Raw genomic sequence first — 56,078 nt, forward strand, 5'->3', positions numbered from 1 at the left:
CCGCGGAGATCCCGGTGGTGATGCCCTCGGCGGCGTCGACCGTGACGCTGTACGCGGTGCCGCGCTGGTCCTGGTTCGTGTGGTACATCGGCGGCAGGTCGAGCCGGTCCGCCTCGGCCTCGGTCAACGCCACGCAGACGTAACCCGAGGTGTAGCGCACCATGAAGGCCATCAGTTCCGGCGTGGCCTTCTCCGCCGCGAAGATCAGGTCGCCCTCGTTCTCGCGGTCCTCGTCGTCCACCACGACGACCGGACGGCCCGCCTTGATGTCGGCGATCGCCGCCTCGATGGCATCGGCGTTCACGGCCACCACCCCGCCTGCACAGGGGGTCAGATCGGCCGACCCCGGAATCGCACTCGTCTCGCTCACGCCCGCTCCTCCGTACCGCCATTGTCCCCCTGCGCGCGCAGGTGCGGCATGGCCAGCTTCTCGACGTATTTGGCGACCACGTCCACCTCGAGATTCACCAGGTCACCCGGGGTGTTCCGGCCGAGCGTGGTCAGTTCGAGGGTGGTCGGGATCAGGGCGACGGAGAACTCCTCGTCGGTCACCGAGGCGACCGTGAGGGAGACGCCGTCGACCGCGATCGACCCCTTCTCGACCACATACCGGGACAGCTTCTTCGGCAGCGCGAACGTGGTGAGTCCCTGCTCGTCGCGCTTGAGGTAGACACCGGTGCCGTCGACGTGGCCCTGCATGATGTGCCCGCCGAGCCTGCCGCCCGCCGGCGTCGCGCGTTCGAGGTTGACGACGTCGCCGACGTTCACCTTCGCGAGGCTGGAGCGTTGCAGGGTCTCGTGCACGACATCGACGGTAAACTCACCGCCCGCCACCGCGACCACGGTGAGGCACACGCCACTCACCGCGATGGAGTCGCCGTGCCCGGCGTCGCTGGTCACCAGCGGCCCCCGAACGGTCAGTCTCGCGGCGTTCGGGACCTGCTCGACCGCGGTGACCTCGCCGAGTTCCTCGACAATGCCGGTGAACACTCCTGCTGCCCTCCTCCTGGCTCGCACCGTCGCTGGGAACGGTGCTCCCCTCATCCAACACCCATCGGGGCCGATTCCTTCTCCTGACCCGACGGCGGATCAGGAGGCGGGATCAGCCGCGGACGCGGGCCGCCTGCTCGCGAAGCGCCGCGACGGCCTTACCAGGGTCTTCGGCGCCGTAGACGGCGGAACCGGCGACGAAGCAGTCCACCCCGGCTTCGGCGGCCTGCTCGATGGTGTCGGCGTTGATCCCGCCGTCGATCTCGACGACGAGCTTGAGGTGGCCGGTGTCGACCAGGCGCCGCGCGGTGCGGACCTTGTCGAGGACGCCCTCGATGAACGACTGGCCGCCGAAACCGGGTTCGACCGACATCACCAGGAGCGTGTCGTAGTGCTTGAGGGTCTCGAGGTGGTCCTCGATCGGTGTGTTCGGCTTGATCGAAAGGCCGGCCTTCGCCCCGGCGGCGCGCAGGTTCTTCGCCAGCGCGATCGGGTCGTGCGCGGCCTCGACGTGCACGGTGACGTTGTAAGCGCCCGCTTCGGCGTACCCGATGGCCCACTTGTCGGGGTTCTCGATCATCAGGTGGCAGTCGATCGGGACGTCGGTGGCCTTGAGCAGCGACCGCACCACGGGCAGGCCCAGGGTCAGGTTCGGCACGAAGTGCGCGTCCATGACGTCGACGTGGACCCAGTCCGCGCGGGTGTCCCCCTCCCCCGCGACGGCGCGGATCTCGTCGCCGAGCCGGGCGAAGTCCGCGGAGAGGATGCTGGGTGCGATCAAAGGTCGGTGAGCCACGCGCCCGAGTGTAGGAGGGCGTCGCTAACGCCCGCTAACCGGCTGTGACCGGCGACCCGGTCTGGAGTATGACGCGAAATGGCACCACAGTGGGAGGTGCGCGCACGCGCCGCCGAATAGCGTTCCCCTCATGGTCAACCCACTCAAGCCGCTCGTGCGGATCGGCAGCTACCGCAGCTTGCCGTTCGGCTTCCTCGGCATGGCGATCACCGCGATCCCGTTCCCGATCGCGCTCATTCCCGCCGTCCTCATCCCGGGCGACGTGAGGGCGAAGATGGCCTACGGCGTGCTCGCCATGGGCGTGCTGGTCGCACTGGCCGGCTTGCCGGGACCGGTACGCCGGGTCGGTATCTGGTTCTCCAACCAGATGCTGGGCGTCCGGATCGCCCAGCCGCCGCCCCAGACGAAGGTGGCCTGGGCGGAGCGCCGGCGCTCCGCGGCCTGGCTGCTCGTGCACACCGCGCTCGGCTGGGTGCTGTTCTTCCTCGGCTGTTTCCTGTTCCTCGGCTTCGTCCTGACCCTGGTGTGGGCGGGAGGTGGCGGCAGTCCCATCGCGATCTTCGGCGAGCAGGTGACGATCGAACCCGGCATCGCCGGAGCGTGGACGCTGCCGATCGGGTTCTTCACGCTCGTGGTGATCGCGTACGTTCTCGCCGGGTTCACCAAGCTCTTTCAGTACAGCGCGGTCGCCCTGCTGGGCCCCTCCGCCGCCGAGCGCGTCGCCGCCGCGGAAGTCCGGGCGAACCACTTCGAGCAGCGCAACCGGCTGGCCCGCGAACTGCACGACTCCATCGGGCACACGCTGACGACGTCGACCATCCAGGCCGCCGCGGCCGCCGAACTGGTCGATTCCGAACCGCAGCTGGTACGCCGGGCACTGGACACCATCGAGGAGTCTTCGAGGGCGGCGCTCGAAGACCTCGACCACGTACTCGGCCTGCTGCGGGACGACCGGTCGTCCCGCGAACCCGAGCGGCGGCTCATCGAGGCCGGGACGCTGGCCGAACGGGCCCGCGCGGGCGGTGCGGTGATCGACTACGAGCTGACCGGCCCCGCCGCCGAACTGCCGGCGACCCTTTCGCGGGAGGCGTACCGGATCGTCCAAGAAGGACTGACGAACGCGTTGCGGCACGCCCATCCCGGCCCGGTGAGCGTGCGGGTCGCGGTACTCGCCGACGCGCTGCGGATCGAGATCGTGAACCCGCTCATGGAGCACGCGGCCGCTTCCGGCCGCGGCGGCAACGGGCTGCCGGGGCTCACCGAACGCGTCGAGGCCTTGCGCGGGGAGCTCGTCGCGGGGCCCGCCGTCGACGGGGAACCGTTGTGGCGGCTGGTGACCACGATCCCGCTACGGTCACGGTCATGACACTGCGCGTCCTGATCGTCGACGACGAACCCTTGCTGCGAGCCGGATTGCGCTCCCTGCTGGACAACCAGCCGGACCTGACCGTGGTCGGCGAGGCAGGCGACGGCGGCGAGGTGGTCGATCTGGTGCGGCGGACCCACCCCGAGGTGGTCCTGATGGACGTGCGCATGCCCGGGGTGGACGGGATCGAGGCGACCCGGCGGGTACTGGCCGAAATCCCCGACCCGCCGAAGGTCCTCGTGATCACGACGTTCGACAACGACGACTACGTCTACGACGCGCTGCTGGCCGGGGCCAGCGGATTCCTGCTGAAGCGGGCGCGCAAGGAGGAGTTCGCGCACGCCATCCGGACGATCGCCGCCGGGGAGACGCTGCTGTTCCCCGACGCGATCCGCCGGATGGTCACCGCGCGCCCGGCGCCGTCCGGCCTCGCTCCCCGCCCGTCCTCCTTGACGAAACGGGAGACCGAGGTACTGCGGCTCATCGCCACCGGTAAGTCCAATGTGGACATAGCGGCCGAGCTCGTCATCAGCCTCGAAACCGTCAAGACCCATGTGGGCAACATCTTCGGGAAACTGGGCGCGGCCAACCGCAGCCAGGCGGTGGTGTTCGCCTACGAGACCGGCATCGTCGCGCCCGGGCACAGCCTGCGCTGACCGCATGGTGGGGCAGGCCCCCGGTCGGGGGTGGGTGCCTGCCCCATGGCTACCCGACTCGACCGCCCCTAGCTTTGGTTCATGCGAAAATCCTTGCCAGGCAAGAAGATCATCGCCGTCGGTTCACTGGTCGCACTGCTCGCCGCGACGACCGCCACCCCGGCGCTGGCCGTGACCCACCCGCGGGACGAAGTCGACAAAGCGCTGAAGACGCTGGTGCAGGACGGCGTTCCCGGTGCGCAGGCGACCGTGACGAGCCGGTCCGGGCGGACGTGGTCGGAACGCGAGGGCGTCGGGAACGTCGAGACCGGGACACCGTTCCCGCACGACTCGAAGTTCCGGGCGGCCAGCGTCACCAAGACCTTCGTCGCCGTCGTGGTCCTGCAGCTCGTCGCCGAGGGGAAAGTGCGGCTGGACACGCCGATCGAGGAGTACCTGCCCGGCCTCGTGCGCGGGAACGGCAACGACGGCACCAAGATCACCGTGCGGCAACTGCTCCAGCACACCAGCGGGCTGTACAACTACGTCCGCGATCTGAAAATCGACGAATGGCGGCATCGCGGCGCCGAGCCCGAAGAACTGCTGGCGGTCGGCCTCGCGCATCCGCCGGACTTCGAGCCGGGCGCGAAATGGGCGTACTCCAACACGAACTACGTCATCGCGGGCATGCTCATCGAGAAGCTCACCGGCCGATCCGTCGCCACCGAGATCCGGAAGAGGATCGCCGAGCCGCTCGGGCTGCGCCACACCTACCTGCCGCCGCGAGGCGACGAGCGCCTGCCGCTTCCGCACGCCAGGGGCTACGCGCCGGGTCTCGTCGACTACACCGAACTGGATCCCTCGCTCGCCGGGGCCTCCGGCGGCATCGTTTCGACCGGCGCGGAACTGAACCGCTTCTTCGGGGAGCTCGTCGACGGCCGTCTCCTGCCCCGGGCACAGCAGGCGGAGATGCGGCGGACCGTTCCGGCGGGCCTTGGCATCCCCGGCGCGGAATACGGGCTCGGAATCGCGTCCGTGCCGCTGTCCTGCGGCGGGAAGTTCTGGGGCCACGGCGGGAACCTCCGCGGCTTCGCGAACATCTCCGGGGCGGTCCCGCACGGGAAACAGGTGAACGTCGTGGCCAATCAGGACCCGCTGCCGGCAGGGGCGTCGGCGCATCTCGTGGCCGCGGTCGACACGGCGTTCTGCGCCCGCTAGACCGCCGGGAGCAGGTCCAGCACCGAGGTCCACGAGGTTTCCGGGGTGAGCCTCGTGGTGGTGACCCCGGCGGAGGCGAGCGTGTCGAGATGGCGCCGCCAGACCGGATGGTGCACTCGCGTGTCCTGGATCTGGTAGCCCAGGACGATCGTGCTGCCCGGCGTGCCGAGGACGTCGCCCAGCAGGGTCAGTGCCTGGTTGTCGGCGATGCCCAGCGCCAGTTTCGCCACGGAGTTCGCGGACGCGGGCGCGAACAGGAACACCTCGGGATCCGGATGCGGCCGGGGTTCGCCCGGCAGCCGGGAAGTACTGCGGACCGGTAGCCCGGTGAGCTTGTCCAGGTCACCGAGCCCGCCGGTCGTCTCCAGCCAGCGGGCCGCGGTGGGGGTCAGCGTGATCGCGAGCTCCCAGCCGCGGTCCGCGGCCGGTTTCGCGAGCTGCGCGGCGAACCGGGTGTCCAGTCCGCCGCACGAGCTCGCGACCAGGCCGAGGACCCTGCTCACCCGGCGGATTCCGGCTTCCGCAGGACGGCGCAGAACATCGCGTCCGTGCCGTGGCGGTGCGGCCACAGCTGGACGTACGGGCCGTTGCCGAGCTGCGGAACGCCAGGGAAGAACTCCCGCGCGTCGACGATCTGGGCACCGGCGCGGCGTGCGGTCTCCCCCACGACGCCTTCGGTCTCGGCCAGATGCGGCGAGCAGACGACGTAGGTGACGATGCCGCCGGGCCGGACCAGGTCCAGAGCCGCGGTGATCAGCTGGCCCTGCAGTTTCGTCAGATCCGAGATGTCGCTGGGCTGACGGCGCCAGCGCGCCTCGGGGCGGCGCCGCAGCGAGCCGAGACCGCTGCACGGCGCGTCGACCAGGACGCGGTCGTAGCCCGGTTCGAGGCCGGACTCGCGGCCGTCGGCGACGTGCACGGTCACCGGCAGGTCCTGGACGGCCTTCTCGATCAGCTTCGCGCGGTGCGGGGCCTTCTCGACCGCGTCGACGGTCGCGCCGGCGGCCACCGCCAGCGCGCCGAGCAGCGCCGCCTTGCCACCCGGACCGGCGCACAGGTCCAGCCACCGCACGTCGGAGCCGGTCAGCGGGACCCTCGTGACGGCATAGGCGCACAGCTGGCTGCCCTCGTCCTGCACCGCGGCCAGCTTTTCCTTGATCGGCTCGAGGTCACCGGGGTCACCGGACCCCGCGGGCAACCGGACGCCGTAGGGCGAGTACGGCGCGACGTCACCACCGGTGATGGCGGCGAGTTCGTCGGCGCTGATCTCACCGGGCCGGGCGACCAGATGGACGTCGGGACGGTCGTCGTCGGCCTCCAGGGCCGCCTTCAGTTCCGCTCCCTTGTCCCCCAAGGCTTCCGCGAACGACCGCGCGACCCAGCGCGGATGCGCGGTCCGCAGGGCGTAGGCGCCGATCGGGTCGACGGCCTCGTCCGGCGCCAGTTCGTTCAGCCAGGTCTCTTCGTCCTTTTCGGACACCGAACGCAGTACGGCGTTCACGAAACCCGCGATCCAGGAACCGACTTCGGCGCGGACGAGGTCCACAGTGGACCCGACGGCGGCGTGCTGGGGGATGCGGGTGCGCAACAGCTGGTACGCGCCGAGCCGCAGCCCGTCCAGCACGATGGCGTCCACCTTGGCCAGCGGCCGGTCGAGGCAGGCCTCGATCACGGCGTCCAGCATGCCGACCGCGCGGCAGGTGCCGTAGGTCAGTTCGGTGGCCAGCGCCGCGTCGCGGCCGGAAATACGGCGGTTGCGGAGCAGTTGCGGCAGCACCAGGTTCGCGTACGCGTCGTCTTCGCGGACCGCGCGCAGGACGTCGAAGGCGACCTGCCGGGCCGGATCGATCTGCGGCGGGCGGCTGGGCCCCTCTTTACGCGGGCCCGGTCGGCCTCGCTCCGGCCTCGACGGCCGGCGTTCCCTACGCTCGTTCACTGCAGGCGCTCTCCTTGTCCGATCCTCGTACCGCGCGCCCAGTCGGTGGCCGCCATCCGCTTCTTCCCCTGCGCCTGCACCTCGCCCAGCCGCACCGGCTTCGACGCCGTGCCGACCAGCACCCGCTTGCGCTCCACGACCAGTTCGCCGGGCGGGGGCCCCGGCTCGTCGACGATCGTCACCGGGCCGAGTTTCAGCCGCTCGCCCCGGAACTCCGCCCACGCGCCCGGGTCCGGCGTGACCGCGCGGATCTGCCGGTCGACCGCGGCGGCCGGGTCGGCGAACGACACCCGCGCGTCCTCGACGGTCACCTTGGGCGCGTAGCTCACGCCGTCCCCGGTCTGCTCGACCGCGCGCAGCGAGCCGTCGGCGACTCCGTCCATCGTGGACACGAGCAGCTTCGCCCCGGACTCCGCCAGTCTGGCGAGCAGTTCCCCGGCGGTGTCGGTGGCGGCGATCTGCTCGGTGACCACGCCGTAGACCGGGCCCGCGTCGAGTTCCTTGACGATGCGGAACGTCGAGGCGCCGGTGATCTCGTCCCCGGCGCGGATCGCGGCCTGTACCGGCGCGGCGCCGCGCCACGCGGGCAGCAGCGAGAAGTGCAGGTTGACCCAGCCGTGCGCCGGGATGTCCAGGGCGGCCTGGGGCAGCAACGCCCCGTACGCGACCACCGGGCACGCGTCGGGCGCGATCTCCGCGAGCCGGGCGAGGAACGCGGGGTCGCTCGCCTTCGGCGGGGTCAGCACCTCGATCCCGTGCTCGTCGGCCAGCGCGCCGATCGGCGACCGGACGACCCGGCGGCCTCGGCCCGCCTGCGCGTCCGGGCGGGTCACGACGGCGACGACCTCGTGCTGCTCGGACGCGAGGAGCGCGCGCAGCGACGGGACCGCGGGTTCGGGGGTGCCGGCGAAGACGAGGCGCATCAACGCACCTCCGCCGGGGGGACGGGTACCTCTGACTGGGCGAACATCGTCGCTCAGTCTAGAAGGGCCTCGCCGCCGGGGCGCGCTCGCTCTCCCTGTCCCCACCGCTGCGTGCTAGGAACGGTCCTTTCCTTGCGAAATTTGCAAGGAAAGGCCCGTTCCTAGCACGCGAGAGAGCTGAAAGAGGCCTTCGCCGGCCCGATCCCTACCGCGGCGGCCAGGGCAGCACGACGGCCGCCGAGCCACCACCCCGGCGCGTGGGTTCGGCGGCGGCGAGCCACCGGCCGTCCTTCAGCCGTTCGACGCCGGTCGCCGCCCCGATCTCCGCGGGCGTCGCCGAGAAACCCTGTCCCTTGGCCTTCAGCGCCGCGAGCACCTCGGTCTGGTCCAGGAACGCCTGCTCCACCTGCGCGGCCGCCGAGTTCCGCTGCGAGGCACGCGGTTCGGCGATCGCGTCGACCAGCTTGAGGCCGCGATCGATGCGGCCGGTGAGGATCTGCAGCACCGTGGTGATGATCGACGCGCCACCGGGCGAGCCGACGGCGAGGAAGGGCTTGCCGCCCTCGAGCACGATGGTCGGCGCCATCGACGAACGCGGCCGCTTCGCCGGGCCCGGCAGGTTCGGGTCGGGCACGCCCGGCGTCACCGGGGTGAAGGAGAAGTCGGTCAGTTCGTTGTTGAGCAGGAAGCCGCGGCCCGGCACGACGATGCCGCTCCCGCCCTCCTGCTCGATGGTCAGCGTGTAGGCGACGACGTTGCCCCACCGGTCGGCCACCGTGAGGTGCGTGGTGTTCTCGCCCTCGTACGGTGTCGGCGCGGCGTTCGTCCCCGCCACGCACGGCGTGGGCTTGCGCGGGTCCGCCGGCGCGACCGGGCTGGTCCCGGCCTTCGCCGGGTCGATCAGGCACGCGCGGCTGTCGGCGAACTTCTGGCTGATCAGTTCCTTCGCCGGAACGTCGACGAAGGCCGGGTCGCCGATCCATCGGTTGCGGTCGGCGAAAGCGTACCGGGTCGACTCCAGGAAGTAGTGCAGGTAGTCGGCCTTCTCCAGCTTCGAGAGCTTCGTGTTCTCGAGGATGTTCAGCGCCTCGCCGACGGTCAGCCCGCCGGACGACGGCGCGGGCATGCCGTAGACGTCGAGGCCGCGGTACTGGGTCTTCGTCGGTTTCCGCTCGACCACGCGGTACTTGGCGAGGTCGGCCGCTGTCATGTCGCCAGGACGCACCTTCAGCGTCGACGCCGGGTCGACCGGCGGCTTCCGCACCGTGTCGACGACGTCCGCGCCGATCGGGCCGCGGTAGAGCACGTCGGTGCCCTTCGCGGCGAGCTGCGCGTACGTGCCCGCGAGGTCCGGGTTCTTGAACGTCGTGCCGACCGCGGGCGGCGCGCCGCCGGGCAGGTACAGCGACCGGGTGGACGGGAACGCCGAGAAGCGGGCGGCGTTGTTCGCGATCTGGGTGTTGAAGGTCTGGTCGACGGTGAAACCCTTGCGGGCGAGTTCTTCGGCGGGCTTGACCGCCTTCGCCAGCGACTTGGTCCCCCACTTGCGCAGGGCCTCTTGCCAGGTGGCGGGCGTACCGGGGACGCCGACGCCCAGTCCGCTGGTGACGGCCTCGGCGAACGGGATCGCCTTGCCGTTCTCGACGAAGAGGTTCTCGTTCGCCGTCGACGGCGCGGTCTCGCGGCCGTCGAGGGTGTGCACTTTGCCGGAGCGCGCGTCGTAGTAGACGAAGAAGCCGCCACCGCCGAACCCGGCGGAGAACGGGTCGGTGACGCCGAGCGCGGCCGCCGTCGCGACGGCGGCGTCGACGGCGTTGCCGCCCTCACGCAGGATCTTCGTGCCGATCGCGGTCGCGTCCGCGTCGATGCTCGACACCGCGCCCAGATAGCCGACGGCGGTCGGGGATTTGGGCGTCGGTGGCGCGGCCGCCGCCAGACCCGGCGCGGCGGTGCCGACCAGGACGGCGATCGCGGTGACTGCGGTGGTGCGTACCAAAGTTCTTCTGTGCGCGGCCATGGCGCGAGTCTGCCCCGCCTGTCCACCCCGGACAAGACCCGCCGAGACCTGCGTTCGTCGGTGGTGCGGCCGTGGCGGGATGAGCAGAATGCGGGCCATGAAGACTCCCGGCAGGCGGTGGGGCGCCGTCCTCCCGCTGCTCATCGCTCTCCCCGTCCTCGCTGTCCCCGGTGTCGCGCAGGCAGAAGGCGCGAGCGCCTGTTTCGACGACTCCGCCGCGATCACCGTCGAGGAGAAGCGGCTCACCGCGACCATGCCCTCGGGTGGCCCGGCGGTCGGCCCGGAACTCGTCCGGCTCGCCGGATTCGACAAGCTCGTCGCCGACTTCACGACGCGCCTCTGCGCCACGAAGACCGCTTTGCGTGCCGAGAAGCTCGCCGAGACCGCCGGTGACGGGCTCTGGCGCACCGCGGTCGATCGCGCGCAAGGCCGCCGTCCCGATCTCGGCACCATCGACAAGGCCGACGACCGGCCGCTCTACTGGGCCCGGCTTCAGATGAGCAAGGCGTTACGGCAGTGGACGCCGCGTTTCCCGCTCTCCGCCGATGCCCGCGCTGAGCTGGTGAAGACGTTCGACTTCGGCGCGCGGGGACTCGACGACTCCCGTTTCCCGTCCGGCCAGAAGCCGCGCAGGGTACTGGTGAGCGGTTTCGACCCGTTCACCCTCAATGGCGCGGGCGTGCGCATCGCGAACCCGTCGGGCGCGGCGGCGCTGCACCTGGACGGCAGGATGATCCAGACCCCGACCGGGCCCGCGCTGGTGCAGGCCGTGTCGTTCCCGGTGGTGTGGAGCTACTTCGACGCCGGCATCGTCGAGGCCGCCTACGGCCGGGCGTTCAAGGACCGCTTCCGCCGTCCGGAGCTGATCATGACGATCAGTCAGGGGCGTCCCGGCCGTTTCGACATCGAGCGGTGGGCGGGAGCCTGGCGCGGTGGTTCGCCGGACAACCTCGACGCATCCGTTCGTGGCCCGGTCCCGCCCGCCGACGGCTGGCCGCAGCCGGACGTCCAGTTCATCGAAACCACGCTGCCGTACGAAAAGATGCTCGCCGCGCCCGCCGGGGCGTACCAGGTGCAGTACAACCAGGCGTTCTGCGTCTGGCCGGACAGTACGAAGCCGGGGACGGGGACCGCGGTGTGCCGGACGGACGCGCCGAAGCCCGGTGAGGTCGCCGCTTCGGGCGGGGGCGGCAATTACCTGTCCAACGAATCGATGTACCGAAGCAACCGGCTTCGGACGGGGCTCGGCCTGACCGGGATCGCGGGCGGGCATCTGCACACGCCCGTCCTCGGCACGCCCGCCGATCCTTCGGCGCTGACCGACGCCGATTTCGAGGCGCGGCGGGCGGCGATCTCTTCGCAGATCGTCACGCTGCTCACGGCGGCTCTCAGCGGCTCCGCCACGAAGGCCGCTTCGCCTGCTCCGGGCGCTTCGGCCCGCGCCGACGTCCTCGCGACCCCCGGCACGACCCTCTGACCCCGCGCATTCAGTCCTCTGAATGCGGTGGTTCGACACCGAACTACCGCATTCAGAGGACGAAACGCGGGGCGCTAGATGAGTTCCAAGGGGTCCAGCTGGATCCGGATGGGCTCGGACGCCTTACGCGCGTCCCGGCGGGCGGCCGCGGCGTGGACGGCGGCGGCGAGCGCCTTCCCGTCCGGACGCGCGACGCGCACCAGCGCCCGCTCCCGTTCGGCGTTGCCGTCCTCGTCGACGTCGCCGAGCGGCACCGGGCCCAGCACCTCGCCGGTCTCCGGGAGGGCCAGGTCGTCGAGCAGTCCGGCGACCGCGTCCGGCGTGCCTTCGATACTCGCCATCCGCATCGCGGGCGGGAACCCGAGTTCACGCCGCTCGGCCAGTTCGAGGCTCGCGTGCCAGCCCGGATCCCAGCGCACCAGCGCCTGCACCACCGAAAGGCCCGCTTCCGCGCCGACGAACACGCGACCGCCTTCGGTCCCCGGCCGCACCAGCGCCGCCGCCGCCATCCAGCGGCGCAGGGTCTCCTCCCCCGCGCGCAGGTCCTGCCGCCCCAGCAGCGCCCAGCCGTCCAGCAGCAGCGCCGCGCCGTAGCCGCCTTCCGCGACCGGCTCGGCGCCCGGCGTGCACACCACCAGCGCCGGTTTTCCGGGCACCGAAGCCAAAACCTCGGTCGCACCCGAGGTGCGCACGGGGAATCCGGAGAACGCGCGGCCCAGCTCCTCCGCGGTGCGCTTGGACCCGACGACGACCGCCCGCAACCGCACCGAACCGCAAGCCGCGCAATGGAAGTTCGTCTCGGGGACACCGCACCACCGGCAGGCGGGCGGCCTCGGCGCGCCGTCGATCAGCCCGCCCGGCAAGGAAAGCGGACCGGCGCAACGGCGGCAGTGCGCCGAAGTCCGGCAGTTGCCGCAGGCGAGCCCTGGGACGTAGCCGCGACGCGGAACCTGCACCAGTACAGGGAATCCGCCTGCCAAGGACTGCCGCGCCGCCTCGAAGGCGACCGACGGGAGCCGCGCGGCCTTGGCCGCTTCGTCACGGGCGACGTCGAAGTCCTCGCCGACCGGCGTGACCCGCGGCGCCGCCGCCCGCAGTTCCGGCCGGGCGGCCACGAGAGGCTGCGCCCAGCCCGATTCCACCAGGAACTGCGCCTCGGCGGTGCGCGCGAAACCGGCGACGAGCATGGAGCCCTTCGCGGCGTGGGCGCGGTCCATCAGCACGTCGCGGACGTGCGGATACGGCGCGTGCTGGTCGAGGTGGACGTCGTCGCCGTCGTCCCACACCACGAACAGGCCGGGATCGGAGACCGGCGCGAACATCGCCGCGCGCGTGCCGACGACGACGCGTACCGCGCCGCGCAGCACCGCGAGCCAGCGGCGGTACCGTTCGGCGGGGCCGAGCCCCGCGATCAGCGCGACCACGGAATCGGCGCCCAGCAAGGAAACGCACGCGTCGTGCAGCCGGGTCAGGTCACGATGGTCGGGTACGACCATGACCACACCCCGCCCCGCGGAAGCCGCGACGGCGGCCGCTTCGGCGAGGCGGCGCGGCCAGTCCTCCCCCGGCAGCGCCTGCCAGACCGCGTTGGCCTGCCGCCGTTCCGCGACGGCCTCCAGGAACGCCGGACCGCTCTGGTACTTCTCCCAGGCCGTGGTTTCGGGCGGTTCCGGCGTCGGCGCGGGCTCGGCGGGCGGCTCGCCCTCGGCCTTCGCGTGCCGGGACGGGATCGCGAGCCGCAGGACGTCGCTGAGCGTGCCGCCGTAGCGGTCCGCGACGGACCGGCAGAGCGTGAGCAGCGGCGGCGGCAGCACGGGCTCGCTGGAGGTCACCCTGTCGATATACGCGAGCTTCCCGGTGAACTCCGTGGTGTCGGCGCGCTCGACGAGGTACCCGTCGACGAGCTGGCCCGCGAACCGGACCCGCACCCGGCAGCCGGGGACGGCGGTTTCGTGCAGTTTCTCGGGGATCCGGTAGTCGAAGGTGCGGTCGAGATGGGTGAGCGGGATGTCCACGACGATCCGCGCGACCGGGTTCTCGGGCGCGGGGTTCTGCGCCCCACGACGGCTGGCCGTTTTCGCGCGCGCCGGTTTGGCCTTCCGCGACGGCTCGGCCTTCGGCTCCGGAAGATCCCACAGGGGGGTCGGTTCGGGACTGCTGCTCACCCGGTGATCTCTACCAGACTCGTTCGCCACTGCCCGTCACCGCGTGCAATGAAAGGTCCTTTCCTTGCGAAATTTGCAAGGAAAGGACCTTTCATAGCACGCTCTGCTTGCCGCAGAGTGCCGTGAAGGCCCCTCCCGAGTACATGAAGGACCCCTTCATGTACCTACGGCAAGCAGAGAAGCACCAGCACCACGCAGGCCGGGGTCTCAAGCTGGCGGCCTCGCGTGGTCGAAGGGACGACACGTGTGATCCGGCGGACGACACGCGTGACTGGATGGACGACACACGCGCAACCGGGCTCCGACCCGAAGACGCCGTGAAGGCCTCCTTCCCTACCCTCAAGGTAGGCAAGGAGGCCTTCACGGAATAGGTCAGGCGCCCGCGGCCGACTTCAGGTCAGCGGCCCGCGCCGTGCTCTCCCACGGGAGAGACAGCTCGGGACGGCCGAAGTGGCCGTACGCGGCCGTCGGCGCGTAGATCGGGCGAAGCAGGTCGAGGTCGCGGATGATCGCGGCCGGACGCAGGTCGAAGACCTCCGTGATGGCGGCCTGGATCTTCGACGGGTCGACCGTCTCGGTGCCGAAGGTCTCGACGAAGAGGCCCACCGGGGCCGCCTTGCCGATCGCGTACGCGACCTGGACCTCGGCACGGGCGGCGAGCCCGGCGGCGACGACGTTCTTCGCCACCCAGCGCATCGCGTACGCGGCCGAGCGGTCCACCTTGGAGGGGTCCTTGCCGGAGAACGCGCCGCCACCGTGGCGGGCCATCCCGCCGTAGGTGTCGACGATGATCTTGCGGCCGGTCAGGCCCGCGTCGCCCATCGGGCCGCCGATGACGAAACGGCCGGTCGGGTTGACGAGCAGCCGCACGTCGGAGGTGTCGAGCCCGAGCTCGGCGATCTCCGGGGTGACCACGTGCTCGCGGACGTCGACGCCGAGCATCTGCTCCAGGTCGATGCCGTCCGCGTGCTGGGTGGACACGACCACCGTGTCGAGCCGCACCGGCTGGTCGCCGGCGTACTCGATGGTGACCTGGGTCTTGCCGTCCGGGCGCAGGTACGGCAGCACGCCGTCCTTGCGGACCCTGGTCAGCCGCTGCGAGAGCCGGTGCGCCAGCGCGATCGGCAGCGGCATCAGCTCGGGGGTGTCCGAGCAGGCGTAACCGAACATCAGGCCCTGGTCGCCCGCGCCCTGACGGTTGATCTCGTCCTCGTCGGATTCCACGCGGGACTCGTACGCGGTGTCGACACCCTGCGCGATGTCCGGCGACTGGGAGCCGATCGCGACGTTGACGCCGCACGAGTTGCCGTCGAAGCCCTTGGCCGACGAGTCGTAGCCGATCTTCAGGATCACGTCGCGGACGATGGTCGGGATGTCCGCGTAGGCCTCGGTGGTCACCTCGCCGGCGACGTGCACCTGCCCGGTGGTGATGAGGGTTTCGACCGCCACCCGGCTGCGCGGGTCCTTGGCCAGCAGGCCGTCCAGGATCGAGTCGCTGATGGCATCGCAAATTTTGTCGGGATGACCTTCAGTCACCGATTCCGATGTGAACAGTCTGCTCGTGGACGCGGTCACGGTGCCCGTCACTCCCTCACCTAGACGTCTGATGCCTAGAAAGTTAGGCACCCCTCAGCTTGAACTCAAGCCTACTGACTATCGCTTTGGGGGCTCTCAACGCTTCATCAAGGTCACAACAGCATCCCACAATGTGGACGCGAGTTCGGCCTTGGCGCCGAGCGGGATCGGGATTTCGGTGCCGTCGGCCCCGAGCAGCCAGCCCGAGTTGTCCTCGGTTCCGAAGGCCTTGCCCTCACCGACGGCGTTCACCACCAGCAGATCCGCGCCCTTGCGCTTGAGTTTGACCCTGGCGTGGTCGAGGACACCACCCTTGTCGTCCCCTGTTTCGGCGGCGAAACCGACGACCACCTGGCCGTCGGTCCGATTCCGCACCAATTCGGCCAGGATGTCCGCGTTGCGCGCGAGCTCGACGACGGGATCCGGCGCGTCGTCGGACTTCTTGATCTTGTGATCGGCCCGGTTCGAAGGCCGGAAGTCGGCGACAGCGGCGGCCATCACGAGGACGTCGGCGGAGGCGGCCTCGGCGTGCATGGCCTGGCGCATCTCCTCGGCGGTCGACACGTGGACGACCTTCGCGCCCGCGGGTTCCGGCAGCGCGACGGTATGCGCGGTGACCAGCGTGACCTCGGCGCCGCGCTGGACGGCGACGCGGGCGAGCGCGTACCCCTGTTTGCCCGACGAGCGGTTGCCCAGGTACCGGACCGGGTCCAGCGGCTCGCGGGTGCCGCCCGCCGAAATGGCCACGCGCACGCCTTCGAGATCGCGCGGGAGGGCCTTCGGCACGGCGAGCAGGAGCCGGGCGAGGTCGACGATCTCGGCGGGGTCGGCGAGCCGTCCCTTACCGGTGTCGGCGCCGGTGAGCCTGCCTGCGGCGGGTTCGGCGACGATCAGGCCGCGCGAACGCAGCAGCGCCACGTTGTCGCGGGTGGCCGGGTGCTCCCACATCTCGGTGTGCATCGCCGGGAAGAAGGCGACCGGGCACCGGGCGGTGAGCAGGGTGTTCGTCAGCAGGTCGTCCGCGATGCCGTGCGCGGCCTTGGCGAGCAGGTTCGCCGTGGCGGGCACGACGATCACCAGGTCGGCTTCCTTGCCGACGCGGACGTGCTGGACCTCGGGCACTTCGGTGAACACGCCGGTGTGCACCGGGTTCCCGGAGAGTGCCTCGAAGGTGGCCGCGCCGACGAAGTTCAGCGCGGCTTCGGTGGGGACCACGCGGACGTCGTGACCGGATTCGGTCAGTCCGCGCAGGACCTCACAGGCCTTGTAGGCGGCGATCCCGCCACCCACGCCCAGAACAACGCGAGGTTTATTCACCCTCGGTGTGCTCGAGCAGACCGCCGTGGATCTCGCGCAGGGCGATGGACAGCGGCTTCTCGCGCGGGCCCGGCTCGACCAGCGGGCCGACGTACTCCAGCAGACCCTCGCCCAGCTGGGCGTAGTAGTCGTTGATCTGGCGAGCGCGCTTGGCCGAGTAGATCACCAGCGCGTACTTCGAGCTGACCTTCTCGAGGAGGTCGTCGATGGGCGGGTTGGTGATGCCTTCGAGCTCTTCGTGCAGCGTGGCCTGAGTCGTCACTCGTGGTGCTCCGAATCTTCGGGTCTAGTTGTCGCCGGTTATCAAGTTTAGCAACTGCTCGGCGGCCTCTCGCACGTCGGCGTTGACGACGCGCTCGTCGAACTCCCCGGCGGCGGCGAGTTCGCGTTCGGCCTCGGCCAGCCTGGCCTTGACGGCGGCTTCGTTTTCGGTGCCGCGGCCGGTCAGCCTGCCGACCAGTTCGTCCCACGACGGCGGCATCAGCATCACCAGCCGGGCCTCCGGCATCGCCTTGCGGACCTGCCTCGCGCCCTGGAGTTCGATCTCCAGTATCGCGTTGCGGCCCTCGGCCAGCACCCGCTCGACGGGCCCGCGCGGGGTGCCGTAGCAGTTGCCCGCGAACTCTGCGTGTTCGAGCAGCTCGCCCTCGGCGACCATGCGGTCGAACTCGGCCCGGTCGATGAAGTGGTAGTGCTCGCCGTCCACCTCACCCGGCCTCGGCTTCCTGGTGGTCACCGAGACACTGAAATAGATCTCCGGATCCAGCTTGCGCAGCTCCTTGGCCACGCTCGACTTCCCGACTCCCGAAGGCCCTGAGACGACCGTGAGCCGGTGCCGGGATTCGACTCCCACCACCGGCTCACCGCCGCGGTCAGCGCCCGGGTTCGCCGGGTGGTCCTGACCGGTGCCGCTCACTCGCCGCTGAATTCGGCCAGCAGCGCCTTGCGCTGCCGGTCGCCGAGGCCGCGAAGACGACGGCTGGGTGCGATCTCCAGTCGTTCCATGGTCTGCTGGGCACGGACCTTGCCGACGCCCGGAAGAGCCTCGAGCAGAGCCGAGACCTTCATCTTGCCGAGGACTTCGTTCTCCTCGGCCTGCTTCAACACGTCGACCAGAGTGGTACCGCCCCGCTTCAGCCGCTCCTTCAGCTCAGCACGGATGCGGCGGGCGGCGGCGGCCTTCTCCAGCGCCGCAGCGCGCTGTTCCTCTGTCAGCTGGGGAAGTGCCACGTTTTCCTCCGGTAGTTCTCAAATCTGGGTGGGTGTGGCGACGGTACCCACCCGTTACCTCGGCCCACAATGCGGGGGTGGCTGGTCATGACCGATTCCCGGGCCTGCTATTGGCCGTTTTCCAGGGGACCGAGGGAATCCCGGGTCCGCCGAACGGCCGCACGCAACGCTTCGGGGTCCGGTCCGTGCCTGAGGACGTCGCGGGACGACGCCGGGAGCACACCCGGCAGTCCCGGCCCGAAAAGGGCCCGCAGATCGGCCGGAGTGGCCCCCTGCGCCCCGAAACCGGGCGCCAGGACGGGACCGTTCAGCTTGCTCAGGTCGAGCTCTCCCGGCGCGATCGTGGCGCCGACGACGACACCGATGTCACCCAGCGGCCCGACGCCCGCGTTATGCGCGCCCGCCGTGTCGACGATGTCCTGCGCGACGGTCTTTCCGTTGGGCAGCAAGGCGTTCTGCAACCCCTGCGCTTCCGGGTTGGAGGTGCGCGCGAGGACGAACAGACCCTTGCCTTGCGCCTGCGCAACCTCGACGGCGAAGTCCAGCGAACCGAACCCGAGGTACGGCGACACCGTGATGGCGTCCGCTTCGAGTTCCGCCCCGGCGGGCAGGAACGCCGCCGTGTACGCCGCCATCGTCGAACCGATGTCGCCACGTTTGACGTCCAGCAGGACGAGCGCGCCCGCCTCCCGGCACACCTTCATCGTTTTGGCCAGAACAGCGACCCCAGACGGCCCGTAGGCCTCGAAAAAGGCCGACTGGGGCTTGATCACCGCGACTTCGGGCGCGAGCGTCTCAGCGGCCGTGAGGGCGAACTTCTCCAGGCCGCCCGCGTCCGCCGGGAGACCCCACGCCTGGAGCAACCCGGGATGGGGGTCGATACCGGCGCAGAGCGGTCCCTTTTCCGCGACCGCCCGCGCCAGCCTCGCCCCGAACCGCTCGCTCATGCCTTGGCCTTCAGCGCCGCCTGCAGGCTCTGCAGCGAGCGCACGCCGATGTCGCCCTTGATGACGGCCTCTATCCCGTGCACGGCCGCCGCGGCGCCCTGCACCGTGGTGATGCAGGGGATGTCCCGAGAGACCGCGGCGGTACGGATTTCGTAGCCGTCGATCCGCGGACCGCTGTTGCCGTAAGGGGTGTTGATCACCATCTGCACTTCGCCGCTGAGGATGACATCCACGACGTTCTGTTCGCCTTCAGCGGAACCTTCGTAGTGCTTGCGCACGACGGTGCAGGCGACCCCGTTGCGCCGCAACACTTCCGCGGTGCCCGACGTGGCGAGGATCTCGAAGCCGAGATCCGCCAGCCGCTTCACCGGGAACACCAGCGAACGCTTGTCGCGGTTGGCGACCGAGACGAACACCTTGCCCGACGTCGGCAGCGAACCGTAGGCACCGGCCTGCGACTTGGCGAACGCCTTGCCGAAGGAGACGTCCACGCCCATGACCTCGCCGGTGGACTTCATCTCCGGGCCGAGCAGCGAGTCGACGCCGTGCCCCTCGGGCGTGCGGAAGCGGTGGAACGGCAGGACCGCCTCCTTGACCGCGACCGGCGAATCGGCGGGCAGGTGGCCGCCGTCACCCTCGGCCGGGAGGACGCCGGACTCGCGCAGCTCCTTGATCGACGAACCGGTCATGATCAGCGCCGCGGCCTTGGCCAGCGGCACCGCGGTCGCCTTCGACACGAACGGCACCGTCCGCGACGCGCGCGGGTTGGCCTCCAGGACGTACAGGACGTCGTCCTTGAGGGCGTACTGGACGTTCAGGAGCCCGCGGACGCCGACGCCGCGCGCGATGGCCTCGGTCGAGCGGCGCACCGTCTCGATGTCGGTCCGGCCCAGCGTGATCGGCGGCAGCGCGCACGACGAGTCGCCGGAGTGGATCCCGGCCTCCTCGATGTGCTCCATGACCCCGCCGAGGTAGAGCTCGTCGCCGTCGAACAGCGCGTCGACGTCGATCTCGATGGCGTCGTCGAGGAACCGGTCCACCAGCACCGGGTGCTCGGGGGTGACCTCGGTGGCGCGGTGGATGTAGCCGGCGAGGGACTCCTCGTCGTAGACGATCTCCATGCCACGCCCGCCCAGCACGTAGGACGGCCGCACGAGGACCGGGTAGCCGATCTTGTCGGCGATCCGCTTCGCGCCCTCGAACGAGGTCGCCGTGCCGTACTTCGGCGCGGGCAGCCCGGCGTCGGTGAGGACTTCGCCGAACGCGCCGCGGTCCTCGGCGAGGTGGATCGCGTCCGGGGAGGTGCCGATCACCGGGACACCAGCGTCGGCGAGGCGCTTCGCGAGCGAGAGCGGGGTCTGGCCGCCCAGCTGCACGATGACCCCGGCGACGGTGCCCGACTCCTGCTCGGCGTTGACGACCTCCAGCACGTCCTCGAACGACAGCGGCTCGAAGTAGAGCCGGTCCGAGGTGTCGTAGTCGGTGGAGACGGTCTCAGGGTTGCAGTTGACCATGACGGCCTCGAAACCGGCCTCGCGCAAGGCGATCGCGGCGTGCACGCACGAGTAGTCGAACTCGATGCCCTGCCCGATGCGGTTCGGCCCGGAGCCGAGGATCAGCACCTTCGGCTTCTCGGTCTGCGCGGTGATCTCCGACTGTGCCGCGGGGTCGGTCTCGTAGGCCGAGTAGTGGTACGGCGTCTTGGCCGCGAACTCGGCCGCGCAGGTGTCGACGGTCTTGTACATCGGCCGCACCCCGAGACGGCGGCGCAGCGCGCGGACGCCGTCCTCCCCCGCCAGTTCCGGCCGCAGCGAGGCGATCTGGCGGTCGGAGAGGCCGATCCGCTTGGCGCGCCGCAGCAGCGGCTCGTCGAGTACCTGGGCGTCGCGGACCTCGGCGCCGACCTCGCCGATGAGGGCGATCTGGTCGATGAACCAGGGGTCGATCCCCGAGGCCTCGTGCACCTGCTGGACGGTGGCGCCGAACCGCAGCGCCCGCTCCACCTCGTAGAGGCGCCCGTCGTGCGGCGTGCGCAGGGCCTCCAGCACGGATTCCAGCGTCGCGCCCTCGGGGTCGGGGCGCGTCCAGAAACCGGTCGCCTTGGTGTCGATGGACCGCAGTGCCTTGCCGAGCGCCTCGGGGAAGCTGCGGCCGAACGACATCGCCTCGCCGACGCTCTTCATCGTCGTGGTCAGCGTCGGGTCCGCGCCGGGGAACTTCTCGAAGGCGAACCGCGGCACCTTCACCACGACGTAGTCCAGCGTCGGCTCGAAGGCCGCCGGGGTCTCGCCGGTGATGTCGTTGCGGATCTCGTCGAGGGTGTAGCCGATGGCGAGTTTCGCGGCGATCTTGGCGATCGGGAAGCCGGTCGCCTTCGACGCCAGCGCGCTGGAGCGGGACACGCGCGGGTTCATCTCGATGACGACCATGCGGCCGTCCTCGGGGTTGATCGCGAACTGGATGTTGCAGCCACCGGTGTCGACGCCGACCTCGCGCAGCACCGCGATACCGACGTCGCGCATGTGCTGGTACTCGCGGTCGGTCAGGGTCATCGCGGGCGCGACGGTGACCGAGTCACCCGTGTGCACGCCCATCGCGTCGATGTTCTCGATCGAGCAGACGACCACCACGTTGTCGTGCCGGTCGCGCATGAGCTCGAGTTCGAACTCCTTCCAGCCGAGGACGCTCTCCTCGATGAGCACCTCGGTGACCGGCGACTCGGTGAGCCCGGTGGAGGCGAGGCGCTCCAGTTCCTCGTCGGTGTGCGCCATGCCCGAGCCGAGCCCGCCCATGGTGAACGACGGCCGGATGACCACCGGGAGGCCGACCTCGGCGACGGTCGCGCGGACCTCGTCCATGTCGTGGCAGACCCGCGACCGCGGCACCTCGCCGCCGATCGTGCGGACGATGTCCTTGAACTTCTGCCGGTCCTCGCCGCGCTGGATGGCGTCGACGTCGGCGCCGATCAGCTCGACGCCGTACTTCTCCAGGACACCGCGCTCGTGCAGGGCGACCGCGCAGTTCAGCGCCGTCTGCCCGCCGAGGGTCGCGAGGATCGCGTCGGGGCGCTCGGCGGCGATGACCTTCTCGACGAATTCCGGGGTGACCGGCTCGATGTAGGTGGCGTCGGCGAACTCGGGGTCGGTCATGATGGTCGCCGGGTTCGAGTTCACCAGCGAGACGCGCAGTCCCTCTTCGCGGAGTACGCGGCAGGCCTGGGTGCCGGAGTAGTCGAACTCCGCCGCCTGGCCGATCACGATCGGCCCGGAGCCGATCACCAGCACGTGCTGGATGTCTGTCCTCTTCGGCATTACTTGGCCTTCTCCATCAAAGCGACGAACTCATCGAACAGGGGGGCCGCGTCGTGCGGGCCGGCGGCGGCCTCGGGGTGGTACTGCACCGAGAACGCGGGGACGTCGAACGCGCGGACACCCTCGACGGTGTCGTCGTTCGGGCAGTAGTGCGAGATCTGCGCGGCGCCGAACGGCGTTTCGAACCGCTGGCCCGGCTCGCCTTCGAGGGCGAAACCGTGGTTCTGCGCGGTGATCGCGACCCGTTTGGTGGCCACGTCGATCACCGGGATGTTGATCCCGCGGTGGCCGTAGCGCATCTTGTAGGTGCCCAGCCCCAGCGCGCGGCCGAGGATCTGGTTGCCGAAGCAGATGCCGAACAGCGGGATCTCCCGCCGCAGCACCGATTTCGTCAGCTCCGTCGCGTGCGCGGTGGTCGCCGGGTCGCCGGGACCGTTGGACAGGAACACACCGTCGGCCTCGACCGCGAGCAGTTCGTCCACAGTGGACGAAGAGGGCAGCACGTGCACCTCGATACCGCGCGCGGCCATCAGGCGCGGGGTGTTGGACTTGATGCCCAGGTCGAGCGCGGCGACGCGGAACTTCCGCTCGCCCTGCGCTTCGACGACGTACGCCTGCTTCGTGCTGACCTCGCCGGCGAGGTCGGCGCCCTTCATCTGCGGGCTAGCCTGCACCTGCGCGAGCATCTCCTCGTCGGAGCCCAGCGCGTCGCCCGAGAAGACGCCGGACCGCATGGCGCCCTGCTCGCGCAGGTGCCGGGTCAGCGTGCGGGTGTCCACCTCGGAGATCCCGACGACACCCTGGCGCTCCAGTTCCTCGTCCAGCGTGCGCTTGGAGCGCCAGTTGGACGGGGTGCGCGCGGGGTCGCGGACGACGTAGCCCGAGACCCAGATACGCGAGGACTCGTCGTCCTCGTCGTTCCAGCCGGTGTTGCCGATCTGCGGTGCCGTCTGGACCACGATCTGCCGGTGGTAGGAGGGGTCGGTCAGCGTCTCCTGGTAGCCGGTCATGCCGGTGCAGAACACCGCCTCGCCCAGGCTGCGGCCACGGGCGCCGTACGCGGAGCCGCGGAACACCCTGCCGTCTTCGAGGACCAGTGCCGCGGGGGTCCTAATGCCGTTCGTGGTGCTCATCAGGCACCTCCCTTGATGTCGTTGTGAGTGTCTTGCAAAGCTTCGATCCACTGTGGATAGTCGTCGACGTCGTCGCCGCGGAATCCGGTGTCCAGTTCGACGTCCCCGGCCAGCCAGGTGATGACGAGCAGCGCGTCGATGCCCATCACCTTCCCGGCCATCCCCTTGTCCTTGCGGACGCCGGTGACCGAGGCGCGCGGGATCCAGAAGTCCGGGGCGCCGCCGCGTTCGATGGCGATGCCGTCTTCGTGCAGGCGCCACACCGCGCCGGTGCGCAGGCCGGCGCCGCGGGTGACGACGCGGTCCTGCCAGTGTCCGGCGGTCGTCGTGCTGACGTAGAGACCCGTCGACTCGATCAGCGCCTCGCCGGGTTCGGCGGGGATCTCGGCGAACGGCGGGACCTGGACGCTCTGCGCCCGTGACTTCCGCCGCCAGCCGCGCCACATCAGGAACACGCAGAAGAGGAAGAAGGCGAAGACCGCCAGGGTCAGCAGAATCCGGTCGCTCATGGCGTGATCTTCCCTTCCCGCGCGGTGATCCGCCCGCGCAGCAACGTCGCCGTCACCACGCCGGGGAGCCGCATTCCTTCGTACGGGGTGTTGGCCGCGATACTCGCGAACTCGGCCCCTCGTACGGTCCATTCGGTGTCCGGGTCCACCAGCGTCAGGTTGGCGGGTTCGCCGACCTCGATCGGGCGGCCGTGGTCGGTCAGGTTGCCGATCTCGGCGGGCCGCTCGCTCATCACCCGCGCGACGCCCCGCCAGTCCAGCAGGCCGGTGCGGACCATGGTCTCGACCACGATCGACAGCGCGGTCTGGAGGCCGAGCATGCCGGGCCGGGCCGAACTCCACTCGCAGTCCTTGTCCTGGACCGCGTGCGGCGCGTGGTCGGTGGCGACGCAGTCGATGACGCCCTCGGCCAGCGCGGCGCGCAGCTTCTCGGCGTCGGACTCGGTGCGCAGCGGCGGGTTGACCTTGTTGACCGGGTCGTAGGTCGCGAGCCGCTCGTCGGTCAGCAGCAGATGGTGCGGGGTGACCTCGGCCGAGACCTTGGTGCCGCGGTCCTTGGCCCATTTGAGGATGTCGGCCGTGCCCGAGGTCGAGACGTGGCAGACGTGCAGCCGCGCGTTCGCGTGCTCGGCCAGCAGGCAGTCGCGGGCGACGATCGACTCCTCCGCCGAAGCCGGCCAGCCGGTGTAGCCCAGGCGCGCGGCCTGCTCGCCTTCGTGCGCCTGCGCGCCGACGGTCAGCCGCGGCTCCTCGGCGTGCTGGGCGATGACCACGCCCAGCGCCGTCGAGTACTCCAGCGCGCGGCGCATGAGCAGCGGGTCCGCGACGCAGAGGCCGTCGTCGGAGAAGACCTTCACCCGGGCTTCGGATTTCGCCATGGTGCCCAGTTCGGCGAGCTTCTCGCCCTTGAGGCCCACGGTGACCGCGCCGACCGGGTGCACGTCGACCAGCCCGGCCTCCTGGCCGCGGCGCCACACGTGATCGACGATCACCGCGTTGTCGGCCACCGGGTCGGTGTTGGCCATGGCGAACACCGCGGTGTAGCCGCCGAGCGCGGCCGCGGCCGAACCGGTGGCGATGGTCTCGGTGTCCTCGCGGCCGGGTTCGCGCAGGTGGGTGTGCAGGTCGACGAAACCGGGGAGCAGCACCTGGCCGCCCGCTTCGATCACTTCGGCGTCGTCCGGGGTGTCGATCGAACCGATGTCGGTGATCACGCCGTCCTCGACGAGCACGTCGACCGGATCGCCCTCGCCGTAGGGTCGGGCGCCCTTGATCAGGACGGTGGTCACGCGGTGGCTCCTTCGCTCGCGAGCAGGTGGTAGAGGACCGCCATGCGCACGTGGACGCCGTTGCGGACCTGTTCGGTGATGGCCGAGGCCGGGGAGTCGGCGACCGCCGAGGCGATCTCCATCCCGCGCAGCATCGGGCCGGGGTGCAGGACGACGGCGTGCTCGGGCAGCAGCTTCATCCGTCGTTCGTTGAGGCCGTACGCGATCGAGTACTCGCGTGCGCTCGGGAAAAAGCCCCCGTGCATCCGCTCCGCCTGGACCCGCAGCATCATGACCGCGTCGAGCGCGGGCAGTTCGGCGTCCAGTTCGTGCGACACCGTGACCGGCAGGCTCTCCACACCGGCGGGCAGCAGCGTCGGGGGCGCGACGAGCACCACCTCCGCGCCCAGCGCCGACAGCAGGTGGATGTTCGACCGCGCGACCCGGCTGTGCAGGACGTCGCCGACGATCCCGATGCGGCGGCCCTCGAACGAGCCGAGGCGCTCCCGCAGCGTCGCCGCGTCGAGCAGCGCCTGCGTCGGGTGCTCGTGGGTGCCGTCCCCGGCGTTGACGACCGCCGTCCCCGCTTCGGCGAGCCAGCCCGAAAGCCGCTGCGCCGCACCGGAGGCGGGGTGCCGGATGATCACGCAGTCGGCGCCGGCCGCGGCCAGCGTCAGCGCGGTGTCCCGCAGCGATTCGCCCTTGTTGACCGAGGAACTGGACGCGGAGACGTTGATCACGTCGGCGCTCATCCACTTCCCCGCGATCTCGAACGAGACGCGGGTGCGGGTGGAGTTCTCGTAGAACAGCGTGATGACGGTGCGGCCACGCAACGTCGGCAGTTTGCGGACCTCGCGGCCCAGCAAGGTGTGCTTGAGCTCTTCGGCGGTGTCCAGCACGGCTGTCGCGAGCGCCGGGTCGAGCCCGTCGGTGGCGAGCAGGTGCTTCACGATCGATCTCCTTCTGGTTGCGCGCGAAGCAGAACCGTGTCCCGTCCGTCCACTTCGGACAGCAGGACCTCGATCCCCTCGGCGCGCGAGGTGGGCACGTTCTTGCCCACGTAGTCGGCGCGGATCGGCAGTTCGCGGTGGCCGCGGTCGACCAGCACGGCCAGCTGGACCGCGCGGGGGCGGCCGTGGTCGCGCAGGGCGTCGAGGGCGGCGCGGATGGTGCGGCCGGAGAACAGCACGTCGTCGACCAGGATCACCACCGCGTCGTCGATACCGGTCGGCGGCAGCTGCGAATGTTCGAGCGCGCGGGGCGGGCGGCGGCGGAGATCATCACGGTAGAGCGTGATGTCCAGCGCGCCGGTCGGCGGACGGATGCCGGAGAACTCGGCGATCTTGTCCGCGAGCCGCAGGGCGAGCGGGGTTCCCCTGGTGGGGATGCCCAGCAACACGGGCGGAGTCGAGCCACCGGCACCGAGAGCGGTCTTCTCGATGACCTGGTGGGCCATTCGGGCGATCGTGCGCGCGACATCGCCGGACGAGAGCAGCTCGCGCTCTCCCGCCGGTTCCGCCGCGCCACGCGGACGTGACGACAAGGCGGACCTCCTTCCCCGCCTCTCTGGACGGGTCCTTAAAGGACGTCGACTTCCTGCGTAGCGAGGAAATCTCCCCGACACTAGCAGGAGCGATCGCTCATTCTTACGAGTGGCGCGCCCCAGGTGACGAAGGCCTCTCGAAAGCACCCGCTTGACCTGGTGACAACTATGCGTAACCATTACTCTGAGTATTCGACTCTAGGAGTCCCCTGGACCGGTCACCTCGACCGGTTGGGGGTGAGGAAACGGAGAACCACCAGATGGGCGATTACGCCAAGGCGCTCGGGGCCAAGCTCCGCGGGATCCGCCAGCAGCAGGGCCTGTCCCTGCACGGGGTCGAGCAGAAGTCCGGAGGCCGCTGGAAGGCCGTCGTCGTCGGTTCGTACGAGCGTGGCGACCGCGCCGTCACCGTGCAGAAGCTCGCCGAACTCGCCGACTTCTACGGCGTGCCGGTGGTCGAGCTGCTGCCGGAGGGCCGGGTGCCGTCGGGCGCCGAGCCCGCCACGAAGATCGTCATCAACCTGGAGCGTCTCCAACAGCTCCCGGCGGAGAAGGTCGGGCCGCTCGCCCGCTACGCCGCCACCATCCAGAGCCAGCGCGGCGACTACAACGGCAAGGTGCTCTCGATCCGCACCGAGGACCTGCGTTCGCTGGCGATCATCTACGACATGACCCCCGGCGAGCTCACCGAGCAGCTGATCGACTGGGGTGTGCTGCCGCCCGAGGCTCGACCGTCCAAAGAGGACTAGAGATGGCGACGTTTTCGGTCCGGGGGGACCGGAAACGCCAACCAGCGCCACCGAGCACGAGAACGGGCCGTGCCCTCGGAGAGGACACGGCCCGTCGCAGTACGTCTTCTAGAGAACGGCCCTGAGCCGGTCCGCGATCGTGCCGATCCGGCCGAGCACGCCGTTCACGAAGCGCGGCGAGTCGTCGGTCGACAGCTCCTTCGCGAGCCCGACGGCCTCGTCGATGGCGACCGGGTCCGGTACGTCCTCGGCCCACAGCAGCTCGTAGACGCCGACCCGCAGCACCGCCAGGTCCACCGGCGGCATCCGGTCCAGCGTCCAGCCCTGAGCGTGCTCCGAAAGCAGCTCGTCGATCTGGGTCTTGCGGCCGGTGACGCCCTCCACCAGCGAGATCGTGTAATCCGCGATCGGGTCGACCTCGACCGAACCGACCCGGTCCGCCAGCAGCGTCACCGCGTCGGCACCACGCTGGGCGGCCTCGTACATCATCTCGACCGCGCGCTTGCGGGCCTGACGACGGCTGATCGGCCCGCCGCGGTTCGGCGACTTGCCCGATTTGGCTGAGTCGGCCATCAGCTGGAAACGCGGCCCAGGTAGCGGCCGTCACGGGTGTCGACCTTGATCTTCTCGCCGGTGGTGAGGAACAGCGGCACCTGGATCTCGGCGCCGGTCTCCAGGGTGGCGGGCTTGGTGCCACCGGTGGAGCGGTCGCCCTGCAGGCCGGGGTCGGTGTGCTGGACGATCAGCTCGACCGAGGTCGGCAGCTCGATGTACAGCGGCGTGCCCTCGTGCACCGCGACCTGGACCTCGAAGTTCTCGAGCAGGTAGTTCGCGTTGTCACCGACGGTCTCGGCCAGGACGGTGATCTGGTCGTAGGTCTCCGCGTCCATGAACACGAAGTCCGCGCCGTCCTTGTACAGGTACGTCATGTTGCGGCGGTCGACGGTGGCCGTGTCGACCTTCGTCCCCGCGTTGAAGGTCTTGTCGACGACCTTGCCGGTCAGCACGTGCTTGAGCGTGGTGCGGACGAACGCGCCGCCCTTACCCGGCTTGACGTGCTGGAACGCGGTGACGGTCCAGAGCTGGCCGTCGAGGTTGAGGACGAGCCCGTTCTTCAGGTCGTTGGTGGTGGCCACGAGTGTGCAGTCTCCTGTGTCGATCTTCCGGGCCGCCGTCAGACGACCACGAGTTCCTTGGTGCTCAGCGTGAGGAGTTCGGGCGTACCTTCCCGCACGACCAGCGTGTCCTCGATGCGCACGCCTCCGCGTCCGGGCAGATACACACCAGGCTCGACGGTGACGGCCATACCGGCGGACAGTGTACCGACGCCGGTGGCGGCGAGGCTGGGCGCCTCGTGCACCTGCAGTCCGACGCCGTGGCCGAGGCCGTGGCCGAACTCCTCGCCGCGCCCCGCGTCGACGATCACGCCACGGGCCGCTTTGTCCACTTCGGACACTTCGGCGCCGGGCAGGACGGCGTCGCAGCCCGCCGCCTGCGCGCGCTGGACCAGCTCGTAGATCTCCTCCTGCCACGCCGCGGGCTTGCCGATGACGAACGTGCGGGTCATGTCGGAGTGGTAGCCGTCGACCGTGGCGCCGAAGTCGATCTTGACGAACCCGCCGGTCGCGAGCGGCGCCGAGGTCGGCCGGTGGTGCGGGATCGCGGAGTTGGCGCCCGCCGCGACGATGGTGTCGAACGAAGGCCCGGTCGACCCGTGGCCGAGCATGCGGTTCTCGAGGTCACGGGCGACGTCGAGCTCGGTGCGGCCCGGGCGGAGCCCGCCGGCGGACAGCAGGTCCTCCAGCGCCCGGTCGGCCGCCGCGCACGCCTGGCGCAGCGCCTCGATCTCCTGCTCGTCCTTGACCAGCCGCAGCTGCTCGACGAGACCCGGCGTCCGGACCAGCTCGACGCGGTCGAAGCGGACCTTGAGCTCCTCGTGCTGCTCGACACTGACGTGCTGGCTCTCGAAACCGGTCTTGCCGAGCTTCTTCCCGGCCGCCAGATCGGCCAGCTTCGCCGCGCTCGCGCGATCCAGCACCCGTTCGAGGTCGGGCACCTCGGTCGCCGACTGGACCTGGTAGCGGCCGTCGGTGCAGAAGATCGTCTTGTCGTCGCCGCTCTCGTGGACGAGGAGAGCGGCGTTGGACCCGGTGAAGCCGGTCAGGTACCTGATGTTGAGCAGGTCCGTGACCAGCAGCGCGTCCACCCCGGAGTCGGCCAGCAGGGAACGCAGCGCCGCGCGGCGGCGAGAGAAGTATTCACGCACGTCATGGAGTTTAGGGGGTGCGCCGCCGGTTCCACGCGTTTCGCCTGCTGCTTGCGCTCGCTGTGGCGCCTGGTGGTTCCGTGAAGGCCTCCTTGAGGGACTCAGGGTCCCTCAAGGAGGCCTTCACGGACCGGGCAAGGACCCCGTCACCCCAGCCCACACCAAGGTCACAGCGCCGCCGCGTGAAGGCCCCCTTCACGCGCCTGAGCCGAGGGAAGGGGGCCTTCACGCGCATCCATCGTGGCTACTGGTGCGCCTGGGGCGAAGGTGACGGTCACCGATTCCGTGAAGGCCTCCTTCACTACCTTCAGGGTAGGCAAGGAGGCCTTCACGGACCGGGCACGAGTCGCCACCGGCGTAGGCGGCCCCAGTCGCTACTGGCGAGTTAAGCTTCACCAATGGCACCGTGGCTGACTCGTGGACTCGTGATGGCGCTGCTGCACGGCGCGGCCGTCACCGTGCTGGCCAAGTACGAGGTCTTCAACCCCACCGACAAGACCCTCGTCACCTCCCTCGCCCTCGCCGTCCTGGTCGGCGCGGCCGCGGGCTGGGGCGCCGTGGACGCCTGGCAGGGCAAACCCGAACGCGGCAAGAACTGGTTCATCGCGGCGCTGATCGCCGGACCGGTCTCGGGCGTGCTGTACGTGATCGGCCGCGCGGTGTTCGTCGACCAGACCGGCGCTTCCGAGCTCGGCGGCGCGCTCACCGGTGGCGCCGCCTTCTCGGCGCTGCTGGTGCTCATCCCGGCCGGGCTCGGCCTGTTCGTCGGTGGCCGCATCACCAAGACCGGCGACGACGAAGATCAGCCGGCGAGCGAGAAACCGGCCGGGAAGCCGTCCCAGGCCTGATCGCTGATCTCTTCGACGGTCGAGTCGTTCAGTGCCGCCGTCCCCGCGTCCGGCACCGCGTACAGCTTGCCGTCGAGCACCACGCCGAACCCGCGACCGGGCGCGTGCACCGTCTTCGCCCCGGCGCTCAGCCGCGCGGCCTGCGGGAACTTGTCGACGATCTTGAGCCGCTGATCCAGCACCTCGCCCGCGAGCGCCGCCGCCACCGAGCGCCGGTCGACCCGCACCAGCGTGCCGTCGGACACCAGGTCGATGGTCCGCTGCGGCGACGGCATCGCGACGCCTTCGAACGAGGTCCGGACGCGGGCGTCGCCGTCGCACGCCCGCGAACCGCGGACGTCCAGGCCGAAGTGCTTGAGGTCGGTCGGCGCCCCCGCGCCGCCGACGACCGTGGCGCGGACGACGTCGAAGGGCACCCGATCGCAGACGTCGCCCGAGGAGAGCGGCGCGTGCCCGTCGGGCCGCCGGACCAGGCCGGGACCCTCCTTCCAGACGCCGGGGATGATCGACGGCCGATACGGCTGCGCGGAGAAATCCCTGGTCCAGAAGGTGAGCGTGGTGCCGGCGTCGGTCTCGTGCGCGATCACGAAGGCGTCGAGCGCGCCGACCCACATGAGGTCGGTGCTGAATCCGTCGACCAGCGAGCGGGTGCGCGGCGAGATCGTGGTGGGCTTGGCGACGAAGCCCTGCTCCCCGAGCGTCTCCACACCTCGGGTGAACGCCGCGTCCTTGGCGCGGAGCAGGAACTGCCCGGCACCGTTCCACCCGGCGGCCTTGGCCGTGGTGTCGGTGAAGAGCACGTAGAACCAGCCGTCGAGGTACACCGCCGAGGGCTGACCCGCGCCGTAGACGTTCTCGCGGTGGACGTCGTGCGCCGGTCCGATGATCGGCTGCCCGCCCGCCGCACGGGTCCAGTTGAGCCCGTCGGGGCTGGTCGCGAGGCCGATCGAGTTGCCGAGGGCGTGATCACCCGCCGCGCCGGTGTAATACATGTAGTAGGTCGAGCCGACCTTGATCACCGAAGGGTCGCAGGTGTGCATCCCGTCGAAACCGCCGGGCGCCCCGGAGAACACCGCCGCCGGACCGCCGCCGGACGGGCCGGTGAAGGGACCGTCGAGCGAGGGCGACTGCGCGTAGAGGACGTCGTCACCGGGCGGCTGGGCGCTGCCGTACTGGCTGCACCACCACATCTTGAGCTTGCCGCCGTCCCGCATCACGGTGGGGCTGTAGTTGTAGACCGCGTCCTGATCGCCGGCGGCGACCACGCCGCCGCTGGCCCGGGGATCGCTCGTCGCGAGCTCGACGTCCATCGGCCGTGGCTTTTCCTTGGGCGCCTGCTGGGCCCCGCCGATCCCGCCGCCCTTGCCGTCGGCCTGGGATTGCACGTTTCCGTCGCTGCACGCCGCGAGGAGAGCGCCCGCCGCGAGGACGGCCACCACGGCACGGGCGGGTCGCCGACCCCCACGAAAAAGGCGCATGATGGCCGAGTGTAGCGAGGCTTAACCCGGCCGGGTGACGTCAGTACCCGGGAGGGCGACCAGCTCCACCTCGAAGCCATCGGTGTTTTCGAGGTAGGCGGCGTAGTGATGGTCACCGCCCGCATACGGATATCGGTCCGCGAACATCGGCGACCAGCCGTGTTCGACGGCCTTCGAAGCCAGCTCATCCACCCGATCGCGTGACTCGACATGCAGGGCGAGGTGGTTCAGTCCCGGGGCGGTGCGCTCGTGTTCTTCCCCGCTGAGCGCCGGAGAACGCTCGACGACGAGATAGGTCGCGCCGTGCTTCCAGCTGACCCCGGCGGGCCAGCGCTGGAACTCCCGCCAGCCGAGCTCGCCCAGCAGCCAGCCCCAGCTCTCCTCCGCACGGCCGAGATCGGGCACCCACAGCTCGATGTGATGCACGCGGCCGTGATCCGACGGCAGCGCGACGAAGACGCGATGCGGCCCGCTGCCGTAGTGCTCGCCACCGCCGACATCGAGGAAACCCAAGCGCCGCACCAGGTTCTGACTGGCCACATTGGACTCTCCGACCAGCGCCCACACCGACGGCAGGCCGAGCCCGACGAGCCCGTGCGCCAGCAGGGCCTTGGCGGCCTCGGTCGCCAGACCCTGCCCGCCGTGCGCCCGCGACAGGTAGTACCCGAGCTCCGGAACGTCACCGGGAAGCTCCCGCGACGGCCGCAGATGCGCGAGCCCGATCACTTCTCCGTCGCGCTCGATCGCCCAGTGCCCCATGCCCGCCGGGCCGTCGTAGGACAGCCTTCGGCCGACCATCGCGCGGACCAGGTCCGGCTCGGTCAGCGGGGCCGCGAAATGCGCGCTCATCTCCGGGTCGGCGAAGAGCTCGATGATCGCGTCGGTATCGGCTTCGGCCAGCGCGCGCAGCCGGAGCCGCGCGGTCTCCAGCGTGGGAGGGTTGTTCACGCCGCGTTCGCGGCCATCCAGCGCAGGGCCAGCGGGTATCCGTCGACCCCGAGCCCGGCGATCACCGCGGTGGCGATATCCGACAGCACGCTGTGGTGCCGGAACTGCTCGCGTTTGTGCACGTTGGAGATGTGCAGTTCGATCAGCGGCGCCTTGAGCTGGGCGGCGGCGTCGCGGACGGCGATCGAGTAGTGCGTCCACGCGGCGGCGTTGAGCACCACCGGCCAGTCCGCGTCGGCGGCTTCGTGCAGCCAGCCGACCATCTCGCCCTCGTGGTCGGTCTGCCGGACCTCGACGTCGATCCCCAGCTCCTTGCCGGTTTCGACGCAGGTGGAAACCAGATCCGCGTGCGTGGCCGAACCGTAGATCCCTGGCTCGCGCAGGCCGAGCCTGCCGAGGTTGGGGCCGTTGAGGACGAGCACCTTCACAGCAGCACGCTCCCGCCGGACTTGGGTGCTTCGCCCGCCACCACCGAGTACGCCGCGGCGAGCAGCGACGGGTCCGGGCCCTCAAGCCTGCCGGGCTTCGCGAGCCCGTCGAGGACGACGAAACGCAGCACACCCGAACGAGTCTTCTTGTCGCCCTTCATCGTCTCCAACAGCTGCGGGAGCGCGTCGGGGTCGTAGGTGGTCGGCAGACCCAGCAGCTTGAGCACCTTCGAGTGCCGCTCGGCGGTGGCGTCGTCGAGACGGCCGGCCAGCCGCGCGAGTTCGGCGGCGAACACCAGGCCGACACTGACCGCCGCGCCGTGCCGCCACCGGTACCGCTCACGCCGTTCGATGGCGTGGGCGAGCGTGTGCCCGTAGTTGAGGATCTCGCGCAGATCCGATTCGCGCAGATCCGCGGCGACGACGTCGGCCTTGACCTGGATCGAGCGGCGGACCAGTTCGCCGAGGACCTCGCCGGTGGTGTCCAGGGCCGCGGCGGGATCCTGCTCGACTAGTTCGACGATACGCGGATCGGCGATGAACCCGGCCTTGACCACCTCGGCCATTCCGGCGACGAGTTCGTTGGGGGGCAACGTTTCCAGCGTCGCGAGGTCGACGAGGACCGCGCTCGGCTCGTGGAAGACGCCGACCAGGTTCTTGCCTGCCTCGGTGTTGATACCGGTCTTCCCGCCGACGGAGGCGTCGACCATGCCCAGCAGCGTGGTGGGCACGTTGACCAGCCGGACACCGCGCATCCAGGTGGCCGCGACGAACCCGGCGAGGTCGGTCACGGCGCCGCCGCCGAGCCCGACGACCACGCCCTGGCGGTCGAGACCCATGCGGCCGAGGACCTCCCAGCAGAAGCTGGCGACGGTGAGCGCCTTGCCGTCCTCGGCGTCGGGGATCTCGACCCGGTGCGCGTCGATCCCGGCCTCGGCCAGTTCGTCGCGGATGGCCTCGGCGGTGGTCGTCAGCGTCGGCGGGTGGATCAGCGCGACCTTGGAGGCGTCGGCGAGCTGCTCGGTGAGCTCGCCCAGCAGGCCGCGGCCAACGACGACGTCGTAGGGCTTGGCGGTGTTGACGGTGATGCGGACCGGCTCGGTCATCGTTCCCCTCACTTCGGCGGAAGCCGCTTGGCCCTCGCGACCTCGCAGGTGATCTTGCCCTTGACCGGGGTGTCCCCCGGGATCTCTTCGGTCACCTTCTGGCCGGGCGTCATCCGGTTCTTCGCGAACAGCGCCTCACCGGCGGCCTTGCCCTCGGCGTCCTTGATCGCGATGGTGACGGCGTACCGTGCGTCTTCGCCCGCGCTGTTGGTGACCTCGATGGTGATCTTCGGGGTGTAGCTGTCGCTGTCGCATTTGGTGACCTTGACGTCGGCGGAGACATCCGCCTCCGGCGCGGGGCTGGTGGCAGCACTGGTCTGGATGACGTCCGCGCCGGGCGGCTGCCTCTCTTCGCCGCACGCGGTCAGGGTCAAGGCCACGACGGCGAGCAGGACGCCGGCGGTGGTGCGCTTCATGCTCGTTCCTTGCTGATCTCGGTCAGCCCGATGACGGCGGCCTCGACGACCTCGTCCGCGGTCAGCCGGTCGGTCTCGATCTCGAACGTGGCCACCTCGCGGTACACCGGCAGGCGCGCGTCGAGGAGCGCCTTGTAGGTGGCGCGGGGGTTCACCCCGGCCAGCAGCGGGCGCGCGGTCGAGAGCCCGGCGCGCTGGACACCCGCGGCCATCCCCACGTTGAGGAAGATCACGGTGTGCCCGGCCAGCCGTTCGCGGGTGCCCGGCGTGATCGGCGCTCCCCCGCCCAGCGAGAGGACGCCTTCGTGTTCGGCCAGCGCCTTCGCGACCATCTCCTCCTCCAGCGCGCGGAAGGCGGGCTCGCCCTCCTCGGCGAAGATGTCGGTGATCGGCTTGCCCGCGCTCGCGACGATGTCGTCGTCGCTGTCGCGGAAGACGAGACCGAGCCGGGCGGCGAGCGCCGGACCGACCGTGCTCTTGCCCGAGCCCGGCGGCCCGATGATCACCGCGCGAGGAGTCACCAGCGCTCCTCGAGCGCCTTCAGGTAGGCCTCGACGTTGCGCTTGCCCTCGATCAGCGAGTCGCCGCCGAACTTCTCCAGCGCGGCGTCCGCGAGGACCAGTGCCACCACCGACTCCAGCACGACCCCGGCGCGGGGTACCGCGCAGACGTCGGAACGCTGGTGGATGGCCACCGCGGGTTCCCCGGTGGTGACATCCACAGTGGACAGTGCTTTGGGGACGGTCGAGATCGGCTTCATGGCGACGCGCACACGCAGCGGTTCGCCGTTGGTGATGCCGCCTTCGAGCCCGCCCGCGCGGTTGGACCGGCGGGTCACCCCGACCGGACCGGTGCCGCGGTCGATCTCGTCGTGAGCCTGGCTGCCCCAGCGCTTGGCCGTGGTGAAGCCGTCGCCGACCTCCACGCCCTTCATCGCCTGGACACCCATGAGCGCGCCGGCGAGGCGGGCGTCGAGCCTGCGGTCCCAGTGGACGTGCGAGCCGAGGCCTGGCGGCAGGCCGTAGGCGATCACCTCGATCACGCCGCCGACGGTGTCACCCGCCTTCCGCACGGCGTCGACCTCGGCGACCATCGCGTCGGTCCCCTCCTGGCCGAACGCGCGGACCGGGCTCTCGTCGATGGCCGGGAGATCCGACGGCACCGGCAGCGGCCCCTCGGGCGCCGAGGCGCCGCCGATGGACACGACGTGGCTGAGGATCTCGACCCCCAGCAGCTGCTTGAGGTACGCGCGGGCCACCGTGCCGAGCGCCGTGCGGGACGCCGTCTCGCGGGCGCTCGCGCGCTCCAGCACCGGACGGGCCTCGGGGAAGCCGTACTTCTGCATACCGGGCAGGTCGGCGTGGCCGGGCCGGGGACGCGTCAGCGGCTCGTTGCGCGCGAGGCCTTCCAGCTCCTCGGCGGGCACGGGATCGGCCGACATGACCTTCTCCCATTTGGGCCACTCGGCGTTCTCGATCTGGACCGCGACGGGACCACCCTGGGTGAGCCCGTGCCGGACACCGCCGGTGAACTCGATGTGGTCGGTCTCGAAGCCCATCCGGGGGCTGCGGCCGAAGCCGAGCCTCCGGCGCGCGAGCTGCTCGCCCACTTCGGCCGTGGTGACCTCGACCCCGGCGGGCATCCCTTCCAGGATGGCGGCGAGGGCGGGTCCGTGCGATTCCCCTGCGGTTATCCAGCGCAACACCTGACAGATCCTGTCACAACCTCCTCTGAAGTCCCGGTACAGGCCGGGCTATCCAGGACCGGGTCCGGCGAAGACGGCGAGCGCCCACGCCGCGACCAGGAGACCGGGCCCGTGCGGCACCGTGGGATGCCGGGGTCCGCCCACCGCGAGCGCCACGCTCAGTAACGCGGCGGCGACGGCGCCGAGCACGATCGACGGCCAGCCCGTCGCGGCGAGGACCGCGCCGAGACTGCCGGCGAGCTTCACGTCCCCGGCACCGAGCGAGCGTGGCGACACCGCGTGCACGAGCGCGTGCGCCCCGCCGAAGACCAGCGCCCCCAGCACCGCCCGCCACGCGATGGCGGCCCCTCCCCCGTGCGCGGCGATCGCCAGCGAGACGGCCAGCGCCGGGTACGCGGGCAGGGTGAGGATGTCGGGCAGGCGGCGGTACTTCAGGTCGGCGAGCACGAGCGGGACCGCGAAGACGGTCAGGACTGCCGGGACCGCGAGCCACCACGACGGCCAGGCTCCCGACTGGTGCCTGAGGCAGACCGCGACGAGTGCCGCCGCCGTGAGGGCCGCGGCCCACGGCGTGATCGGCGCTCCGGCCCGGCGCAGGCAGGAGCGCGTGGCGAGCGCCGATCCGGCGCCCGCCACCGCGAAGGCGATCGGTGTGAACACAAGATCAAGAGTGCGTCCGGTGGTTCACTGGAGGCAAGATTTTCTTTTCGTGACAGGGACTTTCACGCACTTTCGGCAGGTGGGGCGGGGGTGCGGAAGTCATGAACGGACCGTTCACGTGGCTTTCGCGACACACTGGACCCAATCCGCTCCGCCCCCGGCGCCGAAGACCTGTCATGACACCGGGATCAAGGGTTCATCCGCAACAGCGGGAGACCCGAGGGCGTGCGGATCTCCAGCGCCTTGATGTCCTCGGTGCGCATCGCGGTGCCGACCACGATATGCGCGGTGTCCTTGGGCATCGCGCGCCAGGACGCGAGCTCGCTGGTGCCGCCGTCGGCGCCGACGGCGACCAGGATGTAGTCCCCGGTGCGATTGCCGCCGTAGCTGCACGTCATGTCGACCTTCGTGCCGGTGTCCGTGGCGGACATGGCGACTTCGGCGGTCACCGGGTAGTCGCCGAGCGGGGTCATCGGGTCGCCCGCCGCCGCCATCGGCCCGGTCAGGACGACCACGAGCGCGACGCCGGCGGCGACGGCCACCCCGGCCGCGGTGGTGGTGATCGCCCGTTGGATCCGCCTTCCCCGGCGGACCCGTTTGAGCACGGTCGGCAGCAGGTCCGGCGAGGGCGCCGGTTCGTCCTCCAGCAGCGCGGGAGCGCCCGCCTGGGCGAGCAGCCCGGGGATCCCCGCCAGGTCGCGCACGGACGCCGCGCACCGGTCACAGACGCGAAGGTGTTTCTCGTAGGCGGACCGGTCTTCCGGGGACAACGCCCCGAGCACGTAAGCCGCGTCGTAGGTGGCGAAGGGGTCGGTCATTGAGTCACCCCTCTTTCCTCCAATATCAGCCGCAACGCCCGCAACGCGTAGTGCGTCCGCGACTTGATCGTCCCTTCGGCCACACCCAGCCGCTTCGCAGCGTCGGCGACGGAGTAACCCTGGAAATAACACAGGACGAGGACGTCCCGGTGTCTCGGCGAGAGCTCACCGAGCGCTTCGGCGACCAGCCAGCCCTGGACCGCCCGTTCCGTGCCGTCCGTCACCGCCGTTTCGGGCGGTTGACCGGTCACCACCTCCGGATGCGCCTCGGAGGCCCGCCAGTCGTCGATGGCGATCCGTCTCGCCACGGTGAACAGCCAGCCGCGCGCCGATCCCTCGGACTGGTCGAGCACCTTGGCGTTGCGCCAGGCCCGCAGCAGGGTCTCCTGCACGACGTCCTCCGCGCGGACCCGGTCGCCGCTGGTGAGGTGCAGTGCGTAGGACCAGAGCGCCGCCGCGTGCTCGTCGTGCAAAGCCCGCATCAGCCGGTCCTCCGCGAATTCCTTCACCGATCCGTGCTTTCGCGGTTGAGGAGCAGCGGGAGGGCGAAGACCACGCAAGCCACTTCGGTGATCAGGCCCCACAGCTCGGCCTGGGTGGTGAAGCGCTCCGAGACGCCGAAGAACCCTGTGGTCAGGGAGAGCACGTACGCGCCCAGCGTGGCCAAGCCGAAGCCGATCGCCGCGAGCGCGGGAAGCCAGTGGTGCCAGACCAGGACGGCGATCGCGATGACCACGCCCGCCACGACGTTCACCAGGAAGAGCGGGCCGACCACCTCCGTTTCCGAGGCCCAGTCCTGCCATACGACGTAATGCACCCACGCCGAGCCGAGGAGGCCCGCCGCCACCACGGCCCGCAACAACCACCGGATCATGTCCGTATCTCTTTCCCGCGTGTTCGGTTCCCCTATGCCTTTGAACACGGAAAAGAGGGCCTCTCGGTTCAATCCGGCACCCGATGGCGGGCGAAATTGAACCGGATGGCCGCTCGGGCCGTGTGTATGGGCATGACTGCCGAACTCCACTCCCGCCGCAAGGTCCTGACCACCGGCGCCGCCGTCGCCGGTGCCGCCGCCGGGGCCGTGGTTCTCACGGCCTGCGGAAGCGACAGCCCGCCGTCCGGTTCGACCGCCGCCCCGCCCGCCGCGGCGCCGGGCGAGACTTTGACCGCGCTCTCCGACATCCAGGTCGGCCAGGCGAAGGCCGCCAAGACGGCCGACGGCAAGGACGTCATCGTCACCAGGACCGCCGAAGGCACGGCCGCCGCGTTCAGCGCGATCTGCACACATCAGGGGTGCGCGGTCGTCCCCGAGGGCGCGGAGCTGAAATGTCCCTGCCACAACTCGATCTTCGACGCCGCGACCGGCGCGGTCAAAAAGGGGCCGGCGGACCAGCCGCTGCCCTCGATCGCGGTCAAGGTCACCAACGGCCAGGTCGTCACGGCCTAGAAACGCACGAAGGGTCCCTTTAGGACGTGAATCCGTCCTAAAGGGACCCTTCGCGCGAGCTTTCAGCTGTCCCAGGTGAAAATCGGGTCGCCCGCCTCGACGTCGCCGCCGGTGATCAGTCCCGAAAGGACTTCCGCCTTCGCGTCGAGCGCCACCACGGGCACGATCGGCGAGTAGCCCGCGGCCTTGACAGCGTCGGGGTCCCAGCCGACGACCGGCTGCCCGGCGCGGACGGCCTCACCCTTGACGACGTGGAGGGTGAACCCCTCGCCCTTTTGCTTCACCGTGTCGATCCCCAGGTGGACCAGCACGCCGCGGCCGTCTTCGGTGGCCACCACGAAGGCGTGCGGGTGCAGGGTCACGACCGTCCCGTCCACCGGGGCGACCGCGTCCTGGCGCCCGCCGGCGGGCAGGACCGCGATTCCGGGGCCGACCATCGCCTGCGCGAAGACCGGATCGGGCACTTCGGTCATAGCGGTCGTCTTACCGCTCACCGGGCTGAGGATTTCGAGACTCACAGCAGGTCCTCGATGTCGCTGGCGATCGTGTCGGCCTCGGGCCCCACGATGACCTGGACACCGGCTCCCATCCGCACGACGCCCATCGCTCCGGCGGCCTTCAGCGCCGCTTCGTCGAGCAGGCTCATGTCTTCGAGCTCACAGCGGAGCCGGGTGATGCACCCCTCCACCTCGATGACGTTCTCGGCACCGCCGAGCGCCGCGAGGATCTTTTCCGGCCTGTCATCCGCCATCGCGGTCTCCTTGTTCCCTGTCGGTTTCCCACATGCGAACCAGCTCTACTACGCCGTTCGCCGACTCGCACCCGATCCCTGGCCACGAACGCGTAACGGTGGTTGACACCCGCTCGTGCGACGGAGCATCCTGCCCCATCGGATCATTGGTCTAGACCGGAACGTACCAATCTTCCGGACCAGATGCGAGTACGGGTTACCCAACCGAACAGCCCGAAAGGACGGTGACCGTCATGAGCGCTTCGGCGCAGCTGCCGCCGTCCGACCGTGTGATCAACGGACCGACGCCCAAGCACGCCCAGTTGCGGGAGATTCTGCGCCGCACGGTGGAGCGTGAGCTACCCCCCGGCTCTCCGATCCCCTCGGAACGTGACCTGGCCGAGACCTACCAGGTGTCCAGGCTCACGGTCCGCTCCGCGATCGGCAAGCTGGTCGAAGAAGGACTCTTGTCGCGGGTGCGCGGCAAGGGGACGTTCACCGCCGCGAGGCGGATGGAACTGCAGCTCTACCTGATGTCCTTCACCGAGGACATGCGCCGTCGCGGGATGACCCCGACCACGGAGGTCGTCAAGACCGCCACCGAGGTCCCGCCCGCCCCTTCGGCGCACGCCCTCGGCCTGGCCGCCGGGACCCCGGCGCACCACCTGGTCCGGCTTCGCCGTGCCGACGGGGTGCCGCTGGCGGTCGAACGCGGCTGGTATCACGCGGGCCGGATGCCCGGTCTGCTCGACCTCGATCTCACCCGATCGTTGTACGTCCAACTCGCCCAGTCGTACGACCTGCGCCCGGACCACGCGTGGCAGACGGTCTGGGCCGAATCCGCGGACCGCGAAACGGCACGCCTGCTCGGCATGCGCGCGGGCAGTCCGCTTCTCGTCTTCCGCCGGGTCTCCAGCGTCAACGGGGAGCCGATCGAAGACATGACTTCCTGGTACCGGGGCGATCACTACCAGGTCACCATGCAGCTGGACCGGAACACCCCGGAGTCCGGTCATCATCCTCACTACGGAGGTACCCGATGAGCTCCACCACCGCGGAGGGGGCGAAGAGCAAGGGCAAGGGACTGGCCGGGCTCCAGCGCTTCGGCCGCAGCCTCATGCTCCCCATCGCCGCTCTCCCCGCCGCAGGCCTCCTGTCCAGGCTCGGCCAAGACGACCTGCTCGGCAAAGACGGGCTCGGCTGGGACAAGGTCGCCGCGGTCCTCGGTTCCGCCGGCGACTCCCTCTTCAACTGGTTGCCGCTCCTGTTCGCGGTGGGTATCGCCGTCGGCTTCGCCCGTAAGAGCGACGGTGCCACCGGCCTCGCCGCCGTGGTCGGCTTCTTCGTGTTCACCAGTGTCCTCCGGGTGTTCGCGCCGTTCGCCGATCTTCCCGGCTGGAACCCCGAAAAGCCCGCGGGCCTGATGCTCAACCCGCTCAAGTGGCCCTACAGCGTGCTGGCCGGTGTGATCGTCGGTCTGGTCACCGCGCTGCTGTGGCAGAAGTTCTATCGCATCAAGCTGCCGCCGTACCTGGCCTTCTTCGGCGGCCGCCGGTTCGTGCCGATCATCACCGCCCTGACGCTGATGATCCTCGCGGTGCCGCTGGGCCTGGTCTTCCACTGGGTCAACGACGGCATCCAGGCCGCCGGTGAGGCGGTCACCGGCTCTCCCGTGGTCGGTGGCGGTATCTACGGCATGCTCAACCGCTTGCTGATCCCGGTCGGTCTGCACCAGCTGCTGAACGTGCCGGTGTGGTTCATCTTCGACGGCGGCGATCTGACAGAGTTCTTCAAGGGCGACCCGACCCGCGGCACCTTCATGACCGGGTTCTTCCCGATCTTCATGTTCGCCATCCCGGCCGCGGCGCTGGCGATCTGGCAGACCGCGAAGCCCAGCCAGAAGAAGATCGTCGGCGGTGTGATGATCGCCGGTGCGCTGACCTCGTTCCTGACCGGTGTCACCGAGCCCGTCGAGTTCTCGTTCATGTTCGTGGCGTGGCCGCTGTACCTGATCCACGCGGTACTGACCGGTACCTCGCTGGCGCTGGTGAACGCGCTCGACATCCACCTCGGGTTCTCCTTCTCCGCCGGTGCGATCGACTTCGCGCTCAACAGCACCCACCCGGCGGCGAGCAAGGCATGGCTGCTCATCCCGATCGGCCTGGCCTACGGAGTCATCTACTACGTGGTGTTCCGCTTCGTGATCAAGAAGTGGAACCTGCGGACCCCCGGCCGCGAGGACGACTCGATCGAGGCCGACCTCGAAGCCACCGCGGCCAAGCCCGCAAAGTAGTTTCAGCTCAGCAGAAGCAAAGGCACGAAAGGGAAAGAACATGCCGGAGAAACGCGTCACCGTGGCCAGCAAGGTGGGCCTGCACGCCAGGCCCGCGGCGACGGTCGCCAAGGCGGCCGCGGCGCAACCCGTCGCGGTGCGGATCGCCAAGGCGGGCGGTGACCCGGTCGCGGCCGGCAGCGTGCTGAACCTGATGACGCTCGCCGCCGGCTACGGCGACGAGGTCATCATCAGTGCCGAGGGTGAAGGGGCCGAGGCGGCCGTCGACGCCATCGCCGAGCTGGTGGCGACCGACCTCGACGCCTGATCCCCATCCCTGCGAAGCCCGGGCCGCCCCGACCGGCCCGGGCTTCGTAGGGTGTGGGCATGGAAAGCGTGCGTGGGATCGAACAGTGGCCGGTGGACAACGCCGCCACGGCCGTGGTGACCGCCGCCGGTGACGTGCTGGGCACGCACGGCGACACGACGAAGGTGTACCGGCTGGCGTCGGTGACCAAACCGCTCACGGCTTACACCGCGCTGATCGCCATCGAAGAGGGCGTCGTCGAACTCGACACCCCCGCCGGGCCGGAAGGCTCCACGATCCGGCATCTGCTCGCGCACACCTCGGGCCTGGCCTTCAACGAGCACAAGGCGATGGCCGCGCCCGGCAACCGGCGCCTGTACTCCAACGCCGGATTCGAACAGCTCGCCGACGCGCTCACCGAGCATTCCGGCATCCCCTTCGCCGACTATCAGGCGGAGGCACTCTTCCAGCCGCTGGACATGAAGGCGACCAAGCTGACCGGATCCCCCGCTTCGGGCGCGGAGTCCACTGTGGACAACCTGGTCGCGTTCGCCGCCGAACTGCAGGCACCGAAGCTGATCGCCGCCGAAACGGTGCGCGAGGCGACTTCCGTGGTCTTCCCCGGGCTTTCCGGTGTCCTGCCCGGCTTCGGCCACCAGAAGCCGAACGACTGGGGCCTCGGCTTCGAGATCCGGGACCACAAGAGTCCACATTGGACAGGCTCGTCGAGCTCGCCGCGGACTTTCGGCCACTTCGGGCAGTCCGGCACCTTCCTCTGGGTCGATCCCGACGCGGGCGCCGCCTGTGTCGCGCTCACCGACCGCGCCTTCGGCCCGTGGGCGGCCGAGGTCTGGCCGCCCTACACCGACGCCGTACTGGCCGAGCTGGGCAAACGCGGTTAGGGCCAAGGGCGTCTTAGGTACCTCTGGATTCCGGCTGCGGCTCGCCACATTCACCCCATACGCCCCAGCAGCCACAGCGGTCACAACTGCCGCGCGTGAAGACCTTCGCAAGTACATGAAGGCCCCCATCCTTGCGCCTAAGTACAGGAAGGGGGCCTTCATGTACCTAGGCGGCCCACCGGGTCAGGAAGCCACACGAAACCCGGCCATCACTCGAATGAGTGACGTGACCGAGGTTGCATCACGCAATGGCCACGATGCCTTGTCAGCCCATTAGGTGAGCTTTACCTTAGCCGCGGCACAACCGTGGGGGCTGACCGAAGGAGGACCCCGTGGCTGTGGGCCGAGTAGCCGTCGTTCTGTTCATCGCGGCGATGCTGACGACTTCCGTCGCCGCCTGCGACAGCGCGGAGGAATCCGACGCGCTGGTGATCTACTCCGGACGCAACAAGGAACTCGTCGGCGGGCTCCTCGACCGGCTGAAGCAGGCCACCGGGACCCCGGTCGAAGTGCGCTACGGCGGCAGCGGGGAGATGGCCGCGCAGCTGCTCGAAGAGGGTGAGCGGACCCAGGCGGACGTCTTCTTCGCCCAGGACGCCGGAGCACTCGGCGCGGTCGCGGGCCAGGGCAGGCTCTCGCCTCTCCCTTCAGACGTCCTGGACCTGGTGCCCGCCGGGTATCGCGCCGACGACGGCCGCTGGGTCGCCACCTCGGCCCGGGTCCGGGTGGTCGCCTACGACCCCCGCGCGGTCACCGAAGCCGACCTGCCGAAGAGCCTCGACGACATCGTCGACCCGAAGTGGAAAGGCCGGCTGGGGTTCGCCCCGACCAACGGTTCCTGGCAGGCGTTCGTGACCTCGGTCCGGGTCCTCAAGGGCGAGGACTTCGCCCGCGACTGGCTGCGCCGGTTCGCCGCGAACGAACCGAAGCGGTTCGACAACAACGTCGCGATCCTCAACGCCGTCAACGACGGCCAGCTGCCCGCCGGGTTGATCAACCACTACTACTGGCACGCCAAGGTCGCCGAGGCGGGCGCCGGCGCGGTGCGGGCGAAACTGCACTACGTCCATGGCGGCGACCCTCTCGGGCTGGTGAACGTCGCCGGGGCCGGTGTCGTGGAAGGGACCGACCGGAAGGACGCCGCGCTGAAGGCCGTCCGGTTCCTGCTTTCCGAGGAGGCGCAGCGGCACTTCGCCGACGTCACCGCGGAGTACCCGGTCGTCTCGACGGTGCAGGCGTCGAAGCACCGGCTTCCTCCGCTCACCGAGCTGCACGGTCCCGACATCGATCTCTCCAAACTGTCGTCGCTTCAGCAGACCGTCGCGCTGCTTCAGGAAACGGGATTGTCCTGAAAGGCGTCTTCCGAGCCGCCCCCGCACTGACGACGCTCGGTGTCCTGGTCGCGGCCGCGGCGGTGACGCCGCTCGGCTACCTCGCGGTCCGCTCGTTCGACCGCGGGGCGGGCGAGGTATGGCGCGTCCTGTGGCGGTCCCGCACCTGGGACCTCGCCGTGCGCAGTGTCGCGCTGGCGGTCGCGGTCACCGCGGCCTGCCTGGTACTCGGCGTGCTCACCGCGTGGCTCGTCGTGCGCAGCGATCTGCCGGGGCGCCGGTTCGCCGGGATCCTCCTGGTGCTGCCGCTGGCCGTGCCGTCGTACGTCGCCGGGTTCACCTGGCTGGCGCTCGCCCCCGGGCTGACCGGTTTCCAGGGCGCGTTCCTGGTGCTGACGCTGGTGTCGTACCCGTATGTACTGCTTCCCGTCGCGGCGGCGCTGCGCACCGCGGATCTGGCGGTCGAAGAGGTCGCGCGGTCGCTGGGCCGCACGAGCACACGGACGTTCTTCTCGGTGACCCTGCGGCAGATCCGGCCCGCGGCCACCGCGGGCGGGCTGCTGGTCGCGCTGTACGTGCTGAGCGACTTCGGCGCGGTCTCGCTGATGCGGTTCGAGGCGTTCACCCTCGGCATCTACACCAGCTATCGCGGGACCTTCGACCGGACGCCCGCCGCCATCCTCGGCTGCGTCCTGGTCGTCCTCGCGATCCTGCTGACCGTCGGCGAACGGCGCGCGCGGGGCGCCACCGGCGGCCGAGGGGAACGCGAACCCGTTCGCGTTCCCCTCGGCGGGGCGAAGATCCCGGCGGTGGCCGGGACGGCGGCGGTGCTCCTGCTCGCCCTCGGCGTGCCGGTGGCCAGCCTCGTCCGGTGGCTGGTCGCGGGAAGTTCGGCCGCGGGCGGCGATCTGCTCTCGACGACCGGGAACACCGTGGCGGTGGCGGCCTTCGGCGCGCTCCTCACCGTCTTGTTCGCCCTTCCGGTCGGGATCCTCGCGGCACGGCACCGGGGACCGCTCGTCCGCGGGATGGAACTGGTGAGCTTCGCCGGGCACGCGCTGCCGGGTATCACGGTCGGGCTCGCGCTGGTGTTCTTCGGGATCCGCGTGCTGCCGGAGCTTTATCAGACGACGTCGATGCTGGCCTTCGCCTACGCGGTGCTCTTCCTTCCGCTGGCGGTGAGCGCGGTGCGGACCGCCGTCGCGCACGCGCCACCGGTACTGGAAGACGTCTCACGCTCGCTCGGGAAGGGCCGCACGGCCACCCGGCTGCGGGTCACCGTGCCGCTGGCGGCTCCGGGCATCTTGGCCGGCGCGGCGCTCGTCTTCCTCACCTGCGCCAAGGAACTGCCCGCGACCCTGCTGCTCCGGCCGACCGGGGTGGACACGCTGGCCACCGAACTGTGGACGAAGACCGAGATCGGCGCCTACGCCGCGGCCGCGCCCTACGCGGCGGTCCTGCTGGTGGTGGCGGCCATCCCGGCCGTCGTCCTCGACCGGTTCCTGCGAGGAGTGACGCGATGAGCGGCTTGGACGTGAAAGGCCTGATCGCCGGGTACGGACCGGAACCGGTGCTGCGCGGGCTGGATCTGCGGGTTCCCGAGGGCGGGCTCGTGGCCGTGCTCGGGCCGTCCGGCTGCGGGAAGACGACTCTGCTGCGGGTGCTCGCCGGATTCCACCCGGTCCGCGACGGCGAGGTCCGCCTCGGCGGCAGGCTGCTCGCCGGCGGATCCACGCATGTGCCGCCCGAACGACGCGGCATCGGGATCGTGCCGCAGGAGGGCGCCCTGTTCCCGCATCTGAACGTCGCGGGCAACGTGGGTTTCGGGTTGTCGCGCGCCGGACGACGCGATGGCCGGATCGGCGAACTCCTCGATCTGGTCGGGCTTTCCGGTTACGCCGCGCGGAAACCCGGCGAACTGTCCGGCGGGCAGCAACGCCGGGTCGCGCTCGCCCGCGCGCTCGCGCCACGGCCGGGTGTCGTGCTGATGGACGAGCCGTTCTCCTCACTCGACGCGAGCCTGCGCGACGAACTCCGGGTGGACGTCCGCGCGGCGCTGCGCGCGTTCGGCGCGACGGCGTTGCTCGTGACGCACGACCAGGAGGAGGCGCTCGGCATGGCCGACCTGGTCGCGGTGCTGCGCGACGGTGTCGTCGCGCAACTCGGGACACCACAAGAGATCTACGCCCGGCCCGCCGATCTCGGTGTCGCGCTCTTCGTCGGGGAGGCGGTCACTTTTCCCGGTCACGCGGAAAACGGGACAGTGGAGACCCCGATGGGCAGGCTTCCCGTCCAGGGCTCCGGCAGCGGCACCGTCCTGCTGCGCCCGGAACAACTGCACGTCGACGCCGGCGGCGTACCGGCCACTGTGGACGATGTCCTGTTCCACGGGCACGACGCGACCGTGTTGCTGCGGCTCGCCGGCGGCGAGCGGGTGCGCCAACGTGTCCAAGGGCCGCTCGGGATCTCCCCCGGCGACGAGGTCCGCGTGCGCGTGTCCGGCCCTGCCTTGTTCTTCGCCGGGGAACCGGCATGACCAGGGCGGCCGGCCTCGGCTTCCTCGGCGATCTGGCGGTCCATGGCGACCGGACCGCGTTGATCGCCCCGGACGGCTCGGCGCTGACCTATCGGGAACTGGACCAGCGAGTGTCCACTGTGGCCGATCGGCTCGGCCCGGTTCGCAGGCTGGTGTTGCTGGCCGCCGCCAACGACGTCGACTCCCTGGTGGGCTACCTGGCGGCGCTCCGCGGCGGGCATCCCGTGCTGCTGGTCCCCCGCGGCCAGGCGGGCACGCTGATCGAGGGCTACGACCCGGACGTCGTCATCGACGGCGGCCTGACCGAACGGCGGCCGGGCACCGTGCACGAACTGCATCCCGAGCTGGCCTTGCTGCTTTCCACGTCGGGATCCACCGGTTCCCCCAAGCTGGTGCGCCTGTCGGCCGAAAACCTGCGGGCCAACGCCGCCGCCATCGCCGAGTACCTCGGCATCCGGGCCGACGACCGCGCCGTCGCCGCGCTGCCGTTGTCCTACTGCTACGGGCTTTCCGTGGTGAACAGCAACCTCCTGCGCGGCGCGTGCCTGCTGCTGACCGAGCGGTCCGTACTCGACCCCGCGTTCTGGACACTGGTGAAGGAACGGCGCGCGACGAGCCTGCACGGTGTCCCGCACACGTTCGCCCTGCTCGACCGGGCCGGGTTCGCCAGGCTCGAACTGCCCGATATCCGCTATGTCACGCAGGCGGGCGGCCGGCTCGATCCCGCGAAGGTGGCCGAGTACGCCGAACTCGGGCGGCGGCGCGGCTGGCGGTTCTTCGTGATGTACGGCCAGACCGAGGCCACCGCCCGGATGGCCTATCTGCCGCCGGACCTGGCGAGCGCGCACCCCACCGCGATCGGCCTGCCTGTTCCGGGCGGCGATTTCGACCTCGCCGAAGACGGGGAGCTGATCTATCGCGGCCCGAACGTGATGCTCGGCTACGCGCATACCCCGGCGGACCTGGCCTTGGGCCGGACCGTCCACGAACTCCCGACCGGCGACCTCGGACGGCGGAACCCGGCCGGACTGTACGAGGTGACCGGCCGCAAGAGCCGGTTCGTCAAGCCGTTCGGGCTGCGCGTCGACCTCGACCGGGTGGAACGCCTCCTCGCCGAAGCCGGGATCGAGGCGGTGTGCGCGGGTGACGACACCCGGGTGGTGATCGCCGTCCACCGGTCCGCCGAGCGGGCCGCCGCCCTCGTCCGCGCCCGGTTCGGCCTGCCGCCGTCCTGCGTCGTCGTCCGCCGTATGCCTGATTTCCCGTTGCTGCCCAACGGAAAACCCGACTATCCGGCCATCGCCGCGATCGGCGAACCGGCAAGCGCGGCCCCGGGATCCGTACGCCAGGCGTTCGCCGCCGTCTTCGGTCGCCGCGACATTCCCGGCGACGCGACCTTCGTCGGGCTGGGCGGCGATTCCCTCTCCTACGTCAGGATGTCGATCGCGCTGGAACGCCTGCTCGGACGGCTTCCCGACGACTGGCCCGCCACACCGGTCTCGGAACTCGAGCGCTTGCGCACGACACCCTCGCGGTGGGCGACCCTGGAGACCAACGTCCTCCTTCGCGCACTGGCGATCGTCTTCATCGTGAGCACGCACATGGAGCTGTTCACCGTTCACGGCGGCGCGCATCTGCTCCTGATCGTGGCGGGCTGGAACTTCGCCCGTTTCGTGCTGCCCGGCCCGGCGACGCGGATCGCTCGCGCCGCGCTGCCGATCGCCGTGCCCGCGATCGCCTGGCTCGGCTACCGGCTCGCCGTCACCGACGACGTGACGTGGACGAATGTGCTGCTGATCAACAACTTCACGCTCACCGGGGCATACGGGTACTGGTTCGTCGAAGTCCTCGTGCACGCGTTCCTGGCGCTGTCACTGGTGTTCGCGATCCCGGCCGTACGCCGTGCCGAGCGGGAGCACGGGTTCGCCACGGCGTTGGTCGCGCTCGGCGCCGGTCTCCTGCTCCGGGTGAGTCTCGGCGAGGCGCCGTCGTTCCCCGAACTGCACTGGACGACGCTCGGTACGGTCTGGTTCTTCGCGCTCGGCTGGCTCGCCCACAAGGCGCGCACGGGCACGCAGCGGGCCGTCGTGCTGGCGTTCGGTTTCCTGCTCGTCCCGGGGATGGTCGGCGACCCGCTGTGGGAGGCCGTGGTGCTGGGCGGGCTGGTGCTGGTGCTGCTCCAGCTCCGCGTTCCGGTGCCGGGGGTGGCGGTCGGCGCACTCGGGCTGATCGCGAGCGCGTCGCTCTACGTCTACCTGACACATTGGACGGTCTTCCCCGCCCTGCTCCCGTACCTTCCGGCGCCCGTCGTGCTGGCGCTCAGCCTGGCGGCGGGCACCGCCGTGTGGTGGACCGTGCAGCTCGTCACGCGCCGGGTGCGGCTCTACTCCATGACGCGGATCGGCGAACCCGCCTGGAAGGCCGCGATGTCCTCGACCGCGTCGCGGTAGAAGATCTCGTAGGCCTCCCGGGTGACGTAGCCGATGTGCGGGGTGAGCACGACGTTGTCCAGCGTCCGCAACGGATGCTCCGACGGCAACGGCTCCACGTCGTAGACGTCCAGCGCGGCGACCGCGATCTCCCTGCGGCGCAAGGCGTCCACCAGCGCGGCTTCGTCCACGATCGGCCCGCGCGAAGTGTTGACCAGCATCGCCGTCGGCTTCATCGCGGCGAGTTCGGGCGCGCCGACCAGCCCGCGGCTGCGGCCGCTGAGCACCAAGTGGACCGACAGGACGTCCGCGCGGGCGAACAGTTCGTCCTTCGACACCGCGATCACCCCGTGCGGGTCCGCCTTCTCCTGGGTCAGGTTCTGGCTCCAGGCGATGGTCTCCATGCCGAACGCCTGGCCGATCTTGGCCGCGCCGGCCCCGAGCCTGCCGAGCCCGAGCAGCCCGAGCGTCTTGCCGGACAGGATCGTGCCGACGGTGGTCTGCCAGCCGCCTTCGCGCATGTTCCGCGACTCCACCGGCACGTTCCGGGCGGCGGCGAGGATGAGCGCCCAGGTGTGCTCGGCCGCCGGGGCCGCGATGTACCCGGTGGACGAGACGACCACGCCGTTGCGCCGGGCGGCGGCCACGTCGATCGCGGCGTTGCGGTGACCGGTGCTCACCAGCAGCCTGAGCGCGGGCAGCCGGTCGAGGACTTCGGCGGGGAAGCGCGTGCGTTCGCGCATCGCCACCACGACCTCGAAGTCGCGCAGGCGGCCCACCACGTCGGCGGGATCCGCGAACGGCTTCGTGAACACCTCGATCTCGGCGCCGAGGGAGCCCCAGTCCCCGAAACCGAGCGCCACTTCCTGGTAGTCGTCGAGAATCGCGATCTTCATGGCCCCCAGGCTAGAGTCGGCACCGAAGCCATGCCTGGGGAGGCCACCGTGATCCTGGAAATCCGCACCTACCGGTTGAAGCCGGGGACGAGCGGGGAATTCCTCCGTGTGATGACCGAAGAGTCCGTTCCCCTGCTGGAGCGCGCGGGCCTGCGGGTCGTCGACTTCGGACGTTCGCTGGTCGCCGAGGACGGACACGAAGAGGCGTACCTGATCCGCGCATTCAGCTCTCTCGAAGAACACGAACGGCAAGAACGCGAGTTCTATGAGAGCGAGGCCTGGCTGACGGGCCCGCGCGAGGCGATCGTCTCGCGGATCGAGAGCTACCACACGATCGCCGTCGAGACCTCCGAAGAGGCGGTCAAGGCGCTCGAACGACGGTGAGCCGGAGACGAGGAGCAGGGATGCACGAAGGCGAGATCCTGGCCTGGACCGAGACCGAACGGCTGAGTTTCGCGGATCTGCTGGAGGGCCTCGCCGAGCAGGACTGGTCGGCGAAGACCCTGTGTACGGAGTGGACGGTCCACGCGATGGCGGGCCATCTCGCGCAGACCACCAGGAACCGGCTCAAGGACACCCTCGTCGGCATCGTGAAGGCCAAAGGCGACTGGGATCGGATGAACACCGGCCAGGCCATCGCCTACGGTGCCCGGTTCTCCCCCGCCGAACTCGTCGCCCAGATCCGCGAGGACGCCGCCTCACCGCGCCGCTCGCCCGGCGCCAAACCGATCGACCCGCTCGCCGACGTGCTCATCCACGGCCAGGATGTCGCCCGCCCGCTCGGTATCGCGCGGCCGATGCCGGAGGAGCCCGCCATCGCGGCGCTGGAGCATCTGCTCGTCAGCCCGTTCTGGGGCGCGAAGAAACGCTGCAAGGGTCTCCGGCTGATCGCCACGGACGCCGATTGGACCGGCGGAACGGGCCCCGAGGAGGTACGGGGCCCGCTCGTCGATCTGCTGCTGTCCGTGAGCGGCCGGAGCACCGGGCTGGCCACCCTGACCGGCCCGGGCGCGGCGCTGCTCGGCGCCCGCTGAGACCTACCAGCGCGGGACGAACACGTCGACGCGCACCAGGTGGTGGTCCGAGGCGTCGTTGAGCCTGGCCAGCGGTGATTCGGGCAGCGGCCAGAAGACCTCGGCACGCCAGGGGAACAGGCCCTTCGACGGCAGGACGTAGTCGATCCGCAGGTTCCCCGGCGCCTTGTCGTTGAAGTCGCCGGTGTCGAGGTACGGGTCGCCCTTCTGGCCGATGTTGGCGCCCGCCTGGTCCTGAGCGGCCCGTACGCCGCCTTCGCTGCCCGGCCGGGTCTCGATGACGCGCGGCGCGTTCAGCAGGCGTGAGATGGCGCCTGGGACGCTGTCGCCGTCGAGCGGGTCGGAGTTCTGGTCGCCGGCGATGACGAACTTCTCGTGTGCGCCCAGCCCGCCGCGGCGGCCGAGGTCGTCGTGGATGTAGCGGCCCTTGCCCGGGGTCACGTAATCCGCCCAGAAACGGATCTCGTCGTGGTTGCGGGTGCCGTTGCGGTCCTCAGGACCGTCGAAGGTGGGCGGGGTCGGATGCGACGCCAGGAAGTGCACGGTCGAGCGGCCGACGCGGATCGGAACGTCCCAATGGGACTTCGACGACAGGCGCAGCACGTCGAGCGCCTGCGGCGAGTACCAGTCGTTCGGCGCCGACGTGGCCGGGTCGTCCGGCAGCAACGCGCCCGGCATGTCCTTCCAGAGGAACTTCTGGAAGGTTCGCACGCTTTTGGTGTCGATCGGGTACTTGGACAGCACGAGCATGCCGTACTGGCCCTCGAAGAGTCCGAAGCCGTGCGCGTCGCCGCCGCCGCCGATCTGGCCGTTGCGGTCGAGGTCGAAGCCGGTCGCGACGCCGGTGTTCGAAGGCGCGGTGAAGGCGTACGGGTAGTCGATCGGGGCGGCGCCGTTCTGGCCGCGCTTCAGGTAGTTCTCGCGGAACAGGTCCGCGGCGCGGTTGCCGGGCACGTAGTCGAACTCGTTGATCAGCAGCACGTCGGGCCGGTTGCGCTGGATCACCTCGGCGACCTGGTTCGCCTGCGCGTTGCCCGGCTGCGACAGGTCGGTCACGAGCTGACCGGCGGCCCCGCGGTTGAGCGAAGCGTTGAAGGTCGCGAAGCGGACGTTCTGCCCGGCGGCGGCTTCCGCCGGTGTGGCGGCCGGCAGCGTGCCGGCCAGCAAGGCGCCCGAGGTGAGCACGGCGGCGATGCGTTTCACGGTCTTGAACTCCCCGTTTGTGCTTTGAAGACCACAGTTCGAGGCGACCTTACGCATCCATCGTGGCCGCTGGGGTGAGGTTCAGGTGAACAGCATCTCTTGAACGCGTTCAAAATCTGGGCTACGGTACTTCTTGAACACGTTCAAAAGGAGGTCCCCATGCAACCCGTAGTCGTGGCCTACGCCCTCTACCTGGTCATCACCGTGCCGTTGACCGTGCTGGTCGCCCGCACGCTGAGCAGGCACGGCAAGACGTTCCTGGAAGACGTCTTCCAGGACAAACAAGCGCTGGCGCATTCGGTCAACCAACTGCTCGTCGTCGGGTTCTACCTGGTCAGCCTGGGTTTCGTGACCCTGTTCCTGACCAGCGACGACACCGTCCTCGACGCGCGCGACGTCTTCGAGATGCTGTCGGTCAAGGTCGGCACCGTGGCACTCGTGCTCGGCGTGATGCACGTCGGGAACGTGCTGGTGTTCAACGGAATCCGGCGCAAGCACCTCAGCCACGCCACCGCGCGGCCCGCGCCGGTGCCGCCGCCCTACCCAGGCAACCCGGCGCCCGTTCCACACCCGGCGCCCTGACCGGATAACGTGCAGTGGTGGCGAAGAGTGAGGAAACCAGGTCACTGATCGTGGCGACCGCGTTACGGCTGTTCGCCGAGAACGGCTACGACCGCACGACCATGCGGGCCATCGCCGCCGAAGCGGGCGTGTCGGTCGGGAACGCCTACTACTACTTCGCCTCGAAAGACCAGCTGATCCAGGGTTTCTACGACGAGATCGCCAACGCGCACCTGACGAAGGCGCGCGAGACGATCGAAGGTGAGCGGGACTTCAGCGCGCGGCTCAAGACCGTCCTGCTCACCTGGCTCGACGTCGCCGAGCCGTACCACCGCTTCGGCAAGCAGCTTTTCGTCAACGCCGCCGACCCGGACTCGCCGCTGAGCCCGTTCAGCGAGGAGTCTTCGCCCGCACGGGACGCCTCCGTCGGCCTGATGCGCGAGGTCATCGCCGACTCCGACGTCAAACTCGACCCGGACCTGCGCGACGACCTGCCCGATCTGCTGTGGCTGTATCAGATGGGGGTCGTCCTGTTCTGGGTCCACGACCGGTCCGCCGGCCAGAAACGCAGCCGGATCCTGGTGGAGCGGACGGTGCCGCTGATCGCGCGATTGGTGGGGCTTTCGCGGTTGCGGGTGCTGCGGCCGGTCAGCCGGGAGATCGTTTCCCTGATCCGGGACCTCTCGAAGCGGGACGACGACGCTTGACGCGCGTTTAGTCCTCTGAATGCGTTGACGCATCCAGAGGACTAAACGCGGCGTGGGTCAGGACTCCCGGACGGTCCGGAAGTACAGGAACCGCGGCTCGGTCCGCAGCTTCGCGTACCACCGCGGGTCCGATTCGGCGATCGCCTCGTCCGGCATCGGCTCGACCAGCCTGTCGACGGCGAACCCGGCGTCCCGCACCGCGCCGAACGTCCAGCTCAACGGCCGCCGGTAGAAGTGGACCTTCTGCCCGGCCGGGAACTCGTCTTCCAGCAGTTCGAGCTGGAAGTAGTTCCGCTTGTCGAACCACCGCCAATCCTCGCCCGGATGATGCACAGAGAACACCAGGAGCCCGCCCGGTTTGAGCACCCGCCGGAACTCCGCGAGCGCCGGGCCCCACTCCTTCAGATAGTGCAGCACCAGCGACGCCGTGATGACGTCGATCGAAGCGTCCTCCACAAAGGACAGCGGCCGCGAAACGTCGGCCGTCTCGAACTTCGCGACGTCCCCGAACTTCTCCCTGGCGACGGCGACCATGCCCTCGCTGGCGTCGACGCCGAGGACGTCCGCGCCCTTCGCGGCGAGCAGGGCGCTCAGGTGTCCCGCCGCGCTGCCGACGTCCAGCACCCGTTTACCCGCCACGTCCCCGGCCAGCTCCACGATGGCGGGACGGTCGTAGTGGGCGTTGGTGCTGCTGGTTTCGGCGTGCGCCGCGTAGAGCCGCGCGAAACCGTCGTACTGGGCGGCACGCGCCCGTTCGATGATCTCGTCGATCACCTCGTTCTTCGCGTCGGCGTAGTGCTGGATGTACTTCCAGGTGCGCGATGCCAGTTCGCGTTTCTTGGCCTCGTAGAGCTTCAGTTCGTCCTCGTGCGCGATGAGACGGTCGCGGAAGAGGCGGTAGCGCTCGGTCTGGCCGTTGTCCGGCGAGTAGACGTGCAGGTTGACGTTCGTGTCCGGGCCTTTGAAGCAGCGGTGCTTCTCCCAGTCCGGCTCGCGGATGACGAGCTTGTAGCCCTCGGCCTCCAACTGCGGCACGTAGGCGGCTTCGTCGTCCGAATCCGCGACGATCAGCATGATGTCGATGATCGGTTTCGCGCAGAGTCCCGGCACCGACGTGGAGCCGACGTGCTCCAGGACCAGTGCGCGTTCCCCCAGGATCCCCCTGATGCGCTTGGCTTCCCGGTCGAACAGCTCAGGCCACTCCGGGTCGTATTCGGCCAGGGTGACGGTGGAGTTCAGTACCGGAGCCTCATCGACCCACGAGTTGTTGATGTCTTCTTCGGTGTAGTCGTCTCGATCGGGTTTAGGCATCGACCCCTTGTTCCTTCCTCAAGGCAGTCGGCCAGATTATCGAATCCGGGAGATCTTGTCAGGCGTTTTCACCGAAGAAGGTTTCGCTCACCGGTCCGTGAAGACCTCCCACGTCTGAGCAGGGCATATGCGAAGCGTCGAGGGCCGATCGTCCGGCGCGCCATCTGTCCATAAAGGACAACCTCTGGGTGGAATTTCTGTTTAGCGCCGGCTTGAGCGGTTTCGTTGCTGTTGTGCGTGGGCTGAAGGCATGCCAAGTCCGTGAAGGCCTCCTTGCCAACCCTGAGGGTAGTGAAGGAGGCCTTCACTACCCGCCAAGCCGTGCAACCTGGCCACCGGGAGATCTTGTCAGCCGATCGGCAGAGAAAGAATCCCGCCGGTCGCCTCACGCAGGGCGTCCCGCATCTCCGCCCGCGGCGCGGGCTGTCCGGTGAAGTACTCGGACTGCCCGAAAGCCTGATGCAGCAACATGTCCAGCCCGGTCGCGAGCCGCCCGCCCCGCTCGGCGACGGCTTCGGCGAGCGCGGTCGGCCAGGGGTGGTAGATGACGTCGAGGACGCATCCGATCCTGGACAGCTCCGCCAGATGCGGCCGGACGGCGTCCGGGGGCACGGTGTTCACCAGCACCGCGGAG

58 protein-coding genes and 1 pseudogene (2 of these 59 only partly in view) are annotated in these 56,078 nt (G+C 70.0%); 19 read left to right on the top strand and 40 right to left on the bottom strand.

The features are described 5' to 3' along the window. From ACIBTM_RS07160 to rpe, 3 genes are all read right to left on the bottom strand, one after another. On the bottom strand, positions 1-310 hold the 5' portion of the coding sequence (locus ACIBTM_RS07160) for a bifunctional 3,4-dihydroxy-2-butanone-4-phosphate synthase/GTP cyclohydrolase II (RefSeq protein WP_395875815.1). It extends 965 nt beyond the left edge of the window; the window shows 310 of its 1,275 coding nt (coding positions 1-310); its start codon is at positions 308-310; the stop codon falls past the left edge of the window. A gap of 56 nt (positions 311-366) precedes the next feature. Further along, a complete protein-coding gene (locus tag ACIBTM_RS07165; protein WP_395875620.1) occupies positions 367-990 on the bottom strand; it encodes a riboflavin synthase in 624 nt (207 codons plus the stop codon). 112 nt (positions 991-1,102) lie between these two features. After that, positions 1,103-1,771 (bottom strand): ribulose-phosphate 3-epimerase, encoded by a 669-nt coding sequence (rpe, locus tag ACIBTM_RS07170; protein ID WP_395875816.1) that lies wholly within the window; start codon positions 1,769-1,771, stop codon positions 1,103-1,105. Between the two features lie 145 nt (positions 1,772-1,916). Here rpe and ACIBTM_RS07175 point away from each other — a divergent pair, with 145 nt between their 5' ends. The 3 genes from ACIBTM_RS07175 to ACIBTM_RS07185 all read left to right on the top strand — a co-directional run bounded on the left by ACIBTM_RS07175 (position 1,917) and on the right by ACIBTM_RS07185 (position 5,005). Beyond that, entirely contained in the window at positions 1,917-3,152 is a 1,236-nt protein-coding gene (locus ACIBTM_RS07175) for a sensor histidine kinase (protein ID WP_395875621.1), read from the top strand. Beyond that, the gene (locus ACIBTM_RS07180) at positions 3,149-3,808 is read left to right on the top strand and encodes a response regulator transcription factor (RefSeq protein ID WP_072027840.1); all 660 of its coding nucleotides are present in this window, start codon (positions 3,149-3,151) and stop codon (positions 3,806-3,808) included. Before ACIBTM_RS07175 ends, ACIBTM_RS07180 begins: the two co-directional genes overlap by 4 nt. Positions 3,809-3,889: 81 nt before the next feature. Next, complete coding sequence (locus ACIBTM_RS07185; protein WP_395875622.1) at positions 3,890-5,005, top strand: serine hydrolase domain-containing protein; 1,116 nt, start codon at positions 3,890-3,892, stop codon at positions 5,003-5,005. Here ACIBTM_RS07185 and ACIBTM_RS07190 read toward each other — a convergent pair. From ACIBTM_RS07190 to ggt, 4 genes are all read right to left on the bottom strand, one after another. Next, positions 5,002-5,508 (bottom strand): flavoprotein, encoded by a 507-nt coding sequence (locus ACIBTM_RS07190; protein ID WP_395875623.1) that lies wholly within the window; start codon positions 5,506-5,508, stop codon positions 5,002-5,004. The genes ACIBTM_RS07185 and ACIBTM_RS07190 overlap by 4 nt on opposite strands. After that, positions 5,505-6,941 carry an RsmB/NOP family class I SAM-dependent RNA methyltransferase gene (locus ACIBTM_RS07195; protein ID WP_395875624.1) on the bottom strand — a complete coding sequence of 479 codons (1,437 nt, stop codon included), beginning with the start codon at positions 6,939-6,941 and terminating at the stop codon, positions 5,505-5,507. Before ACIBTM_RS07195 ends, ACIBTM_RS07190 begins: the two co-directional genes overlap by 4 nt. Next, on the bottom strand, positions 6,938-7,864 hold the full coding sequence (fmt, locus tag ACIBTM_RS07200; protein WP_395875625.1) for a methionyl-tRNA formyltransferase: 927 nt from the start codon (positions 7,862-7,864) through the stop codon (positions 6,938-6,940). Before fmt ends, ACIBTM_RS07195 begins: the two co-directional genes overlap by 4 nt. Before the next feature lie 205 nt (positions 7,865-8,069). Continuing rightward, positions 8,070-9,881, bottom strand: coding sequence for a gamma-glutamyltransferase (gene ggt, locus ACIBTM_RS07205; protein WP_395875626.1), 1,812 nt, complete (start codon positions 9,879-9,881; stop codon positions 8,070-8,072). Between the two features lie 97 nt (positions 9,882-9,978). Between ggt and ACIBTM_RS07210 the strand changes: the two genes are divergently transcribed. After that, complete coding sequence (locus ACIBTM_RS07210; protein ID WP_395875627.1) at positions 9,979-11,358, top strand: hypothetical protein; 1,380 nt, start codon at positions 9,979-9,981, stop codon at positions 11,356-11,358. A gap of 74 nt (positions 11,359-11,432) precedes the next feature. On the opposite strand, the gene ACIBTM_RS07215 is transcribed toward ACIBTM_RS07210, so the two are convergent. From ACIBTM_RS07215 to pyrR, 13 genes are all read right to left on the bottom strand, one after another. Further along, positions 11,433-13,523: a primosomal protein N' gene (locus tag ACIBTM_RS07215; RefSeq protein WP_395875628.1), complete on the bottom strand. Its 2,091-nt coding sequence runs from the start codon at positions 13,521-13,523 to the stop codon at positions 11,433-11,435. 372 nt (positions 13,524-13,895) lie between these two features. Then, complete coding sequence (metK, locus tag ACIBTM_RS07220; protein WP_395875817.1) at positions 13,896-15,098, bottom strand: methionine adenosyltransferase; 1,203 nt, start codon at positions 15,096-15,098, stop codon at positions 13,896-13,898. A 96-nt stretch (positions 15,099-15,194) separates the two neighbouring features. Then, positions 15,195-16,415: a bifunctional phosphopantothenoylcysteine decarboxylase/phosphopantothenate--cysteine ligase CoaBC gene (gene coaBC / locus ACIBTM_RS07225; protein WP_395875629.1), complete on the bottom strand. Its 1,221-nt coding sequence runs from the start codon at positions 16,413-16,415 to the stop codon at positions 15,195-15,197. Continuing rightward, positions 16,408-16,677: a DNA-directed RNA polymerase subunit omega gene (rpoZ, locus tag ACIBTM_RS07230; RefSeq protein ID WP_005152353.1), complete on the bottom strand. Its 270-nt coding sequence runs from the start codon at positions 16,675-16,677 to the stop codon at positions 16,408-16,410. Before rpoZ ends, coaBC begins: the two co-directional genes overlap by 8 nt. A gap of 24 nt (positions 16,678-16,701) precedes the next feature. Next, entirely contained in the window at positions 16,702-17,331 is a 630-nt protein-coding gene (gene gmk / locus ACIBTM_RS07235) for a guanylate kinase (protein WP_395875630.1), read from the bottom strand. Next, positions 17,328-17,645 (bottom strand): integration host factor, actinobacterial type, encoded by a 318-nt coding sequence (gene mihF, locus ACIBTM_RS07240; RefSeq protein ID WP_003096398.1) that lies wholly within the window; start codon positions 17,643-17,645, stop codon positions 17,328-17,330. The genes gmk and mihF overlap by 4 nt, the downstream gene beginning before the upstream one ends. 107 nt (positions 17,646-17,752) lie before the next feature. Then, positions 17,753-18,592, bottom strand: coding sequence for an orotidine-5'-phosphate decarboxylase (pyrF, locus tag ACIBTM_RS07245; protein ID WP_395875631.1), 840 nt, complete (start codon positions 18,590-18,592; stop codon positions 17,753-17,755). Continuing rightward, the gene (gene carB / locus ACIBTM_RS07250) at positions 18,589-21,903 is read right to left on the bottom strand and encodes a carbamoyl-phosphate synthase large subunit (protein WP_395875632.1); all 3,315 of its coding nucleotides are present in this window, start codon (positions 21,901-21,903) and stop codon (positions 18,589-18,591) included. Before carB ends, pyrF begins: the two co-directional genes overlap by 4 nt. Then, positions 21,903-23,036 carry a glutamine-hydrolyzing carbamoyl-phosphate synthase small subunit gene (carA, locus tag ACIBTM_RS07255; protein ID WP_395875633.1) on the bottom strand — a complete coding sequence of 378 codons (1,134 nt, stop codon included), beginning with the start codon at positions 23,034-23,036 and terminating at the stop codon, positions 21,903-21,905. The genes carB and carA overlap by 1 nt, the downstream gene beginning before the upstream one ends. Further along, on the bottom strand, positions 23,036-23,545 hold the full coding sequence (locus ACIBTM_RS07260; RefSeq protein WP_395875634.1) for a transporter: 510 nt from the start codon (positions 23,543-23,545) through the stop codon (positions 23,036-23,038). Before ACIBTM_RS07260 ends, carA begins: the two co-directional genes overlap by 1 nt. Further along, positions 23,542-24,834 (bottom strand): dihydroorotase, encoded by a 1,293-nt coding sequence (locus tag ACIBTM_RS07265; RefSeq protein ID WP_395875635.1) that lies wholly within the window; start codon positions 24,832-24,834, stop codon positions 23,542-23,544. Before ACIBTM_RS07265 ends, ACIBTM_RS07260 begins: the two co-directional genes overlap by 4 nt. Then, positions 24,831-25,763, bottom strand: a complete 933-nt coding sequence (locus tag ACIBTM_RS07270) for an aspartate carbamoyltransferase catalytic subunit (protein ID WP_395875636.1) — start codon at positions 25,761-25,763, stop codon at positions 24,831-24,833. The genes ACIBTM_RS07265 and ACIBTM_RS07270 overlap by 4 nt, the downstream gene beginning before the upstream one ends. Further along, positions 25,760-26,356 (bottom strand): bifunctional pyr operon transcriptional regulator/uracil phosphoribosyltransferase PyrR, encoded by a 597-nt coding sequence (gene pyrR, locus ACIBTM_RS07275; protein ID WP_016333099.1) that lies wholly within the window; start codon positions 26,354-26,356, stop codon positions 25,760-25,762. The genes ACIBTM_RS07270 and pyrR overlap by 4 nt, the downstream gene beginning before the upstream one ends. Before the next feature lie 260 nt (positions 26,357-26,616). Here pyrR and ACIBTM_RS07280 point away from each other — a divergent pair, with 260 nt between their 5' ends. Then, positions 26,617-27,105, top strand: coding sequence for a transcriptional regulator (locus ACIBTM_RS07280; protein ID WP_003096372.1), 489 nt, complete (start codon positions 26,617-26,619; stop codon positions 27,103-27,105). Positions 27,106-27,213: 108 nt separating this feature from the next. Here ACIBTM_RS07280 and nusB read toward each other — a convergent pair whose 3' ends face one another. The 3 genes from nusB to ACIBTM_RS07295 are packed head-to-tail and all read right to left on the bottom strand — an operon-like array spanning position 27,214 to position 29,371. Beyond that, positions 27,214-27,678, bottom strand: coding sequence for a transcription antitermination factor NusB (gene nusB / locus ACIBTM_RS07285; RefSeq protein WP_063274190.1), 465 nt, complete (start codon positions 27,676-27,678; stop codon positions 27,214-27,216). Further along, positions 27,678-28,241 (bottom strand): elongation factor P, encoded by a 564-nt coding sequence (efp, locus tag ACIBTM_RS07290; RefSeq protein WP_038515597.1) that lies wholly within the window; start codon positions 28,239-28,241, stop codon positions 27,678-27,680. Before efp ends, nusB begins: the two co-directional genes overlap by 1 nt. Positions 28,242-28,279: 38 nt before the next feature. Next, positions 28,280-29,371 (bottom strand): M24 family metallopeptidase, encoded by a 1,092-nt coding sequence (locus ACIBTM_RS07295; protein ID WP_395875637.1) that lies wholly within the window; start codon positions 29,369-29,371, stop codon positions 28,280-28,282. A gap of 428 nt (positions 29,372-29,799) precedes the next feature. Between ACIBTM_RS07295 and ACIBTM_RS07300 the strand changes: the two genes are divergently transcribed. Next, a complete protein-coding gene (locus tag ACIBTM_RS07300) occupies positions 29,800-30,219 on the top strand; it encodes a B-4DMT family transporter (protein ID WP_395875818.1) in 420 nt (139 codons plus the stop codon). Here the strand turns inward: ACIBTM_RS07300 and ACIBTM_RS07305 are convergent. From ACIBTM_RS07305 to ACIBTM_RS07355, 11 genes are all read right to left on the bottom strand, one after another. Next, positions 30,174-31,658: a beta-xylosidase gene (locus ACIBTM_RS07305; RefSeq protein ID WP_395875819.1), complete on the bottom strand. Its 1,485-nt coding sequence runs from the start codon at positions 31,656-31,658 to the stop codon at positions 30,174-30,176. The genes ACIBTM_RS07300 and ACIBTM_RS07305 overlap by 46 nt on opposite strands. A gap of 60 nt (positions 31,659-31,718) precedes the next feature. Continuing rightward, positions 31,719-32,645, bottom strand: a complete 927-nt coding sequence (locus tag ACIBTM_RS07310; protein WP_395875638.1) for a GNAT family N-acetyltransferase — start codon at positions 32,643-32,645, stop codon at positions 31,719-31,721. Next, a complete protein-coding gene (gene aroQ / locus ACIBTM_RS07315; protein WP_395875639.1) occupies positions 32,642-33,073 on the bottom strand; it encodes a type II 3-dehydroquinate dehydratase in 432 nt (143 codons plus the stop codon). Before aroQ ends, ACIBTM_RS07310 begins: the two co-directional genes overlap by 4 nt. Beyond that, positions 33,070-34,179, bottom strand: a complete 1,110-nt coding sequence (aroB, locus tag ACIBTM_RS07320; protein WP_395875640.1) for a 3-dehydroquinate synthase — start codon at positions 34,177-34,179, stop codon at positions 33,070-33,072. Before aroB ends, aroQ begins: the two co-directional genes overlap by 4 nt. Before the next feature lie 8 nt (positions 34,180-34,187). Further along, positions 34,188-34,595 (bottom strand): hypothetical protein, encoded by a 408-nt coding sequence (locus ACIBTM_RS07325; RefSeq protein ID WP_395875641.1) that lies wholly within the window; start codon positions 34,593-34,595, stop codon positions 34,188-34,190. Then, on the bottom strand, positions 34,592-35,116 hold the full coding sequence (locus ACIBTM_RS07330) for a shikimate kinase (RefSeq protein WP_395875642.1): 525 nt from the start codon (positions 35,114-35,116) through the stop codon (positions 34,592-34,594). The genes ACIBTM_RS07325 and ACIBTM_RS07330 overlap by 4 nt, the downstream gene beginning before the upstream one ends. Next, entirely contained in the window at positions 35,113-36,300 is a 1,188-nt protein-coding gene (gene aroC, locus ACIBTM_RS07335) for a chorismate synthase (protein WP_037343929.1), read from the bottom strand. The genes ACIBTM_RS07330 and aroC overlap by 4 nt, the downstream gene beginning before the upstream one ends. A gap of 48 nt (positions 36,301-36,348) precedes the next feature. Next, positions 36,349-36,960, bottom strand: a complete 612-nt coding sequence (locus tag ACIBTM_RS07340) for a prepilin peptidase (protein ID WP_395875643.1) — start codon at positions 36,958-36,960, stop codon at positions 36,349-36,351. Positions 36,961-37,148: 188 nt separating this feature from the next. Then, a complete protein-coding gene (locus ACIBTM_RS07345) occupies positions 37,149-37,778 on the bottom strand; it encodes an anti-sigma factor family protein (protein ID WP_395875644.1) in 630 nt (209 codons plus the stop codon). Beyond that, the gene (locus tag ACIBTM_RS07350) at positions 37,775-38,287 is read right to left on the bottom strand and encodes a sigma-70 family RNA polymerase sigma factor (protein WP_125675061.1); all 513 of its coding nucleotides are present in this window, start codon (positions 38,285-38,287) and stop codon (positions 37,775-37,777) included. The genes ACIBTM_RS07345 and ACIBTM_RS07350 overlap by 4 nt, the downstream gene beginning before the upstream one ends. Next, positions 38,284-38,652: a hypothetical protein gene (locus ACIBTM_RS07355; RefSeq protein ID WP_395875645.1), complete on the bottom strand. Its 369-nt coding sequence runs from the start codon at positions 38,650-38,652 to the stop codon at positions 38,284-38,286. The genes ACIBTM_RS07350 and ACIBTM_RS07355 overlap by 4 nt, the downstream gene beginning before the upstream one ends. A gap of 132 nt (positions 38,653-38,784) precedes the next feature. Between ACIBTM_RS07355 and ACIBTM_RS07360 the strand changes: the two genes are divergently transcribed. Then, entirely contained in the window at positions 38,785-39,225 is a 441-nt protein-coding gene (locus tag ACIBTM_RS07360; RefSeq protein ID WP_395875646.1) for a ubiquinol-cytochrome c reductase iron-sulfur subunit, read from the top strand. 62 nt (positions 39,226-39,287) lie between these two features. On the opposite strand, the gene ACIBTM_RS07365 is transcribed toward ACIBTM_RS07360, so the two are convergent. Then, positions 39,288-39,743: a PTS glucose transporter subunit IIA gene (locus ACIBTM_RS07365; RefSeq protein WP_395875647.1), complete on the bottom strand. Its 456-nt coding sequence runs from the start codon at positions 39,741-39,743 to the stop codon at positions 39,288-39,290. Next, positions 39,740-39,985 (bottom strand): annotated as a pseudogene (locus tag ACIBTM_RS07370) (glucose PTS transporter subunit EIIB); the annotation flags it as partial. The pseudogene ACIBTM_RS07370 and the gene ACIBTM_RS07365, both read right to left, overlap by 4 nt. Before the next feature lie 224 nt (positions 39,986-40,209). On the opposite strand from ACIBTM_RS07370, the gene ACIBTM_RS07375 reads away from it, so the two are divergent. The 8 genes from ACIBTM_RS07375 (at position 40,210) to ACIBTM_RS07410 (ending at position 49,753) form a co-directional block, all read left to right on the top strand. Next, positions 40,210-40,998: a GntR family transcriptional regulator gene (locus tag ACIBTM_RS07375; RefSeq protein ID WP_395875648.1), complete on the top strand. Its 789-nt coding sequence runs from the start codon at positions 40,210-40,212 to the stop codon at positions 40,996-40,998. Continuing rightward, positions 40,995-42,248, top strand: coding sequence for a PTS transporter subunit EIIC (locus tag ACIBTM_RS07380; RefSeq protein ID WP_395875649.1), 1,254 nt, complete (start codon positions 40,995-40,997; stop codon positions 42,246-42,248). Before ACIBTM_RS07375 ends, ACIBTM_RS07380 begins: the two co-directional genes overlap by 4 nt. 40 nt (positions 42,249-42,288) lie before the next feature. Further along, a complete protein-coding gene (locus tag ACIBTM_RS07385) occupies positions 42,289-42,555 on the top strand; it encodes an HPr family phosphocarrier protein (protein WP_395875650.1) in 267 nt (88 codons plus the stop codon). A gap of 59 nt (positions 42,556-42,614) precedes the next feature. Next, a complete protein-coding gene (locus ACIBTM_RS07390; protein ID WP_395875651.1) occupies positions 42,615-43,436 on the top strand; it encodes a serine hydrolase domain-containing protein in 822 nt (273 codons plus the stop codon). 332 nt (positions 43,437-43,768) lie between these two features. Further along, positions 43,769-44,788: an iron ABC transporter substrate-binding protein gene (locus ACIBTM_RS07395; protein WP_395875652.1), complete on the top strand. Its 1,020-nt coding sequence runs from the start codon at positions 43,769-43,771 to the stop codon at positions 44,786-44,788. A gap of 62 nt (positions 44,789-44,850) precedes the next feature. Then, positions 44,851-46,290, top strand: a complete 1,440-nt coding sequence (locus ACIBTM_RS07400) for an ABC transporter permease (protein ID WP_395875653.1) — start codon at positions 44,851-44,853, stop codon at positions 46,288-46,290. Next, positions 46,287-47,303 (top strand): ABC transporter ATP-binding protein, encoded by a 1,017-nt coding sequence (locus tag ACIBTM_RS07405; protein WP_395875654.1) that lies wholly within the window; start codon positions 46,287-46,289, stop codon positions 47,301-47,303. Before ACIBTM_RS07400 ends, ACIBTM_RS07405 begins: the two co-directional genes overlap by 4 nt. Beyond that, positions 47,300-49,753, top strand: coding sequence for an AMP-binding protein (locus ACIBTM_RS07410; RefSeq protein WP_395875655.1), 2,454 nt, complete (start codon positions 47,300-47,302; stop codon positions 49,751-49,753). Before ACIBTM_RS07405 ends, ACIBTM_RS07410 begins: the two co-directional genes overlap by 4 nt. Here ACIBTM_RS07410 and ACIBTM_RS07415 read toward each other — a convergent pair. Then, a complete protein-coding gene (locus tag ACIBTM_RS07415) occupies positions 49,687-50,628 on the bottom strand; it encodes a D-2-hydroxyacid dehydrogenase family protein (RefSeq protein WP_395875656.1) in 942 nt (313 codons plus the stop codon). The two genes, ACIBTM_RS07410 and ACIBTM_RS07415, sit on opposite strands and share 67 nt — an antisense overlap. 48 nt (positions 50,629-50,676) lie before the next feature. Between ACIBTM_RS07415 and ACIBTM_RS07420 the strand changes: the two genes are divergently transcribed. Both ACIBTM_RS07420 and ACIBTM_RS07425 read left to right on the top strand, forming a co-directional pair. Next, positions 50,677-51,012, top strand: a complete 336-nt coding sequence (locus tag ACIBTM_RS07420) for an NIPSNAP family protein (protein ID WP_395875657.1) — start codon at positions 50,677-50,679, stop codon at positions 51,010-51,012. 20 nt (positions 51,013-51,032) lie between these two features. Next, on the top strand, positions 51,033-51,662 hold the full coding sequence (locus ACIBTM_RS07425) for a maleylpyruvate isomerase family mycothiol-dependent enzyme (protein ID WP_395875658.1): 630 nt from the start codon (positions 51,033-51,035) through the stop codon (positions 51,660-51,662). 3 nt (positions 51,663-51,665) lie between these two features. Here ACIBTM_RS07425 and ACIBTM_RS07430 read toward each other — a convergent pair whose 3' ends face one another. Then, positions 51,666-52,865 carry an endonuclease/exonuclease/phosphatase family protein gene (locus ACIBTM_RS07430; protein WP_395875659.1) on the bottom strand — a complete coding sequence of 400 codons (1,200 nt, stop codon included), beginning with the start codon at positions 52,863-52,865 and terminating at the stop codon, positions 51,666-51,668. A 159-nt stretch (positions 52,866-53,024) separates the two neighbouring features. Between ACIBTM_RS07430 and ACIBTM_RS07435 the strand changes: the two genes are divergently transcribed. Together ACIBTM_RS07435 and ACIBTM_RS07440 are read left to right on the top strand one after the other, a co-directional pair. Beyond that, positions 53,025-53,447, top strand: coding sequence for a hypothetical protein (locus ACIBTM_RS07435; protein ID WP_395875660.1), 423 nt, complete (start codon positions 53,025-53,027; stop codon positions 53,445-53,447). A gap of 17 nt (positions 53,448-53,464) precedes the next feature. Continuing rightward, positions 53,465-54,133: a TetR family transcriptional regulator gene (locus ACIBTM_RS07440; protein ID WP_395875661.1), complete on the top strand. Its 669-nt coding sequence runs from the start codon at positions 53,465-53,467 to the stop codon at positions 54,131-54,133. A gap of 57 nt (positions 54,134-54,190) precedes the next feature. On the opposite strand, the gene ACIBTM_RS07445 is transcribed toward ACIBTM_RS07440, so the two are convergent. Together ACIBTM_RS07445 and ACIBTM_RS07450 are read right to left on the bottom strand one after the other, a co-directional pair. Further along, positions 54,191-55,444 carry a GrpB family protein gene (locus ACIBTM_RS07445; protein WP_395875662.1) on the bottom strand — a complete coding sequence of 418 codons (1,254 nt, stop codon included), beginning with the start codon at positions 55,442-55,444 and terminating at the stop codon, positions 54,191-54,193. 348 nt (positions 55,445-55,792) lie between these two features. Continuing rightward, positions 55,793-56,078: the end of a shikimate dehydrogenase gene (locus ACIBTM_RS07450; protein WP_395875663.1), read on the bottom strand. 572 nt of this gene lie beyond the right edge of the window; 286 of the gene's 858 nt are visible here — the last part of the coding sequence; its start codon lies beyond the right edge, outside the window; the stop codon is at positions 55,793-55,795.

The organism is Amycolatopsis sp. NPDC049868 (genome assembly GCF_044461365.1).
Lineage (GTDB): Bacteria > Actinomycetota > Actinomycetes > Mycobacteriales > Pseudonocardiaceae > Amycolatopsis.

Bases quoted from the DNA above. Each gene is read 5' to 3' on its own strand.
- carB (WP_395875632.1), bottom strand. From the start codon at position 21,903: ATGCCGAAGAGGACAGACATCCAGCACGTGCTGGTGATCGGCTCCGGG.
- ACIBTM_RS07180 (WP_072027840.1), top strand. From the start codon at position 3,149: ATGACACTGCGCGTCCTGATCGTCGACGACGAACCCTTGCTGCGAGCC.
- nusB (WP_063274190.1), bottom strand. From the start codon at position 27,678: ATGGCCGACTCAGCCAAATCGGGCAAGTCGCCGAACCGCGGCGGGCCG.
- ACIBTM_RS07175 (WP_395875621.1), top strand. From the start codon at position 1,917: ATGGTCAACCCACTCAAGCCGCTCGTGCGGATCGGCAGCTACCGCAGC.
- ACIBTM_RS07415 (WP_395875656.1), bottom strand. From the start codon at position 50,628: ATGAAGATCGCGATTCTCGACGACTACCAGGAAGTGGCGCTCGGTTTC.
- ACIBTM_RS07345 (WP_395875644.1), bottom strand. From the start codon at position 37,778: ATGACCGACCCCTTCGCCACCTACGACGCGGCTTACGTGCTCGGGGCG.
- aroB (WP_395875640.1), bottom strand. From the start codon at position 34,179: ATGACCGAGCCGGTCCGCATCACCGTCAACACCGCCAAGCCCTACGAC.
- ACIBTM_RS07425 (WP_395875658.1), top strand. From the start codon at position 51,033: ATGCACGAAGGCGAGATCCTGGCCTGGACCGAGACCGAACGGCTGAGT.
- pyrF (WP_395875631.1), bottom strand. From the start codon at position 18,592: ATGAGCGAGCGGTTCGGGGCGAGGCTGGCGCGGGCGGTCGCGGAAAAG.
- ACIBTM_RS07280 (WP_003096372.1), top strand. From the start codon at position 26,617: ATGGGCGATTACGCCAAGGCGCTCGGGGCCAAGCTCCGCGGGATCCGC.
- ACIBTM_RS07210 (WP_395875627.1), top strand. From the start codon at position 9,979: ATGAAGACTCCCGGCAGGCGGTGGGGCGCCGTCCTCCCGCTGCTCATC.
- ACIBTM_RS07410 (WP_395875655.1), top strand. From the start codon at position 47,300: ATGACCAGGGCGGCCGGCCTCGGCTTCCTCGGCGATCTGGCGGTCCAT.
- ACIBTM_RS07360 (WP_395875646.1), top strand. From the start codon at position 38,785: ATGACTGCCGAACTCCACTCCCGCCGCAAGGTCCTGACCACCGGCGCC.
- ACIBTM_RS07380 (WP_395875649.1), top strand. From the start codon at position 40,995: ATGAGCTCCACCACCGCGGAGGGGGCGAAGAGCAAGGGCAAGGGACTG.
- ACIBTM_RS07390 (WP_395875651.1), top strand. From the start codon at position 42,615: ATGGAAAGCGTGCGTGGGATCGAACAGTGGCCGGTGGACAACGCCGCC.
- ACIBTM_RS07435 (WP_395875660.1), top strand. From the start codon at position 53,025: ATGCAACCCGTAGTCGTGGCCTACGCCCTCTACCTGGTCATCACCGTG.
- ACIBTM_RS07445 (WP_395875662.1), bottom strand. From the start codon at position 55,444: ATGCCTAAACCCGATCGAGACGACTACACCGAAGAAGACATCAACAAC.
- ACIBTM_RS07260 (WP_395875634.1), bottom strand. From the start codon at position 23,545: ATGAGCGACCGGATTCTGCTGACCCTGGCGGTCTTCGCCTTCTTCCTC.
- ACIBTM_RS07300 (WP_395875818.1), top strand. From the start codon at position 29,800: ATGGCGCTGCTGCACGGCGCGGCCGTCACCGTGCTGGCCAAGTACGAG.
- ACIBTM_RS07185 (WP_395875622.1), top strand. From the start codon at position 3,890: ATGCGAAAATCCTTGCCAGGCAAGAAGATCATCGCCGTCGGTTCACTG.
- fmt (WP_395875625.1), bottom strand. From the start codon at position 7,864: ATGCGCCTCGTCTTCGCCGGCACCCCCGAACCCGCGGTCCCGTCGCTG.
- ACIBTM_RS07325 (WP_395875641.1), bottom strand. From the start codon at position 34,595: ATGAAGCGCACCACCGCCGGCGTCCTGCTCGCCGTCGTGGCCTTGACC.
- ACIBTM_RS07375 (WP_395875648.1), top strand. From the start codon at position 40,210: ATGAGCGCTTCGGCGCAGCTGCCGCCGTCCGACCGTGTGATCAACGGA.
- carA (WP_395875633.1), bottom strand. From the start codon at position 23,036: ATGAGCACCACGAACGGCATTAGGACCCCCGCGGCACTGGTCCTCGAA.
- ACIBTM_RS07405 (WP_395875654.1), top strand. From the start codon at position 46,287: ATGAGCGGCTTGGACGTGAAAGGCCTGATCGCCGGGTACGGACCGGAA.
- ACIBTM_RS07355 (WP_395875645.1), bottom strand. From the start codon at position 38,652: ATGATCCGGTGGTTGTTGCGGGCCGTGGTGGCGGCGGGCCTCCTCGGC.
- ACIBTM_RS07385 (WP_395875650.1), top strand. From the start codon at position 42,289: ATGCCGGAGAAACGCGTCACCGTGGCCAGCAAGGTGGGCCTGCACGCC.
- ggt (WP_395875626.1), bottom strand. From the start codon at position 9,881: ATGGCCGCGCACAGAAGAACTTTGGTACGCACCACCGCAGTCACCGCG.